This is a genomic window from Streptomyces sp. NPDC087422 (assembly GCF_044744145.1).
Taxonomy (GTDB): Bacteria; Actinomycetota; Actinomycetes; order Streptomycetales; family Streptomycetaceae; genus Actinacidiphila.
This window is the reverse complement of the sequence record NZ_JBIUXT010000019.1, coordinates 1-48,212: the sequence shown is the minus strand read 5'-3', so window position 1 is coordinate 48,212 and position 48,212 is coordinate 1. Positions and strand designations below refer to the sequence as shown.

Sequence of the window (48,212 nt, the reverse complement as noted above, 5' to 3'; positions counted from 1 at the left end):
CGGGCGGCGCCCGGGGGGGGGCCCGGGCGGCCCCCCCCCCGCGCGCGGGGGCGCGGGGGGGGGGGGCCCCCCCGGGGGGGGGGGGGCCCCCCCCCCCGGCCGGCCCCCCCGGTCCTGCCGTGAGCGGTATGACACATATCCGACCCGTGAAAGCGCATTGCCCCGAACGCCCGGCTTCGGATTCACATGTTGTAGGCGTTGCCTCATGAGGCGACGACAGGAGAGCCCAATATCGATTCAATGAATCGATCCGATGTTTACTTCTTGACGTACGGAGCGTCACGAGAGTTGACTCGCCTGCACCCGGGTCGCGGTGTTGCGGCCCAGTCAGGGAGGGGCAACCGCGCATGAAGGCAATGACGCGACGGCTCATCGTCGGAACCGCCGCCGTTTCGCTCGCGCTCACCACCGTGGCCGCCTGCGGCAAAACCCATGACAAGTCGTCAGGCGGCGGCAAGGACAAGACGATCGGCCTGCTGCTCCCGGACACCACGACCACCCGGTACGCCAAATTCGACCGTCCCCTGATCGAGGCCAAGATCAAGGAACTGTGCTCGGACTGCAAGGTCAGCTACGACAACGCCTCGGCCGACCCGGCGAAGCAGGCGCAGCAGGTCAGCAGCATGATCGCCAAGGGCGTCAAGGTGCTCATCCTGGACGCGCAGGACTCGGTCGGCATCCAGTCCTCGGTGCAGGCCGCGGTCGACAAGGGCATCAAGGTCGTCGCGTACGACCGCCTCGCGCAGGGTCCGGTGTCCGCCTACGTCTCCTACGACAACGAGAAGGTCGGCGAGTTGCAGGGGCAGGCGCTGCTGGACGCCATGGGTCCCAAGGCCGTTCCCACCTCGAAGATCGTGATGATCGACGGCGACCCGGCCGACCCGAACGCCGCCGCCTTCAAGGAAGGCGCGCACAAGATCCTCGACGGCAAGGTGAACATCGCCTACGAGCAGTCGGGTCTGTGGAAGGACACCGTCGCCAACCAGAAGGTCACCGCGGCGATCACCCAGCTCGGCAAAGCCACCATCGCCGGTGTCTACTCCGCCAACGACGCCATGGCGGGCGGCATCGCCACCGCCCTCAAGGGCGCGGGCATCAACCCGCCGCTGACCGGTCAGGACGCCGAACTCACCGCGATCCAGCGGATTCTGGCGGGCACTCAGACCAGCACCGTCTACAAGGCGTACAAGCCGGAGGCGGACGCCACCGCGCAGATCGCGATCGACCTGCTGAACGGCAAGGACGTCAAGTCCGTGGCCGACGGCGCCGCCAAGAGCGGTTCCGGCCAGGACGTCCCGGCGAAGCTGCTGGACGCCATATCGGTGACCAAGGAGAACATCAAGGACACGGTCATCAAGGACGGTCTCTACACCACCGCCCAGATCTGCACCGCCGAATTCGCCCAGGCGTGCAAGGACGCCGGCATTCAGTAGGAGACGCTTCGAGCGGGACGCGCATCCGACGGATGACGCGTCCGGCGAGAAACCTCCGGCAGCGGTTTCGACCGGCCGGGTCAGAGGCGCGTACCGCGTACGCCGTATCCCTCGGCCCGGCCGGTGGTCACACCGCCGAACCCTTCGGGGGCAGCGCGCCGCCGCGCGGACCGTCGGACTCCCAGCTCACGAAGCGCCCCGACTCGCGGACCAGACCGGTCATGAACCACAGCACCACCGCCGAGTCGTCCGTCCATCCGAGAACCGGGATGACGTCCGGGATCGCGTCCAGCGGCGAGACCACGTAGATCGCTGCCAGGACCGTGAAGGCCAGCAGCTTGGCGCGCGACAGGCCCGGATAACGGCGGTGCAGAACCGCGCTGACCAGACGCGGTGTCGCCACCAGCCGCCGGAACAGGCCCGGTTCGCCCGGGCGGCGCGTCTCGCGGTACAGGCCCCACGCGGAGCGGCCGGTGCGCAGCGGCACGGGCGCCCTGCTCGGCTTGCGGTCGCTTCTGGCCATGGCGGCGGCTCCTTCGGCGTACGGACGGACATGGATACGGGGCGAGGCCGAGTGGAGACCTGACGGCCTCCGGTCGGGCGGAGACCTCCCGGCCTCCGATCGGTCGGGAACCTCCCGGCCTCACAGTCACCGCCTACCCCCGATCCGGCCGTGCGTGACGCCGCCACGCCCGACGGGCGGCGTCCGAGAGCGAATCGGGTGATCGGGTTGTCGGATGTCCTTAAGGCTTCGGGCGCCGCCGCCCTCACAAACTCCTCACGTTGAGCGCCGACCGCCTGGGCAGGCGAGTACCCATGGGCCCGGTACGTGGGCCCGACACTCCGCACCCGACGAAAGGCGGTGTCTCCGTGAGCTGGCAACACCAGGCCGCATGCCGCACCGAGGACCCCGAACTCTTCTTCCCCGTGGGCAACGCCGGACCGGCCAAACTCCAGGTGCAGAAGGCCCAACGGGTCTGCGCGGACTGCCCGGTCAGGGAGACCTGCCTGAGCTACGCCCTCGACATGGGCGAAAGCCTCGGCGTGTGGGGCGGCACCAGCGAGGAGGAACGCCGCACCCTGAAACGTCGGAGGTCTCGGCAGCAGGCCGCGGTGGCCCGCGCGTCGGCGGGCACCGCGGAGCCGCATGTCACGCACCGCGCCCCTTGACCGGCGTCAGCAGATCCCGCTCCAGGACGACGGACAGCGACAGGGTCCGGTATCCGGCGGATTCGAAGAGCACGGTGACCGTGTCGTCCGCGACGCCCATCACCTCACCCTGACCCCATTTGTCGTGCAGGACCCGGACGCCGGGCGCGTACCGGCCGTGCGAAGCGGCCGCGGCCCCGGCGTCCGGCCGCCCGCGGTCGCGGCGCCAGATACGTGCCCGGCTCCCGCCCCGCGCGGCTGCCGCGGCTGACTCCCGACCGCCGGAACCGGACTCCGCGTCCTGTCGGGAGTCGCCCCGCGAGCCCGTACCGCGCAGGACACCCGCGTGACGGTCCCTTCCGGAGGCCGGGGCGCCGGGTCCGGCCGCCGAACCGCACGTGTCGCAGTTGCCGCAGCCTCCGGGGAGCGCCTCGCCGAAGTAACCCAGCAGGAACGCCCGCCGACAGCCGTCGGTCTCCGCGAAGCCGCGCATCATGTCCACGCGGGACTGCTCCAACTGCCGGTGGCTGTCAGCGGTTTCCAGCGCCCGCTCCACCGCGGCCTTCCGCGCCGCGGCCGTCGCGCACTCCGGCGTCAGCGACACCTTCCCGTCCGCCGCCGTACGGACCGCGCCCGCCTGCCCCAGCAGATTGAGGACACCCGTCAACCGGCTCGCCGTCAGGCCGGTGTCGCCGCGCAACGCCGTCACGGAGACCGCGGCGGGCTCCTCGGCAGCCTTCTTCCCGGCCGCCTTGCCCGTCGTCCGCCCGGCCGACCGCTCGGCGAGCTGGTCCGCGACCAGGGTGAGGGCGTCGGCGTCCGGGCGGCCGGAGGAGAAGAACCGCCGCAGCCCCAAGTCCTGCGGCCGGTAGGCGATGTACGCCCGCGCCGGTTCCCCGTCGCGGCCCGCGCGGCCGATCTCCTGGTAGTACGCGTCGAGCGATCCCGGCACCGAGGCGTGCACCACGAACCGCACATCGGGCTTGTCTATGCCCATGCCGAACGCCGAGGTGGCCACGACGACCGCCAACTCCCCGTGCTGGAAACGGTCCTGGACGGACGACCGCTCCGCGGCGCGCAACCCCGCGTGGTACGCGGCGGCGGACACCCCCGCCTCCCGCAACTCCTCCGCGTATGATTCGGATTCGCGCCGGGTCGCCGTATAGACGATGCCGGAGCCGGTCTCGGCGCCGACGCGGTCGAGGACCGCGCGCCGCTTGGCCTTCTCCTCCTGGAAGTAGCCGACCGCCAGATGGATGTTGGGCCGGTCGAACCCGGCGATGACCTCCTGGGCGCCGCGCATGCCCAGCAGTTGGAGGATCTCCGCGCGGACCGGAGCCGCCGCGCTCGCGGTGAGTGCCAGGACCGGCGGGCGGCCGATCCGTTCGCGTACGGCGCCCAACCGCAGGTAATCAGGGCGGAAGTCGTGGCCCCAGGAGGAGACGCAGTGCGCCTCGTCCACCACGAACAGCGCGGGACGGGCCTGCTTCAGCCGCAGGATGACGTCCTCCCTGGCCAGTTGCTCGGGCGCGAGGAAGATGAAGTCCAGGTCGCCGCTCTCCACCCGGTCCCAGGTCTGCGCGTTCTCCGCGTCGCGGTGCGTGGAATTGACCGATGCCGCGCCCGGTCCTTCGCGCTTGAGCAGCCCCTCGACCTGGTCGCGCTGGAGGGCGATCAGCGGGGACACCACGACCGTCGGCCCCTTCAGCAGGACGCCCGGCACCTGGTAGACCGCCGACTTCCCGGCACCGGTCGGCATCACGACCATGACGTCCTGGTGCCGCATCACCGCCTTCATCGCCTCCAGTTGCGGCGGGCGCAGGCTCGGCCAGCCGAACACGTCACGTGCGCAACGCCGTAGCCGACGGGCGGTCGATCCGAACATGCTGCTCCCTGCGGTCGTGGTGGTTGAGGCGGTCGGTCGATGAAGGTCGGTCGATGAAGGTCGGGCGTCGGAGGGGGAGGGCGCCGGGGCGGTGTCGTGGGTGCGGGTGACCGTCGGCGGCGCGATCGGGCAGACGGAAGGCGCCCTTCCCGGGGTCGGGTTCCATGCGGAACTCCTCGAGGAAAGGCGCCTGCGTTCATATCATCCGGATGCCGGGTGTGGCCGGGACCAGGACTCATGGATCACCGACGGCGCGGGCTCGACCTGTCGAGAGCGGCGATACCGACAGCGGCCAGACCGATCTGGATGAGCCACTCGATCCAGTCGACTCCGCTGGTGTCGTCGACGTTGAGACCGTGGGCGATGGCGGCTCCGATGATGGCCGCCACGATGCCGATCAGGATGGTCCAGATGACGCCGATGTGCTGACGGCCGGGGACCACGAGCCGACCGAGCACGCCAATGATAATGCCGATGATGATGGCACTGATGATGCCGGAGATCTCCATGACGTCCCTTCTTGTCGTACGTGGCCACCCACGTGCGTTCTCGGGGGTCGTCTGCCCTTGAAGGACACGAACACGCACTCGGCCCCGGGCGAGGGGGAGTTGGGCCCAAAGGGGTGCTTCGCGCGGCCGTGTCCGAGGGGTTCGGGCCCGCGGCCTCCCGGCGTGAAGCGTTCTGGCATGCGGTGTTCCGGCGTGCGGTGTTCCGGCATGGAGCGTTCCGGCATGGAGCGTCCCGGCATGGAGCGTCCCGGCCGCCGGCCCTTGCGGGCGGCGACCGGGACGGGGTGCTCAGGAAGCGGTCCGACTACTTGCAGTCGTCCTTGGCCTCGGGGTGCCAGACGTGACCCTCGTGGCCCCAGTGGCCCATGCCGTCGTGGTTCGCGCCGTCCCAGCCGGCGCTCTCGTGGTGACCGCCGCCGTTGTAACAGGTGTTGCCGAAGGCGGGGTTCAGCGCGCCGATCAGGTTGATCGAGTTGCCGCAGGCGTTGATCGGCACGTCGATCGGGACCTGGATCAGGTTGCCCGACAGGACGCCGGGCGAGCCGATGGCCGCGCCGGTGGCGTCGGCGTCAGCGGCGGCGACGCCGCCACCGGCAAGCACGATCCCGCCGACGAGCGCGGCCAGGACGGCGCCGTTGCGCATGAGCTTCATGGGTACTCCTTTGGTGCTGGTGGTCTGCACTGAGCCCACCGGCATGCGGAGTGTGATCATCCGCCTTACCGGTGTCCGCACCCAGAGTTCGCCACCCGTCGTCGACCCGGTGGCTGCCGCGCCCGCAAGTCACTCGTCCGGACGGCAGCGAACACCGCTCCCCGAGTGAGCCCGCGGCCCGACTGCGCCGGACGGCTCTGCCGAACGCCTCTACCGAACGCCTCTGCCGAACCCCTCGGCCCGGGGCCTCGGCGGTATCGAACGGTCGGAACGCGGGCGGACGGCGACGGTTCAGGAGTCGTCGGGGTGAGGCGGTGTCAGCTGGGCAGACGAGCCGACAGGCCAACCACCGGAGGACATCATGCCGCTGACGTTCCGTAAGTCGTTCCACATATTTCCCGGCGTCCGTATCAACGTGAACCGGAAGTCGCTGTCCCTCACGCTCGGACGCAGAGGCGGCGCGCACCGCACCTGGTCGACCACGGGACGGCGGACGACCTCCGCGGACCTGCCGGGCCCCTTCGGCTACCGGCACACCGACCGGCGCAAGTGATCGGCGCGGGCGACCCGCCCCGCCGGTCTCGGAGACCCGTCTCAGAGACCGGAATCCCGCACGAGGGCTCGCGGCGCCTGGCAACGCCAGGCGCCGACGAGCAGCTCCCGCAGCTCGTCCTCGGCGACGGCCTTGAGCCGTACGAGCACGGCGGGGAATCCGTTGTAATGCGGCTCGGTGAAGAACTTCGCCGGGTCTGAGGCGAGGAGCGCCTCCTTCTCCTCCTGGCCCGCGACCCGGACGGCCACCACGTCGGTCCGCGGGACGCGGGCCTGCTTCGGGTCGGTCCGCTCCAGCCACACCCAGGCGAATTTCTTGTGCCTGCCGCCGTTCGGCACCGATACGGACATCCCGTCGTCCGCCGCCACCGCCTCCGGCAGGGTCAACGCGATCCGGCGCACATCGTGATGATCAGCCATCTCCGCATCCTCCATGGAATGCGGGTGCCCGCGCCCGTGGTGGCCATGCCCCGCCGGGAAATCCGCCGGGCGGCGTACCGGCGGCCGGTATGTGAGCGGCATGTGATCCGCGGGCGGGGGCACACGGAGCCTCAGAGGTCGAGGACCTGTCCGGTAGTACCGCCACCGGCCGCGTCCCGTCGTTCGGCGAAAAGAGACTCGATGCCCGACTCCTGCTGCCACGCGGTGACGGCGTCGATGCCGCTGCCCGGCGGCCACCGGCTGCGGATTCCGGCGTGGATGGCCTACGACCCGCAGGACTGCCTCGCCGTGCGGATGACCTTCGGCCTCGGCGGCCCCGAGACCGCCACCTGGATCTTCGCCTGGGACCTGCTGGCCAGGGGCCTGACCGGAGCCGTCGGCCTCGGCGACGTCCGGGTCACGCCCTCGGCCGGAACCGGCTCCCGGCTGCTGATCCGCCTCGGCCGTCCCGGCCAGGACGCCCGCGTCGAACTGGACGCCGCCCCCGTGCGCCGCTTCGTCTCCTTCGCCCGGGAGCGCGCCCCGCTCGACACCCGGACCGTCCGGTCCGCCCTGGACGCCGAGCTCTCCCGCATCGTCGAACGCGCCTAGGGTCTGTCCGGCGGTCAGGTCTGGCGCAGCGGCTCGTAGGCGTCGGCGGTCAGGCCGAACGTCCAGGCCACGCCCTCCTTCGCCGTGCTGGTGCCGGGCGGCACCCGCAGCCAGTACGTACGGCTCGTGCCGTCCGGCTCCGGCGTGGAGTTGACGACCTCGACCATCGTCACGTCCTCGTCCCCGGTCAGCGCGATCCGCCAGAGGATGCCGGTCTCGTCCCGGTGCACGGGGACCGCGCCCGACTCGGTCAGATAGCGGTCGTAGCCGTAGTGCTCCAGCATGACGCGGCGCAGCTCCGCGTTCTCCTCGCCGCGTATCCGCTCCGGCGTGAGGGTGCCCAGCTCACGCAGGAACTCGGCGGGGACCGGCATGCCGCGCCAGGCGTGCAGCGCGAAGCCGTCGGGGAAGGCGAGCGCGGGACCGTCGGCCCGGTCGAGGCGGCCCGCCTCGTCGCGGTGCAGCTCGGCGGGGCGCTCGCAGACGATCGCGACCCGCTCGTACGGCCACCACCAGCCCGCCGAGCGGGCGACCGCCGCCAGCCCGTCCAGCGGGGAGCCCTCTTGCGTGTCGAACGCGCACAGCCAGGCCGCCTCGTGCTGACCGAGGACCGCGTCGAGCAGCAGCAGCCGGATCTCCGGCTCCTCCTTCCGCCCCCGCGCCAACTCCTCGACCACACCGGCCCTGATCCGGCCCGCCAGCGCCTGCGTCCCCTCCCACAGCCGCGCCCCGGTCGCGTTCCACCGCTCGCTCCAGCCCGCGGGGCCGAGCGCCGCGTGCAGCCGGGCCCGCTCCGCGGCCCACGGCCGCCCGCGCACCTCGTCCCGCACGCTGTGACCCTTGCCGCGCGTCCCCTGAAGCGCGGCCTCCGCGCGCAGCATCGCCACGGCCGCGCGCGGCGATCCGGCCCAACGGACGCGCTCCGGCTCCGCGAGCCCCGCGCGCCGGTACGCCAGCCGCACCCCCGCCTCGGCCGCCGCGCGGTCCGCGGATCCGGTGGCCACGGCGGCCTGCCTCCACTGCTCGACGGTCGACATGCCGTCCCCTCCCATGAGTTCTGCTCCCTGCCCTCGACGTGCTGTCCTGCCGTGCCCGCGCGCCCGGACCCCGGGCGCCACCGCGGGACGCTCAGTCGGCGACCACGCGGACCGAGCCCGGTACGTACTCCCGCTGCCGCACCACGCGGTACCAGCCCTTGGGCAGCGATATCGCCGCGTGCTCCTCGTGCACGACCCGTCCGCCGTCCGGCAGATGCAGCAGCATCGGCGCGAACGGGGCCGGCGGGCTGAAGAGCCGTCCCGGTCCCATGACGGCGTGCGCGTGACCCGTCACCTCGCCCAGCGCGAGGACGAGCCGGCCGCGCGCGTCCCGCGGCTCCTGCGGCGCGTCGTCCATGTGCGGCGGCAGCGCCGACTCCTCGGTCGGCGCGATGAGCACATCACCCTGCCGGTACATCGCTCTCCCTCCGCGCGGCGCTCCGTGCACCGCGTCGACACCGACCGTAGGCCCGGGGTCTGACAACGGCTCAGAGTCGGCCCGGCCGCAGCCGTTGTCAGTGCGGCTTGGTAGAACTTGCTCACACATCGGCCGGTGATCGCCGCGGCCGAATTCGTACGGCCGTCGAATGTCGAACGTCAGGAGCAGGCGGACATGACCATCGGGAACCACATGCGGGAGCTGCACGGCCTGCCCGCCTTCGACTTCCCCGGACCCGACGACAAGGGCACCGACCTGCCGGAAGCGGACGCCGCCGCCTGGCGGATCGGCGTCGACTCCTACGACAGCGAGGAGAAGTGGGAGGATGCCTTCGCCCGATTCACCCAGGCCGTCGACATCACGCGGGTGCGCGCACTGATCGTCGGTTCCTGGAGCGAAGCCTACGAGAGCGGACCGGAACCGCTGATCGTGGCCATCTTGTCCGTGAAGGACCGACTGCCCGCGCTGCGGGCCCTGTTCCTCGGCGACATCGTGGGCGAGGAGTGCGAGATCTCCTGGATCAACCAGGGCGATGTCACCCCGCTGCTCGACGGCTTCCCCGAACTGGAGTCGTTCGGGGTACGCGGCGGACAGGACCTGGCCTTCCCCGCCGTGACGCACGCCCGGCTGCGCTCGCTCACCGTCGAGACCGGCGGCATGCCCGCGCAGGCCGTCCGCGGCATCGCCGCCAGCGACCTGCCCGCGCTGGAACACCTCGACCTGTGGCTCGGCACCTCCGAGTACGGCGGGGACAGCGAGATCACCGACCTGGCACCGTTCCTCACCGGCGCGCTGCTGCCCAAGCTCCGTTCGCTGGCCCTGCGCAACAGCGAGATGCAGGACGAGATCGCCGCGGCCCTCGCCTCCGCGCCCGTCGTGGCCCGGCTGGAGACCCTCGACCTGTCGATGGGCGTGCTGACCGACGAGGGCGCCACGGCGCTGCTCGCGGGCCAGCCCCTCACCCACCTCAAGACACTCGACCTGCACCACAACTACCTCACCTCGCCGGTCGCCCGGCGCCTGCGGGAAGCCCTCGAACCGTCGGGCGTCCACGTCGAACTGGACCGCGACGACGCCGACGAGGAGGTCGATGACGACGACGAGACCGTGTGGCGTTTCGTCGCCGTCGGCGAGTAGCCGGTCGTTCCGTCAGCCGTCCAGCCGGTCGCCGACCGGCCGATGACCACCGTCGGGCGGCGGACCGGTGACCGGTGACCGTCCATCAGCGCCGGGCACGTGGGCGACCAGGGGAGAGGGGGAAGGTGGCGTGAGAGACGAACCGCGCTTCGCGGTCGTCGGCAACCCGGAGAACCGGCGGGTCGGTCTCTTCGCGCGCGCCGCGACCGAGGCCGGGCTGCCCGCGCCCCGCGTCGTGCCCTGGCGCGACGTCCTGCGCGAGGGCGGCGCGACCTTCGCGGCGGACGAGGTCGTACGACTCGACTCACCCGGTGAGGACGCCGAAGTGGACCGCGCGCTGCGGGACATGGACGACCCCACGCGGGTGGAGGGCAGCGCCCGCTGGTACGCCCGATTCACCGCCGCCGTCCGCACCCTGGACGGCGGCAGGCGGCTGGACGACCCGGACGAACTGGCGGTGCTGTTCGACAAGCGGCGCTGCCACCGGAGGCTGGCCGAGGCCGGGGTGCCCGTGCCCGCCTCGCCCACCTCGGGTGCCGCCGCCCCCGCGGTGCGCGGCTGGGCCGACGTACGGGCGCTGATGCGCGAGCACGCCATGCCGCGCGCCTTCGTCAAACTCGCGCACGGATCGTCGGCCTCCGGGGTGCTCGCCGTGGAGACGGCGGGCGGCGGGCGTGTCCAGGCCACCACGTCCGTCGAGTCGGCGGACGGACGTCTGCACAATTCGCTGCGGGTGCGCCGTATCACCCGCGAGACCGAGATCGCCGCGCTGGTCGACGCGCTCGCACCGGACGGCCTGCACATCGAGCGCTGGCTGCCCAAGGCGTCGCTGCACGGGCGCGTCGCCGACCTGCGGATCGTGGTCGTCGACGGCCGCGCCACGCACGCCGTGGTGCGCACCAGCCGCTCGCCGCTCACCAACCTCCACCTGGGCGGCGCGCGCGGCGACCTCGGCGCCGCGATCGAGGCCGCGGGCGTCCGGTGGGAGCAGGCGCTGGAGATCTGCGAGCGGGCCGCCGCCTGCTTCCCCGGCACGCTGTGCGTCGGCGTCGACCTGCTCCCCGCGATCGGCTGGCGGCGCTTCGCGGTCGGCGAGGTCAACGCCTTCGGCGACCTGCTGCCGAGGCTCACCGGACTGCCGGGCAGCGGAGCGGAGGGCCTGGACACCTACGCCGCCCAGATCGCCGCCGTACGCGCCCGCGCCGCGTCGCCGACCGGAGTCCGGCCACCGTACGCACCGGCCGCGCACGAACGGAGCGCGTACGAACCGGCCGCCGATGCATCCGCCGCGCCCGTACCGGCGCCGCACGAACAAGCCCCGCCCGAACCGGCACCGCACGGCGCGGCGCGGCACGTACCAGCAGGCCACGAACCGTCGCACCACCAAGCGCCGAGGACCCGACATGCGACCCTCTGACGCGTCCGCGCCCGCCCTCCTGGACGGCGGAGGCCCGGACATGAACGAGGTCGTGGGCCGCGACGACCTCCTCCTGATCACCCTCGACACGCTCCGCCACGACGTCGCGGCCGAGTTGGCCGCGGCCGGCCGCATCCCGCATCTGGCCCGCCATCTGCCGGGCGGGCGCTGGGAGGAGCGGCACGCGCCCGGCAGCTTCACCTACGCCTCGCACCAGGCGATCTTCGCCGGATTCCTGCCGACCCCGGCGGCGCCCGGACCGCACCCCCGGCTGTTCGCCGCGCGCTTCGCCGGGAGCGAGACCACCGAGGCGGGCACGTACGTCTTCGACACGCCCGACCTGGTGTCCGGGCTCGCGGCGGCCGGATACCGCACCGTCTGCATCGGCGGCGTCGGCTTCTTCAACAAGCGCGGCGCGCTGGGCGACGTCCTGCCGGGACTGTTCCAGGAGAGTTACTGGGAGCCGGAGTTCGGCGTCGCCTCGCCCACCTCCTTCGAGGCGCAGGTCGCGCGCGCGGAGCAGGTCGTCGCCGAACTGCCCGCCGACCAGCGGCTGTTCCTCTTCCTCAACGCGTCCGCGCTGCACCAGCCCAACTGGTTCCACACACCGGGCGCCACCCGCGAGGCCGGTGACACCCGCGCCACGCACGCGGCGGCGCTGGAGTACATCGACCGGCACATCGGACGTCTCTTCCACGCCATGGCGGCCCGCCGCCGCTGCTTCGCCATCGTCTGCTCCGACCACGGCACCACCTACGGAGACGACGGCTACACAGGTCACCGCCTCGGCCACGAGGCGGTCTGGACGGTGCCCTACGCCCACTTCTTCCTGGAGCCGTCCTCATGAACGCGCCGATCTCCACGACCACACCGACCAGCACGACCACACCGGTCTCCACGGCTACGCCCGCCGGCGCGCCGTCCCCCGACCAGCCCGCGCCCCCCGCCGACAGTCCCTACCAGAGCTACGTCTACGCGTATCCGCACAAGACCGCCTACCGCCCGCTGCCCGACCGGCCCGCGCTGAGCGGACTGTGGCAGGCGGAGCCCAAGGACGCGCTCTCGCTCTATCTGCACATCCCGTTCTGCGAGGTCCGCTGCGGATTCTGCAACCTCTTCACCCGCATCGGCGCGCCCGGCGAGCTGACCACCCGCTATCTCGACGCGCTCGACCGGCAGGCCACCGCCGTCCGGGACGCGCTCGGCGACAGCGAGCCGCTACGGTTCGCCACCGCGGCCTTCGGCGGCGGCACCCCCACCTTCCTGACGGCCGCCGAACTGGAACGGCTCTGCGACATCGCCGAGCGCCGGATGGGCGCCGACCTGCGCGCGATCCCGCTCTCCGTCGAGGCGTCGCCCGCGACCGCCACCGCCGACCGGCTCGCCGTCCTCGCCGACCGCGGCGCCACCCGGCTCAGCCTCGGTGTCCAGAGCTTCGTGGACGACGAGGCGAAAGCCGCCGTACGGCCCCAGCGCCGCGCCGACGTCGAAGCCGCGCTCGCCCGCGTGCGCGACGCCGGTATCCCGGTCCTCAACATCGACCTCATCTACGGCATCGACGGCCAGACCCCGGCCAGTTGGCGCACCTCGCTGGAGGCCGCGCTGCGCTGGCGGCCGGAGGAGCTGTACCTCTACCCGCTGTACGTACGGCCGAAGACCGGCCTGGAGAGCCGCACCGCCGTCAGCGACCCGGCCTGGGACGAGCAGCGGCTGCGGCTGTACCGACAGGGCCGCGACCACCTCCTGACGCACGGCTACGAGCAGGTCTCCATGCGGATGTTCCGCCGGGCCGACGCCACGCCCCAAGGGCCCGACGACCACGCCTGCCAGACCGACGGCATGATCGGCCTCGGCTGCGGCGCCCGCTCCTACACCTCCACGCTGCACTACTCCTTCGACTACGCCGTCGACATGCGCGAGATCCGCGCGATCATCGACGAGTACACCACCACCGACGACTTCACCCGCGCCGCCCACGGCCGCCGGGTCGACGCCGACGAGGCCCGCCGCCGACATCTGCTCCAGTCGCTGCTGCAAGCCGACGGCATGCCCCTGGCCGACTACCGCGACCGCTTCGGCACCGACGCCCACGCCGACTTCGCCGCCGAGATCGACCGCTTCGCGGCCCGAGGCTGGCTCGACGACGAGGCCCCCGCGACCGGCCGCATACGGCTGTCCCCCGAAGGACTCGCCCACTCCGACGCCCTCGGCCCCGAACTGTTCTCACCCCGGGTCCGGGCGGCGATGGCCGCGTACGAGCTGAAGTGAGGACGCCGCCATGGATCTGACGCTGCTCTACCGCGGCCCGCTCGCCTCCTGCGACTACGACTGCCCGTACTGCCCCTTCGCCAAGCGCCGCGACAGCCCCGCGCAACTGCGCGCCGACCGCGCCGCGCTCGCCCGCTTCGCGCACTGGGCGCGAGAACAGCGGGGCGACCGGCTGTCCGTGCTGTTCACCCCGTGGGGCGAGGGCCTGGTCCGCTCCTGGTACCGGAACACCCTGGCCGAGCTGTCGCACGAGCCGCACATCGACCGGGTCGCCATCCAGACGAATCTGAGCTGCCGCACCGACTGGCTCGCGGACGCCGACCCCGGCACCCTCGCCCTGTGGTGCACCTACCACCCCGGCCAGACCCCGTACGACCGCTTCCTGCGCAAGACCCGCGAAGTGGCCGACCGCGGCGTCCGGTTCAGCGTCGGCGTCGTCGGGCTGCCGGAACACCACGCGGACGCCGCCCGGCTGCGCGCCGCGCTGCCCGGCCACGTCTACCTGTGGGTGAACGCCGCAGAGGGCCACACCTACACCGACGCGGAAGCCGACGCCTGGACGGCCCTCGACCCGCTCTTCCCCTACAGCCGCCACCCGCACCGCTCGGCCGGCCTGCCCTGCCGCACCGGCGAGTCCGTCCTGTCGGTGGACGGCGACGGCACAGTCCGCCGCTGCCACTTCGTCCGCGCCGAACTGGGCAATCTCTACGACGGCTCCTACCGGACCGCCCTGGCCCCCCGCCCCTGCCCGCTGGCCGTCTGCGACTGCCACATCGGCTATGTCCACCTGGAGTCGCTGCCGCTCTACGACGTCTTCGCGGGCGGAGTCCTGGAGCGCGTCCCCGCGGACCGCACGGCCACCGCGCCGGAAGCGGGCGCCGCGGGCGGCAGGGCCCTGCTGCCGCTGATCTGACCCGCCGTCACCCTCGGAGGCCGCGGGGGACGGCGGCGGACCCACGGGGAGAACGGGCAGGTGGGCCGCGCGCCGGATAGTCTTGGGCGGTGGGCAGCGAACCGAGACCGCAGGCCGGAACGGCCGCTGAGCTGATGAAGGCCATGACCCGGCTCCGGGCCCGGCTGCGGGCCGAGTCGGCGACGGACGACATGCGGTGGACCTGGTCGCAGATCACCACGCTGGGGCGCATCGTGGACGAGGGCCCCACCACGGCGAGCGATCTGGCCGCGGCCGAACACGTACGGCGGCAGTCGATGGCCGAGACGCTCGCGGCGCTGCGCGACGGCGGGCTGATCACCTCGGGCAAGGACCCCGCAGACGGCCGCAAGACGCTCCTGCACGCGACGGCCGAGGGCCGGGCGCTGGTCGAGACCATCCCCGCCGTCCGGGAAGCCTGGCTGGAGGCGGCGGTACGCGATCTGCTCCGGGCCGACGAGCGCAGGACGCTGCTGAAGGCGGCCGAGATCATGAACCGCCTGGCGGACAGCGACCGTTGACCCGCCGCCGGGGTCCGGCTCCTACAGCACGGCCCCCATGCGCCACGGCACGATCTCCTCGGCCCCGAAGCCGAGCGCCTCGGACTTGCTCGGCGTGCCGGAGGCCATGTCCACCAGCGTCTCGAAGAGCCGGGTGCCGTACCGCACATGCTCGTCGCGGGACATCGCCGGGCCGGCGTCGAAGTCCATGTCGCCGCTCATGTGCTGGTAGAGCCGACTGGTGGTGCTGATCTTCAGACAGGGCACGGGCCGTGAGCCGAACAGCGAGCCGCGACCGGTGGTGAAGGCCAGCAGATTCGCCCCGCCCGCGACCATGCCGGTGGCCGACACGGGGTCGTATCCGGGCGTGTCCATGAACGTCAGACCGGGCGCCGTGACCGGCTCCGCGTAGCCGACGACTCCGTTGAGCGGGCTGCTCCCGCTCTTGAGCACCGCACCGAGCGACTTCTCCCAGATGGTGGTGATGCCCCCGGCCCTGTTGCCCTTGGAGGGATTGTTGTCCAGCGCGGCGCCGTGCCGGGTGACGTACCGCTGCCACCACGCGATCAACTCGTCGAGGCGTTCGGCGATCGCGGGCGTGGCGGCGCGGTCGCGCAGCAGGTGCTCGGCACCGTAGATCTCCGGGGTCTCGCCCAGGACGACCCGCCCGCCCGCGGCGGCCAGCAGATCGGCGGCGACGCCCAGCGTCGGATTGGCCGTCAGCCCCGAATAGGCGTCGCTGCCGCCGCACTGGAGTCCGAGGGTGAGTTCGTGCAGGCCGACCGGCTCGCGGGCCAGCGTCGCCAGGCCCCCGACCATCTCGGCGACGCGGTCGAGCGCGGCGTTCACGGTCGCCGCGGTGCCGCCGAGCGCCTGGATGGTGAGCGTGCGCACGGCCGGATCGTCGCCGAAGACGTTCTCCGGCTGGTTCACCTCGCAGCCGAGACTGACCGTCAGCACACCGGCGATGTTCACATGGCGCGCGTAGCCGCGCAGGGTGCGCCGCAGCAGGTCGTCGCCCTCGGTGCCCTCGGCCATGCCGCAGCCGAGGTCGTGGGTCAGGGCGATGACGCCGTCCAGGCCCGGCGCCCCGGCGTGGCGGTCGTTGGCGGCCTGGGCGATCATCCGGGCCACGGTCGCCGAGCAGTTCACCGTCGGGAGCACGGCCAGGTAATTGCGGGTGGCGGCACGGCCGTCGGCGCGCCGGTAACCGAGGAAGTGGTCGCGGGTGGCCTCGGCCGGGGGCCGCCAGGCCGGGGGAGCGGGCCGCGGCGCCCCGGCGCGGGCGGTGGCGTCGCCGAGGCCGAGATTGTGGACGTGTACGTGTTCGCCGGGCCGGATGTCGCGGGCGGCGACACCGATGACCTCCCCGTACTTGCGGACCTCGGCGCCCGCGGCGATGGGGGAGACGGCCACCTTGTGGCCCGCGGCGATGTCGTCGGCGGCGGGGACCACACCCCGCGCGACCCGTACGGGCGTGCCCGCCGCCACGTCCGTCCGCACCAGCCCGATGTTGTCAATGCCGGGCCGTGCGACCAGCGGGACGGCCGGTTCACCGGCCGTCCGCGCGGGCGCCGCCGCGCCGGTGTCCGTTCCGCGCACGTTCGTCATGCGCACACCGGCCGGACGGAGTTCGGGAGGAGACCCGCGCCGGAATCCGGCGGGAGATCCCCGAACACCGAGGGAAAGCTCACCCACTCATCCGTTGTGTGCGCTGATTCAGGGTCCCGTTCCGTGAATCCACCGCGGCGGATTTCCGGCAACTCTTCAATTGCGCACAGGGGACTGGAAAGTGGGATGTCCATACCTCAGGACGATACGTGCGCACCGCGGCGACAGTGAAGCGTGGATGTCGGAACAGCCCTATTCGGAAAGCGGATCAGCCCAGTTCACAGCCGGGAGGCGGGGCACTGCCCGGACAACACCGCCGACCCGTATCGCATATGGGTCCGATCCGATTTCCGGATACCGACTTCACGTCGGGAGCGGGGGCTCAAGCCTGCTTGCCGAGCGCGGACAGATCGTCGGTGGTGATGACGTCCGCCTGGCTCGGGAACACCTTCTCGGTCAGCACGCGGTGGACCTCCGGATCGGGGTCGCCGGTCGCGTCCTTGAGGACGTAGAGCCGGTAGTCCTCGTCGGCGGCGTGCCGCACGGTCGAGAGCACCACGCCCGAGGTGGAGAGCCCGGCGAGGACGAGGGTGTCGATCTCCTGGCCGAGCAGCGTCGGGTGGAGTCCGGTGGCGGCGGAGAACGCGCCGACCCTGACCTTGCGCACCACGATGTCGCCCTCCCGTACGTCGAGCGCGTCGTGCAGGTCCGCCTCCGGGCTGCCGTCGGCGAGGAACCCCTGCCGGGCGACGGGGGCGAAGGACTTGTTGCGGTCGGGCACGGCGGCGAAGTCCTCCGGCGCGAAGGCGACGCGGACGTGGACGACGCGGATGTCCAGCGAACGTGCCCAGGCCAGGGCCTGTTGGGCGCGGGCGAGCACGGCCTCGCCGTCGGGAACGGCGGCCAGGACCGCGGGCTGGAAGTCCATCAGCAACAGGGCGGTACGGGAGGCGACGACGGGCTGGGCGGGGGTGGTCATGTCGGTACTTTCTGAGAGACGCGGATCACCTGAGCGGTGCGGTTCAGCGGTGTGGTCGTGTCGGACGGGGGGATCGACCGCCGCCGCGGAGCCCTGTCGGACACCGGCCAGGTGGCGGTCGAAGACGGTCATGAGGAGGACGACGGCGCCGATGGCGACCAGCGACCACGAGATACGGTGCAGGCCGGTGTCGTCGACGCGGCTGTGGAAGGCGATCCCGGTGATGGCCGCCGAGGCGATCGAGCCGATGTACCCGAAGGTGCGCAGCAGCCCCGAGGCCGTGCCGACGCTCTCGGGCGGGGACTCGCGGTAGAGGACCGTCTGGTTGGCCACGGTGCTCGCCCCCGAGGTGAGGCCGAACAGCGCGGTGACGGCGACGACGGCGGCGACCGGTGTGTGCGCCGTGAGCGGCAGGGCGGCCGCCGCGCCGAGCAGCAGCAGGACCGCGGAGCCGATCAGCACGCCCCGCACCGATGTGCGGCGCGAGGCGATCCGGGCCGTGACGGCCGACAGGGCGCCCATCGGGACGAGGACCAGGCCCGCCTGGTACGCGGACAGCCCGTGCGCGGCCTCCAGCCACTGGGTCAGACCGTAGAGGATCACATAGGTGCCCATCAGCGTCAGCCCGTTGCGCAGATACGTGCGGGTCAGCGCGGGCTTCGAGGCGAGCAGCCGCACATCGAGGAACGGACGGGCGGCCCGCAGTTCCCAGGCGACGAGTGCTCCCGCCAGGACGACCGCGGCCGCCAGCGCGGTCCAGTCCGGCGTGGGCAGCCCGGTCAGGAAGACCAGGAGCGAGGTGAGGGCGCCCGCGAAGCCCGCCATGCCGACGACGTCGATGTGTACGGCCAGCTCGCGCGGTGAGCGGCCCCCGGCGCGGGCGGGGTCCTTGTCGATCCACAGCAGCGCCATCGCGAAGGCGGCACCGGCGGCCGGGACGTTGACCAGGAACGCGGTCTGCCACCCCAGCCCGCCGACGAGCAGCCCGCCCACGGCCGGCCCGATCGCCACGGTGGCCGCACCGGCGACCGCCAGACCGCCGAGGACGTTGCCCGGCGGATCCTGGAGACCGACCGCGGTCGCCCGGCGGCGGATCAGCAGCATCGCGGAGGGGTAGGCGGCGGACGTGCCCGCGCCGATCAGGACCCGGGAGAGCACCAGGACGGGCAGATTCCAGGCGATCGCGCCGATCACGCCCGCGGCGAGCACGATGAGCGTGCCGGTCAGGAACACCCGGCGCGGGCCGAACACCTCCGCCAGCCGTCCGGCCGCGGGCTGCGCTATCGCACTGGTCAGATAGAGGCTCGAAATCAGGATCGCGGTCCGCCCGACCGGTATGTCCAGCGAGGCGGCGATGGGGACCAGAGCCGTCGCGATCACCGAGCTGTTGACCGGATTGAGCGCGGCCCCCGTGTACAGCGGGGTCACGAAGCGCGCGCCGAAGGGCTTTCGCCGCCCGTCGCCGTGCGCCCCGCTGACGGGTACCGGTACGGCACCGCGTGCGATGACCTTCACCGCGTGACTCCTCTCGCTTCCCGCGCCCGCCGGTCCCCTGCCGCCCGCGTTCGGGCGCGGTCCAGGGCGGGTCGCAGCGGCCCTGAATAGGCAGGCTGCCTGTCGAATAGATTAGCAGGTTGCCTGCCTATCTGTGAGGGGTCCCCGTGCAGGGTCCTGCTCGGGGTCCCGTGCGAGGTCCCCGTGCGGGCTCAGGACCTGGCGAGGGCCCTGGTGGCATTCCGAACGGCCGCTGGGCGCGGCGGCCCGCGCCTTCATCAGGGCGGTGCTGCACGCACCCCGGCCGGAGGGACTCCTTCCCACCGCTGTGAATTGGGCCGTGCGCGACCACGGGAAACGGCCCATTCGCAGCCCGGATCCCCGCCATCCGCTATCCGCCGTTGACAGTGGCCACGGCCGCGGGCGAGGTTGTCCGGCAGGGGCCGCCGCGACCGCCCGGAACAGCACGCGGCCGAGGAACACGCGGGAAAACGTGGAAGTCACGCGGAAACGGAGTCGTCATGGGCAGTGTGCGGACCTACACCGATCTGGATGTCGCGGTGCGCAGCGACACCTCCGAGGTGGGGGAGGGCCCTGTCTTTGACCCCAGGACCGGCCGGCTGGTGTGGGTCGACATCTACGGCGGCACGGTCTACGAGGACGACCTGGCCACCGGGCGGCAGACCGTGACCGAGGTCGGTGTCATGGTGGGCGCGGTCGCGCCGCGGGCCCACGAGGACGGGTTCGCCGCCGCCGTGGCCGGCGGATTCGGCTTCCTCGTCGACGGCGTGACCACCGTCGTCGACCCGGTCCTGCCGGAGCCGAACCTGCGGATGAACGACGGCAAGGTGGACGTCCGCGGACGGTTCTGGGCGGGCAGCAACGACATGCGGTTCGCCCCCGGCCAGGGACGGCTCCACCGCTGGGACGCAGACGCCCCGAGCGTCGTCGTCGCGGACGGGCTGGTCCTGCCGAACGGACTGGGCTGGAACGCCGACAACACCGTGATGTACCTGGCCGACAGCTACGCCCGACTGCTCTACCGCAGCGCGTTCGACGCCGACTCCGGGGAACTGGGCGGCCTTGAGGTCCTGACGAAGACCGAGGGCTCCGGGGTCCCCGACGGCCTGGCGGTCGACGTCGACGGCTGCTTCTGGACAGCCATGCACGGCGGCGCCGAGGTACGGCGCTACGACCCGGCGGGCCGCGTGATCGGACGCGTACCGGTGCCCGTCCCGCAGCCCACGAGCTGTGCCTTCGGCGCCGACGGCAGGCTGTACGTCACCTCGGCCCGCGAGGGCCTGTCCGCCGAGGATCTGGAGCGCTCCCCGCTGTCCGGCTCCGTCTTCGTCGTCGCCACGGACACGCGCGGCGTCCCCGTGGCGGCCTTCCGCGGCTGAGACGGGAAGGCCGCTCCGGGCGCGTACGGCGGCGGCGTCCGGGCGACCGGCTCAGGCCGTCGGCGGAAGGGGCCGTACGCTCGCCGGGAGCGGCGTGCGGCCCTGCGCGTTGAGGAAGGCGCAGACGGCCGCGTTGCTCGAACGCCGGCGGGGCCAGAACAGCGCGACGTCCCGGTGGGCGGTGGGCGACTCGATACGGCGGACGGTGAGACCGTCCGTCGTCGTTGTCTCCACGGCCAGTTGGTTGATGATCCCGATGCCGAACGCCGACCGGACAAGGGCGATGAGCGTGGCGGGATGATCGGTGAGATAGGCGATGTCCGCCTTCGACTCGTACTCCCCGAGCATGTGCCGCAGGTCGTAGCCGCCGCCCTCCTCCTCAGAACCGGCCGGATTGCCGATGAGGGGCCGGGAGAGGATGTCGTCCACGCGGACGGTCGCCTTGGTCGCCAGCGGATCGTTGTCCCGCATGACCGCGACGATGTCCTCCCGCCAGATCGTGCGGTGGCACAGCGTGGGCTCGCGCATCTTCGGCAGCGTCGGCCGGAAGGCGATGTCGACCGTGCCCGTCGCGACGGCCTCCTCCAACGTGGCCGCGGTCCCTTCCCAGAGCTCGACGGTGAGACCGGGATGGTCCGCCTTGAGGACCTGGAGGAGCGTCGGGAGATAGGTGGAGCTGACCGACGGGTAGCTGGCCACGGTGAGGTGGGCGACGATCTGGTCCTGCGTACTGCGGGCGGCGTCGACACCGCGCTGGAGTTCCTGGAGCGCCGCCCGCGCGTGACCGTAGAAGAGGTCACCCGCCTGCGTGGTGCAGACCGGGCGGGCCTTGCGGTCGAAGAGCGTGACCCCCAGGGCGTGTTCCAGCGCCGCTATGTGCGCGCTGACCCGCGACTGCGAAAGGTGCAGAGTATGCGTGGCGGTGCCGAATCCGCCCCGGTCGGCGACCGCGAGGAAGCTGCGCAGCCACGCTGTCTGCAGAGACATCGCGTCGCGGGGAACCGTCGTCCCCTGCTCGGACGGGACGTCGTTGTCACCTGTGGACAGGGTCACTGACGGTTCCTTTCGTGTGCGGCCAAATTACCCGATCGCCCCCCGGGCCACTACGGGCGTGCGGGACATCAATGCCTGATCAGCGCGGTCCGGCCGGGTACCGGGGCCGCCTCTCGCGGACGGCGTCGTCCGCGAGAGGCGGCCCCGGCGGACCCCGGACCGTCACTCCCCGGCGTACGGCCGGTCCCCTTCCGAGGACGGCTCACGCCGCGGTCAGGCCGCCGTCGACGATCAGCGCCGCGCCATTGATGAAGCGGCCGTCCGGGCCCGCGACGAAGGCGATCGTGGCGGCGATCTCCTCGGGCGAGCCGAGCCGTCCGTCCAGTTGGCGGGCGGTCATCGCCTGCCGGGCCGCGAGCGGATCGGGGGCGTTCGCGACGATCTTGTCGATCCACTCGGTCGCGACGGTGCCGGGGCAGACCGCGACGCACCGGATGCCGTCCTTGGCGTGGTCCACCGCGATGGCCCGGGTCAGCCCGACCAGCCCCGCCTTGGAGGCGCAGTACGCGGCCCGCCGGGCGAGGCCGACCTGGCCCGCGACCGAGGCGACGTTGACGACCACGCCACCGCCGTTGTCGAGCATGAGCGGCAGCATCGCGCGGGTGGTGAGGAAGGGCCCGGTGAGATTGACCGACAGGACGCGGTCCCAGTCCTCGTCGCTGGTCTCCAGCACCGTCGCGGCGAGTCCGGTGCCCGCGACATTCACCAGCAGCGCGGGTGTTCCCAGCGTGACGGCGACTTCCCTGGTGACCGAGCCGACCGCGTCGGGATCGCGCAGGTCGACGGGGAAGGCGCGGGCCGTACCCCCCGCCTTCTCGATCTCCGCGCAGGTCCGCGCCAGGCCGTCGGCGTCGATGTCCAGCACCGCGAGGTCGTATCCGGTGTCCGCCAACCGGAGCGCCGTGGCCCGGCCGATGCCGGACGCCGCCCCGGTGACCACCGCGACCCGCTGCTCCCGGGCGCTCACGAGTACGCCAATCCGGGAAGCGCGCCGTCCATCGCGTACCCTCCGTCGACATCGAGACCGGCTCCGGTGGTGTAGCACGCCTCGTCGGACGCCAGGTAGCAGATGGCCGCCGCGATCCACTCGGGCGGCGCGATGCCCAGCGGCACGCGGGACTCCAGCGCCCGCTCGACGGCGGGTGTGTAGATCGGGTCGCTCATGCCGGTACGCACCGGCCCCGGCCGTACGCAGTTGACCGTGATGCCGTGCGGGGCGAGTTCGGACGCCATGGTCCGCGTCATCGCCTCAAGACCGCCCTTGGTCGCGGTGTACGGCGCGGCGCCCGGCTCGGAGACGACGGCGTGCACCGACGAGACGTTGACGACGCGTCCGGGAGTCTTCGTGTCGACCATCATCCGCGCCACCGCCTGGGCGAGGAAGAACGGCGCCGTCAGGTTCACCGCGAGGACGCGGTCCCAGTCGGCGCGGCTCACGTCGAGGAAGGGCGCGATGCGCAGGATGCCCGCCACATTGGCGAGCACGTCGACGCGCCCGAAGCGCGACCGCAGGGTATCGGTCAGGACGTCGGCGGCGTCCGCCGCCGCGACATCGAGGGTGAGCGTGCTCAGCCGGTCGCGGTCGGGCTCGGGCCACGGTGCGTCATGGCGGAGGTCGACCGCGAGCACCTGGGCGCCTTCGGCCAGCAGCCGCACGGCGGTGGCCCGGCCGATACCGGAGTTGGCGCCGGTGACCACCGCGACTTTGTGGGTGAATCTCATTGATCGCCTGCTTCTTCGTCCATGGGTCGAGTTGTTGAGTGAGGTACGGCGGCTGTGACGGCGGCGGTCAGGCGGTGGCCGATCGTGGGCGTACCCAGCGCACCAGACCGTCCCCGCAGGCGGCGACGAAGATGAGCGCGCCGGTCACCATCTGCTGGTCGTAGGAGGCCAGTCCGAGCAGGCTCATGCCGTTGGAGAGGAAGCCGAGGAACAGCACCCCTGTCGCGGTGCGCAGCAGGCTGCCCCGACCGCCGAACAGACTGGTGCCGCCGAGGACCACGCCGCCGACGACGTTGAGCAGCAGGGGGCTGCCCATGCTCGCTCCCGCCCCGGCCAGTTCCGAGGTCAGCACGACACCGGCCAGCGCCGAGAACAGACCGGCCACCGCGTACACGCTGGTCTTCATGAGGGGGACGTTGACCCCGTTGATCCGGGCGACCTCCTCGCTGGCTCCCAGCAGCAGGACCCGGCGGCCCCACGCCGTGCGCGTCAGGGCGACCTGCGCGACCACGTACAGCCCGACCGTCATCCACACGGCGTACGGCACGCCGCCGGGCCCGTCGATGCTGAAGTCGACGAAACCGGTCGGGACGGGGGCGATCGTCCTGCCGTGGCTGAGGAGCGTCGTGGCGCCGCTGACGACGTACAGCGCCGCGAGCGTCACCGCGAACGGCACGACGGGCAGCCTGGCGACCAGCAGTCCGACCAGCACACCGATGGCCGCCCCGGTCAGCAGCGCGAACGTGATGCCCGCCGCGACACTGTCGGTCGTGGTGATGACCCACGCCCCCGCGACGCCGCTGGCGCCGATGACGCTCCCGGTGGACAGGTCGATGCCGCCGGTGAGGATCACGAAGGTCGCGCCGATGGCGGCGATCGCGACGACGGCCGACTGGCTGAACACATTGGTGATGTTCGACGACGTCAGCAGGCCGTCAGTGGTCAGGCTCAGGACGGCGATCAGCACGGCGAGGGCCGGCAGCATCGACAGATCGCCGAACCAGGCGGGACGACGGGCCGGATCACGCAGCCACGACAGGCGGCCCGGACGCGATCCGGTGTCGGCGGTCTCAGGCACCGCAACCCCACACCTGGGAGCTGACGGCCGCGAAGTTGGCCTGGTCGAGGGTCACGCCCGCGCTCTGGACCGTCTTGGGGTTGACGGTCTGCTTGGCCAGCGCCGTGGCGATCGACGCGACGGCCTCCTTGCCGAACTGGTCGACGCGGGTGGCTATGTCGGCGTCGAGGGTCTTGTCCTTGATGGCCTTGCAGCCGTTCTCGTCACCGTCGATCGTCACCAGGAACACATGCTTGGGGTCGCCGATCGGAGCGAGCCGCTTGGCGGTGGTGAGCGCCGACTGCACCGACGGCAGAAGGAAGTCCGACGGAACGAAGATCGCGTTGATGCCGGAGTCCTTCTGCAGCGCGTTGGAGGTGCCGTCCAGCGCCTGAGACGGGTCCCAGTTGGTGGGGACCCGGCTGACCACCGTGACGTCGGGGTTGCCGTCCAGCGTGTGGTCGAAGCCGTCCCTGCGGCCGATCGCGTTCTGGTCGGTGAGCGCGCCCACCAGCTCCAGCACCTTCAACGGCTTGGACTTGGCCGCCGCGGCGAACTCGTCCGCCGCCAGCTTGCCGTCCGCCTTGGGGTCGCCGGTGATCTGGAACGTGATGTCCTGTTCGTCGGCGACCGCCCGGTCGATGGTCACGAAGGGAACGCGGCGGGCCTTGGCCAGGCTGATCGAGGAGGCGATCTGCTTCCCGTCCTGCGCGATGACGATGAGCGCGTCGACCTTGCGGGTCTGGATCAGATCCTGGATCTGCGACGCCTGCTTCTGCGCGTCCTGGTCCGCGACGGAGAAGACGACCTTGTAACCGGCCGCTGCCGCCGCCTTCTCGATGGAGACCTTCTCCGAGGTGCGGATCGCGTTGAGCAGATCGAAACTGACCCCGATCGTGCCGTGCTTGCCCCCGGACGTCGATCCCGCCCCGGATTTCGAGGACGAGCCACAGGCCGTCAGCGCCAGGCAGGCCACGGCCGCGACGGCCGCGCATCTTGTGATCAGGTTCGGCTTCATCTGAGCTCCTTCAGTTTCGTTGCGCCGGCCTCCGCGGGCACGGTCCGGGGGCCGTCCGACGGAGAGGTACGGGTCGGACCGAACAGCCGGACCGGATTGCGCCACCGGACGGCGGCGGCGAGAACAGCGACGAGCAGAACGGCGCCCCGGACGATGTCGAAGACATAGGGAGAGGCCCCGGAGAACACCAGTCCGGTCTGCGCGGTCGTGAGGACGAGGGCGCCCAGGACGGTGCCGGTGATGCTGCCGCGGCCACCGAACAGACTCGTCCCGCCGAGGACGACGGCCGTGATGACCGTCAGTTCGTAGCCCTGGCCGATGGACGGCTGAACGGCGCCGAGGCGGCCGGTCTGGGTGAGGGACGCGAGCGCGGCCAGCAGCCCGGCCAGCGCGTACGCCCCGACGGTCACCCACTTCACGGGCAGGCCCGCGTTGACGGCGGCGTCGCGGTGGGAACCCACCGCCTGGAGATACCGGCCGAACAGCGTGCGGCTGAACACCCAGCCCCCGCCGAGCGCCGCGGCCGCCGCCAGCCAGACCGGCGCGGGAACCCCCAGCACCGCCGATGTGCCGATGTCCCGCAGATTCGCCGGGAGGTTGATGTTCTGCTGGCCGGTGATATGACCCCCGGCGCCGCGGAACACCTGGAGAGTGGCGAGGGTGACGATGAGGGCGGGCACCCGGCTCGTCGCGACCGCGGCGCCGTTGAGCAGCCCCATGCACACCCCCGCCGCGGCGACGGCGAGGAACACCACGCCCGCGGGCCTGCCGATCAGGGCGTCGCTGGACTCGACGGCGGCGGCCAGGAACAGCATCGAGCCGACGGACAGGTCGATTCCCGACGTGATGACCACGTAGGTCGCGCCCACCGCGGCGATGGTCAGGGGACTCGCCTGTACGGCGATGTTGCGGAAGTTCGCCGTACCGGCGAAGCCGTCGTAGGACACCGACAGAACGATCAGCAGCACCGCCAGCACGGGCAGCAGCGGCTGTCGCCGCACCAGCGCGCGGGGGCCGTCGTACAGCCACGAAGGGGTTCTCATCGGACGCCGCCCGTGGCGAGCCTGATCACCGTTTCCTGAGTGGCCTGGGACCTGTCGAGAATGTCAACCAATCTGCCGTCGTGCATGACCCCGACGCGGTGGCTGAGGCCGAGCACTTCCTCCATTTCCGAACTGATGAGCAGGATGGACGATCCGCTGTCGGCCAGATCGATGAGAAGACGGTAGATTTCCGCCTTGGCGCCGACGTCGATTCCCCGGGTCGGCTCGTCCAGAATGATCAGACGTGGTTTCCTGGCAAGCCACTTGCCGATGACGACTTTCTGCTGGTTTCCTCCACTGAGTGAATTCCCGCCGGATTCCAGGCCGCCGCGGGCGACGAGCCCGACCTTGGCGGCGAGTTCTTGGGCCAGACGCCGTTCGGCCCGGTGGTCGAGCCAGCCGCCCTTTCGCGCGGCGGAGACCGAGCCGAGGTCGACATGGGAGAGACTTTCCCGAATGGGCCGCTCCAGAAAGAGCCCTTCGTGCGCGCGGTCCTCGGTGACGAACGCGATTCCGGCCGCGATGGCCGCGCGGACGTCGCCGCGGCGCAGCGGCTGCCCCGCGATCTCGATCCGCCCGGTCCTGCCGCCGAGCCCGAAGACGGCCCTGGCGACCTCGGTGCGACCGGAGCCCATCAGCCCCGCGAGCCCGAAGATCTCGCCCTTGGCGATGTCGAACGAGACCCCGCTGACGCGTGCGTCGTCGTCGAGGTCCCGCACCGAGAGCATGGTCTCGGACCGCGGACGCGGCAGCGCCGGGTATCCCCGGGCGAGTTCGCGTCCCACCATGAGGGCTTCGAGCGCGCTGCGGTCCAGTTCGCTCGTCGGGCGGTCGCCGACGACCTGTCCGTCCCGCATCACCACGATGCGCTGGCTGAGCCGCGCGATCTCCTCCAGGTAGTGCGAGATGTAGAGAACCGCCACTCCGTCGGCGCGCAACTGCTCGATGATCCGCATGATCAGTTCGCGTTCCGCGAGGTTGAGCGAAGCGGTCGGCTCGTCGAAGACGATGGCCCGCGGTTCGGTGGCCAGCGCCTTGGCGATCTCCACCAACTGCCGCTGCCCGGCGGACAGGTCCCGTACGAGCGCCTCCGGGCCGAAGCGCGCGCCGACACGGTGCAGGACGGGCGCCGCGAGCCGCTTGAGGCGTCCTGGCCTGACGGTCAGCGAGCGGCCGTCGCGCAGCCGGCCGATGAGGATGTTCTCGGCGACCGTGAGATCCGGGAAGAGACTGGTCTCCTGGTGCACCGTGGCAACACCTGAGCGCTTTCTCGCAGCGCCCGTTCCGGCACCGCCCGTCCCGCCCGCCGCACCCGCCTTGTCGGCGTCGGCGCCGGGCCCGCCGAAGTCGACCCGCCCGGTGTCGGGACGCAGGATTCCGCCGATGATGTTCTTCACCGTGGATTTCCCCGCGCCGTTTTCACCCGCCAATGCGACGACTTCGCCGCCCGATACGGTGAAGGACACATTCTGGACCGCCGCGACACCGCCGAACGACTTCGACACATTGCGCACCACGATCGCCGGCGCCCCGCCCGTCATCCTCGGCTCGCAATTCCGGCAGACATGTTTCCTCCGTGAAGTGATGGGGACGTCCCGGTACACCTGATCTGACGCCCCGGTACACCTGATCTCCGGACGCCGTATATCGGCCTGTCAGGATGCGGATGACGCTAAGGCCAAGAGTCGTGCGTGTGAAGTTCGTGTTTCGGGAGGCGTCAATCCGTTAAGCGAATGGCCCGGAGCGGCGGCTTCCGCCGTCCCCCGGGCGGTGCCGCCGCCCGCCGACTCGGCGAGCGCCGCCGGCCACGGGGTGGAGTCTCCGCGACCGGCGGCGCATGTGCCCGGCAGGCGTCCTCGTCACAGGAGCTGCCATTTCTGGTTGGTGCCGTTCCCGCAGGACCAGAGCTGGACGTTCTGGGCGCTGTAGAGGTCGGCGTCCAGGCAGAGGTGCGAATCGACGCCGCGGACCGTGCCGTCGGAGAAGAACAGCCACTGCTGGTTGGCGGTGCCCAGACAGTCATGGCTGATGACATGAGTGCCGTTGGTCTTGCCGAAGCCCTGGGCGTCCAGGCACTTCGTCCCGTTGTAGACGCTGATCGCGCCGTTGGACTGGCGTGTCCACTGCTGGTTGTCGCCGGCGCCGCAGCCCGCCACCTGGAGCTGGACGTCATTGACGTGGGACGCGCCGGGGATGTCGAGGCACGCGGTGTACCCGACATCGCGCAGCCGGGTCGTGCTCGCACCGGACGCGCCCCAGGCGTATTCGAGGCGGTTGACGGCCGTCTGGTTCGGGACCCACAGCGGCAGATTCTGGGTGCCGCCGCCGTACGCGCTGTAGAGCCTGAGGATGTTCAGCGAGTCGTGGTCGGAACTGGTGGTCCTGCCGCCGATGCCGTGGCACCAGATCGTGCCCAGGTTGTACTGGCGGGCGACATCGGTGACGGCCCGCAGGAAGGCGACTTCCTTGGGCGTGGTGCTGCTGGGCGTGGCGTCGTAGTTGATGCCGTTGTCGGCGTCGGCGCCGAACTCCTCGATGACGGTGCGCGAGGAGCAGTTGCCCATGTAGGTCTTGATGTCGTTGACCCAGTCGCTGTACGACCGCGCGCCGTAGGGGAAGGCGTAGCGGTGCATCGCGAGGTAGACCCCGTTGAAACGGGAGTCGTTGCACAGCGGCCTGAGGTCGCTTCCCCAGCCGCCGCCGTCGGCCTGGGCGCCCTCGATGAACATCCGGCTCCTGGGCAGCCCGGCCGCGCTCGCCCGGGCGATCCAGTTGGCGGCGAAGTCGAGCCACTGGGGAGTGGTCATGCCGACGGGCTCGTTCATCGGGTCGAAGGAGATGAGCGGATTGCTGAGATACCGGGCGATCTCCGTGTCCCACATCTGATTCCAGGTGGGCAGGTAAGCGCTGGTTATCGTGTTGCTGCCGTCCTCCGACCAGTAACAGAGAATGACCTTGAAGCCCTTGGCCGTCGCCGCGTCGATCACGGCGTTGTAGGTGTTCCAGTTGACCGTGGCGGGATTCATCGGCAGCCGCACGGTGTTGGCGCCCAGAGTGCTCTGGAACGCGGCGAACATACCGTCGGCCTTGGTCCTGGCGGAGTTGTAGTCGTCGTTGGCCGACAGGCCCTGGAGCACGAGCCTGTCGAAGGTGAAGTTGTCCCCGAGGCGCGACCAGTGCACGCCGTGGAACTGGCTGGGGTTGAGGGGGGTTTCGGCGGCGGTGGCCGATGTCGCGGCGGTCACCGTCATCAGCGGGACCACGGTGAGCATGGCCAGGGCGGTCAGTACCCAGGTCAGCAGACGGCGGCTCATACGGGGTGGAGCGGGTGCGATCACCATGGGGTGGGGGGGTGACATGACGTCCTTTCCGGCGTGGCGCGAATTGCTGAACACGGCCCGACGTGGGCGGCAACGCGCCGTCGACAAGTTGGGGATGAACGTATCGACGCCTCCCATCTGCGTCGATCGCGTCTTTCGGAAGGCGGTCATCCGCGGGACGAATAGCGGGAGTTCTCGACGGTCGGGCCGCCGATAATCCGCACCCGTTATGCGAATGGCGGCCATTCGGAATGCGGAATGCCCGCTATTCGGTGCGACCGCGCCGCGTCACCGGGGCCGTACGGGACCCGGCGGAGGGGACGCGGCGGCCCCGCGCGCGGATCTGTCCGGCGGCCCGCCGACGACACCCCCCCTGGACACCCGTGCCGGGGCGCGGCGAGGATGGCCGTCGAAGATCCAGCAGCAGGAGGAAGCCCGATGACCGCTCACCCGCTGCCCGTCAGCAGCCCGGCCGCGCAAGGCGTCGACGCCCGCGGAGTCCACGCGTTCCTCGACGCGATCGAGGCGGCGCCCGGTGTCGAACCGCACGGCCTGATGATCCTGCGGCACGGCCGCGTGGTCGCCTCCGGCTGGTGGGCTCCCTTCACCGCCGACCGGCCGCACCGGCTCTACTCGATCAGCAAGAGCTTCACCGGATCGGCCGTGGGCTTCGCCATCGACGAGGGACTGCTGGACCTGGACGCCCGGGTCATCTCCTACTTCCCCGAATTCGACGCCGACATCACCGATCCCGGAAGCCGCGCCATGAAGGTGCGGCACATCGCCTCCATGGCCAGCGGTCACCTGTCCGAGACCGTGGTCCAGGCGCACGCGATCGACGCGGAAGAGCCCGTCCGCGGCTTCCTGCTGATCCCGCCGGACCGCGAGCCGGGCTCGGTGTTCGCGTACAACCAGCCCACCACGTACACCCTCGGCGCCATCATCCAGCGCGCCACCGGACAGACGCTGACCGAGTACCTGCGGCCCCGGCTGCTCGATCCGCTCGGCATCGGCGAGACGCTGTGGGAGCGCGACAGGGCGGGCCGCGAGCTGGGCTACAGCGGGCTGCACGCCGCCACCGACGCGGTCGCCCGGCTCGGCCAGCTCTACCTCGACAAGGGCGTGTGGGAGGGCGAGCAGCTCCTTCCGGCGTCCTGGGTCGCGCAGGCGACCCGCGCGCACGTCGACAACGGCGACGGCTCGTCCGAGGCGCGGAACTCCGACTGGGCACAGGGATACGGCTTCCAGTTCTGGATGTCGCGCCACGGCTACCGCGGTGACGGGGCGGTCGGGCAGTTCTGCGTCGTGCTGCCCGAGCAGGACGTGGTGATCGCGATCACCGCGAACACCGATCTCATGCAGTCCGTGATGGACATGATCTGGGAGCACCTGCTGCCCGCCTTCGGGCCGGAGCCGGTGAGCGCCGCGGGGCAGGACGCGGAAGAGAGCGCCGAGGACGCGGCGCTGCGCGAGCGGCTGTCCCGGCTCGTCCTCCCGACGGTCGATGGGGAGGCGGCGCCCGCCGACACCGAGGCGTGGTCCGGAGTGCGGTTCGCGCCGCGCGACGGCGAGGCCGAGGCCCAACCGAGCCTGACGGCGGTGGAGTTGACAGCCGACGGCGACGGCTGGATCCTCACGCTCGACCAGGCGAAGGACGAGGACGAGCCGCCGTTCGCGCTGCGCTTCGCCGGGACCGGCTGGGCGGTCGCCGAACGGCCCGCCGTCCCCGTACCGACCGCGGTCAGCGCGGCCTGGACCGACGCCGACACCTTCGTCGCCGAGCTGGGATTCCTGGAGACCCCGCATCACTTGACGCTCACGTGCTCGCTCGCCGCCCGCGACTTCACGGCGGCCTGGCACGGGAAGCCGCTGCGTCCGACACCGCTCAGCTCGTTCGGCGCGCCCCGCTGACCGCGCCGCGTCCGGCCCGGCGGCGAGGCCGCGTCCTCACTCGCTGACGGCGGAGACCTTCGACGGAGGCGGTGCGGCGGGGACGGCGGGCGCGTCCGGGACGCCGCCGTCCCGCCGGTCCCACAGCGCCAGCAGCGGCGTGGCCATCACCGTGGTCACCAGCGCGACCAGGACGAGCACGGTGAACATCGACCGCGTCACCACGCCCTCCGCCAGCCCGACGTTGATGGCGATGAGCTGCATCAGCCCGCGCGCGTTCATCAGCGTGCCGACCCGCAGCGCCACGGGACCGCTCTGTCCAGCGAGCCTGGCGGCCAGCCAGCACGCGCCGAACTTCCCGACCACGGCGGCCAGCGTGCAGCCCGCGGCGAACAGCAGCAGCGTCGGGTCGGTCAGCAGACCGGTGTCGGTGTTCAGCCCGGAGTACGTGAAGAACAGCGGCAGCAGCAGGACGCGGCTGACCGGCGCCGCGGCCTCCAGCGTACGGTCGATCCTCGGCGCCCTCGGATACGCGACGCCCAGGCTGAAAGCGCCGAAGACCGCGTAGAGGCCGATCCGGTCGGTGTACCAGGCCGCCAGGCACAGCAACAGCAAGGTCACCAGCAGCAGTTGATCCGAGGGCAGCCGCTCCGCGATCCGGATCGCGGGACCGCGCAGCCGCACCAGTGCGAACAGCACCACCGCGAGACCGGCCGCGCCCGCCACCGCGAGCACGACGGGCCCGGAGGTGCCGCGAGACAGGCTGAGGACGCCCGCCAGCAGAATCCACGCGACGACATCGTCCAGCGCGCCGGCCGCGAGCGAGATGGTGCCGAACGCCGTGTCGGTCAGGCCGCGTTCGGTGATGATCCTGGCCAGCATGGGGAACGCGGTGATCGACAGTGTGACGCCGACGAAGGGCGCGGCCACGTACATCGGCACACCGGCGGGAGCGGTGTGCACCGAATCGCGCACGGCCCACACCAGCGCGGTGCCCAGTGCCAGCGGTACGAGAATCCCGGCCGTCGAGATCAGCGCGGCGGGTCTGGCCACCGGTTTGATCCGGTTGACGCGGAATTCGTACCCCGCCTGGAACATGAAGAGCACCAGACCGAGTTGCCCGGCCACGTACAGCACGGGCCGCAGGTCTGCGGGGAAGACGGCGTGCTCCCACGAGGGGGCGACGAGGCCGAGTACGGAGGGACCGAGGAGCACGCCCGCGATCATCTCGGCCACGACGGGCGGCTGGGCGAGCGGGCGCAGCGCCCAGGCGGCGATCCGGCAGGTGAGGAGGATGACGACGACGGCGAGCAGGAAGGCGGGGCCGAGCGCGGTCGCGGACATGGCGGGCTGCCCTTCGGCGGGTGCGGATTCATGGGGGGAGGCAGTGCCTGTGACTGCCGGGGTCAGTGGGGGTGAGGACAGCGGTCCGCGGGCCCGCCGGACGCGTCGTCGTCCGGGCCGTGACCGCCCGGACGCGCGTCGGTCAGCGGACGGCCCTGTGTGTCGTGCGCGGCGAACCACCGCTCTGTCGGCCGCTGCCGCCGCGCGTCCAGCACCATCCAGGTGCCGAAGGCCAGTTGGAGCAGACTGCGGCCGACGTCCTCCCAGCGGTCGCGGACCCGCAGGAACGCTCGGACGGCGGCGATCCGGTACCGCGGCAGCGGCCGGTCGCGGCGCACCAGCAGGCAGGGCGCGCGGTGCGGGATGGAGCGGGTGTGCGACACCGCGGTGTGCAGGGTGAAGCGGGCCAGCACCTCGCGGGTCGCGGCCCGCATGATCAGCGGGGCGAGCCGCCAGGCGGGGCAGGGCCGGTTCGCGGCCACCCCGAAGGGGATGTGGTGCGCGTGCTTGGCGGACGTCCGATTCCACCGCTCCGGGTCGAACGTGTCCGGATCGGCGTACCCCGTCGCGTGGTAGGCGGGATAGTCGAAGCACAGCACCGTGCCCGCCGGATAGCGTGCGCCGCCGCCGAGGTCGATCTCCTCGGCCGTGACGCGGTGCGCGATGCCGAACAGCGGGTACATCCGCAGCGTCTCGTTCATCACGTGGGACAGGTACCGGTCGTCCTCGGGGTGGTCCGCCAGCCGCTGCTGGACGTCGGATTCCGCGGCGAGCATCAGCAGCAGATGCGCCATCGCCTCCGACATCTGCACGACCGCGGTGTTGAAGAAGGTGCCCTGGAGGTAGTGCGCGCGGTCCTTCGGCGACGCCAACTCCGGCGGCAGCGCGTGCGGTACGTCCCCCGCGGCCAGCCTGCGCAGCAGGTAGCGGGTCAGCCGCTCGCGCCGCCGCATGTGCCGAAGGCGGGTGTTCTTCAGGGAGTTGATGACGTCCTCGGCATTGGCCACGATGAGCCGGCGCGCGTGCGGCGGGCACGGCTCGCGGAAGACCAGGCCGTAGAAGAACTCCGCCCAGACCGGCATCATCAGATCTCGCAGCCGCACCAACGCGGCGTCGCCCGGCACGAGTTCGTCCAGCACCCGCGCCGTCCGCCGGGCCGCGGCCGCGGCGAGTTCGGCGCTGGTCCCGGCGAGGATCGCGGCGGTGGTCCGGGCGACGGCGTCGTAGCGGGGCCCCGGCTCCAGATGCTCCTGGTGGACCTCGGGACCGGGGGAGAGCCAGTACCAGAACAGATCGGACAGTGCCGCGCCCTTGCTGCGACCGCTGGCGGCCGGATGCTCGTACAACTCGGTGAAGCGGTCAGCGGCCACCTCCGGGTTGGGGACGACCACGCCCTCCGGGCCGTTGATCCGGGCGAAGACCCACACCCGCAGGGCGACGACGGTCCGCGGCAGCCAATAGGGGACGGACAGCGCGAGCGCCGCCGCCCCGGCGCGCCTCAGCACGCCCTCGCCCCCCGCGCCACGACCTGATCGCGTGCCGGGCCGCGGCAGTCGGCGCTGCCGCAGAGCGTCAGCACATGCGCCAACTCGGCCCGCAACTCCTCCAGTACGGCGGTCACACCCGCCTCGCCGTCCGCCGCGAGGCCCCACAGCACGGGCCTGCCGATGCCGACCGCCGCCGCGCCGAGCGCCAGCGCGACCACCACGTCGGAGCCGCCGCGCACTCCGCCGTCCAGCAGCACGGGGACGCGCCCGCCGACCGCGTCGGCCACCGCGGGCAGCGCCTCGACGGTGGCCGGTGCCGCGTCGAGCTGACGGCCGCCATGGTTGGAGACGATCAGCGCCTGTACGCCCTCGTCGACCGCGCGCCGGGCGTCGGCGGGGTGCAGAACGCCCTTCAGTACGACCGGCAGGCCGGTGACGTCCCGCAGGCGGCGCAGGTCGTCCCAGGACAGGGCCGGTGACATCGCGATGTCGCGGGTGCGGCCGGGCGGCGCGCCGGGCAGATCCCGCATGTTCTCGGCGGCCAGTCCCGGCGGCAGGTCGTGGAAGCCGTTGCGCTCGTCCCGGCCGCGGCGGCCGAAGACCGGCGAGTCCGCCGTGACCACCAGCGCCGTACAGCCCGCCTTCTCCGCGCGCCGGACGAGCGCGGCGGTGACCTCGGCCTCCGGCTGGAGATAGAGCTGGAACCACACCACGGCGTCGGACTGCACCGAGCGGGCGGCGGCGGTGACCTCGTCTACGGGGGTGGTGGCCGCCTGCGAGGTGATCAGTACGGTGTCGGCCGCCGCGGCAGCGCGCGCCGTGGCGCGTTCGCCGTCCGGATGGGCCAGCCGGTGGAAGGCGGTGGGGGAGACCACCACCGGCATCGACGCCCGGCCGCCGGGCAGCGACACGCCGGTGTCCGGGTGGCCCGTGCCGGTCAGCACCCGGGGCAGCAAGGCCAGCCGGGCGAAGGCGCGTTCGTTCTCGGCCAGGGCGGTCTCGGTGCCCGCGCCGCCCTCGTAGAAGTCCCAGTGGACCGGGTCGAGTCGGGCGCGGGCCCTGTCCCGCAGCGCCGACAGCACCCCGTTCACGACGGGTCGGCGGCGGGGACGGGGGCGTCACCCGTGACGGGATGGTCCGTCAGAAAGCGGACGAGCGGGGCGCGGTGGACCTCCTCGCTGTCCCACTCGTTCTCCAGATTCTCCGTGATGTGGTGCTCCGCGACCGGCTTGCCGTTCTCGAACAGCCGCACCACCGGGTGGAGATAGCGGCCGTCGAGCCCGGCGGTCGCCTGCTGCGACACCCGGCCCACGGAGATGTCGAACGGATTCACCTTGTCGTGGTCGGCGCCGTATTCGAGGGTGACCGTCAGATAGCGGCCGACGTCTCCGAAGACGCCGTCGCCGACCGCCTGGTGGAGATGGTCGACCGGCACCTCCTCGTGATAGCCGACCGATTCGCCCGACGGTCCTCGGGAGGCGATGACCGCGTCGCCGAGGAAACCGAAGAGCTGCCACAGGGCGGAGCTGCGGTTCACCCGCTCGATCACCGCTTCGGCGATCGTCCCGGGGAGTCCGGCGGGGTCGGTGCGGTCGGTGCGGTCGCCGGGACCGGCGGGATCGGCGGCCAGTTCCCGGCGCGGCCACGGCCGGTCGTGGTAACGCTGTTCCAGGATGCGGTGCAGCGCGCGGACACCGTAGCGGAAGCCGTGAATGAAACCGCTGGTGGACTTCTTGAAATCCCGCACCTGAGTGATCGTGCCGGCGAAATACAGATCGGGTACGTTCGGGGATTCCCAGGCGTCCGTCTGCGCCGGGAATCTGTCCTTGATAGTCAGTTCCGGGCGGCATTCCTCGGCGAAGACCGAGGCGTCGAAGCGGAAACCGGTGGCAAGGATAACCCGGTCGTAGGTGATCTCCTTGACCACCTCGTTCACCCGCGCGAATTTCACCGGGACCCGGTAGCGGCCGCCCTCGCCGTCCCTGGTGATGCGCAGGATCTCCCCGTCGAGCAGGGCATTTTGCGACTTGAGCTGATACGTGTCCAGGAAATTGTTGTTCACCGCCCGCAGATGCCCCACGAAATGGGTCTGCCAGGCGAGCCGCAGCGAGCCGGGTCCCGCCACATGGATGACCGAGGCCGTCTCGATGAGGTTGTCGGCGGTCTCGAAGGCCGAATTGCCCCGCCCGATGATCAGTACCCGCTGCCCGGTGAACCCGGCCGGGTCGACCGGCATCAGGTCGTACCGCTCGGCCAGTTCCACGCCCTCGATGGGCGGGATGTAGGGGCGGGACACGCCGGTCGCCATGATCAGCCGCCGGGCTCTGCGGACGGTGCCGTCCTGGTCCACGGTCTCGAAGTCCCCGCGCGGACCGCCGTCCTGCGCCGGTCGCCGGGAGATGCGAGTGATCCGCGTGCCGTAGCGGATCCGCAGGCGGTGGGTGTCGGCGAAGTCGGCGAGATAGCCGACCATGTCGTCGGCGTCGGGGAAGTACCGGGGCGTGACCGCGGTGAACAGCGGCGAGCCCTCGTCGGACAGCAGCGAGTTCCAGTCGGTGCGCAGATTCAGCTCGGGATCGTCCCAGCCGGTGTGCACCTTGTTGATGGATATGAGTTTCCTGTGTCTGGGAAACCTCGTGAAGAAGGTGCCGGGAGCCGCGCCCGCCTCGACGACCAGATAGTCGCGTCCCGCGCGTTCCAGGAAATATGCCGCCTGGATTCCCGCGGGTCCCGCACCGACGACGAGGTAATCGATCCGCTCTTCTCCGGACACTGGGCCTCCCGGCTCCTGAGATGGACGGAGTCACCGTAGTTGAGAGTTAAAGGAGACATCTATAGGCAGGGATGTGATCCATATCACACCACAGCCCTTGGTGTTCAGGCGGATAATTTCAGCTTCGGCGCAAGTGCCCGACGTGTGCCGTGCGAGCCGTGCGCACATATGCCCGCCGAGGTTTCCCTCCCGGCATTGCAGTTGTCCGCGGCCGAAACGCGACCCCGTGACCGCCCCACCGGATCGGAGAGCGCCGTGAACAATCCGGCCGAATCGGTATTTCCCCAGCCACTCGTGGACGCTTTCCTGCGCGATCCGGGCACCCCGGCCTTCGAATTCCGGTCACATCCCGTCAGCCGCGGCGAGGTGCTCGACCTCGTACGCCGCTGTGTCGCGGGACTGCGGGCGGCCGGACTCGGACCCGGCGGGGGAGTGGCCGTCACCACCGCCGTCACCCCGCGGGGCTTCGCCGCCCAGATCGCCGCCCACCTGCTGGGATGCCGCGTCACAGGGTTGCGCCCCGGACTGACGCCGAGCCAGCTCGCCCATGTGCTGTCCACCGGAATCGACGCGGTCGTCGCCGACGACTCGACCGCGACCCCCGCGCTCCTGGCGGCGGCGGGCACCCGCCCCGTACTCGACGTGGACCGCGACCTGTCGGCCGCGCCGGCGGACACATCGCCCGACGCCCTGACCGCGCACGGCCGCCCCGACGACATCGGCCTCATCACCCTGACCAGCGGCAGCACCGGCCACCCCAAGGGCTGCGCCCAGACCTACCGCGCGCTCAGCGAACACTGGTCGTGGCAGCCCGCGCGGTGGAGCGCGACCACCGCCCGACTCGCCGCCGGATACCGCCGCTACCTCGTCTTCGGCACCCTCACCAGCGCCGTCATGCTCGAACACCTCTCCCTATGCCTGCTCGACGGCGGCACCGCCGTGATCCCCGAACCCCCGCTCACCTTCCCGGAGATCTGGCAGCGCCACCGCATCACCGCGTGCCTGTGCACCGTCCCCCGGCTCTACCAGATCCTCGACACCCTGCGCACCGAGGACATCGACACCAGCAGCCTGCGTGTCCTGCTCGTCGCGGGCTCACCGCTGCCGCCGCACCGGCTCGCCGAGGCCGCCGACCGGCTCGGCCCCGCCGTCCACCAGGGGTACGGGCAGACCGAGACGGGCATGCTCGCGCTCCTCACCCCCGAGGATGTGGCCGAGCGGCCGGAGCAAGTGATGGACTCGGTCGGCCGGCCGATGCCCGGCGTCGACGTCAGCGTGCGCGATCCCCAGGGGCGCCCCGTGCGGCCGGGCACACCCGGCGAGATCTGGGTCCGCAGCGCGGGCGCCATGTCGCGCTACTGGCAGGACGAGGAACAGACCCGCGAGGTGGTGAGCGACGGCTGGATCCGTACCCGCGACCTCGGCACCCTCGCGGACGACGGCTATCTGCGCCTGGTCGGCCGCGCCCGCGACGTCATCTTCGTCAACGCGATCCTGCACTACGCGGGAGCGATCGAGTCCGCGCTCGCCGCCCACCCGGACGTCGACCAGGCCTATGTGGTCGGGGCTCCCGACGAGACGACCGGTGAGGCCGCCCACGCCTTCGTCGTACCCGTCGTGGGGCGCACGCCGACCGCCGAGGTCCTGCGCGGCGCCGTACGCGCCGAGTTGGGCGAGGCTGCCGTGCCCGCCACCGTCACCGTGCTGGACGCGATGCCGGTCGCACCCAGCGGCAAGCCCGACAAGCGGGCCCTGCTGGCACTCCTCCCCGGTGCGCACGGTGTCCCGGGTCCGCCCGGCGCCCCGGTGACGACGACCGGCTGAGCGGACTCGCGCCCGCCCAGCCGTCAGTCGACCCGGCCGTCAGTCAGCCCACCGGGCCGGGCGTTTGGCTCGCCGCTCAGTCGGTTCAGTCGGTGCGCGGACGGATCAGGACGGTCATCGACCGCGCGTGCACCGGCACCACCGCGTTCGCCGGGATGCTCGGTCCGTCCGGGCCGCCCGTGTCGGATTCGACGGCGGTGTCCACGACGATCTGCCAGCCGTCGCCGAAGGCACCGGCCGGGACGGTGAAGTCCACTTGCTCGTCATGGCTGTTGACCAGGACGAGGAAGGAGTCGTCGGTGACGCGCTCGCCGTGCGGGCCGGGCTCGGGGATGCTGTCGCCGTTGAGGAAGGCGCCCACCGCGTGCGCGTCCTCACGCAGCCAGTTGGCCTCCTCCATCTCGCGGCCGTCCGGGCGGAACCAGACCAGATCCGGCGTGCCCTTGCCGTCCCCGCCACGGAAGAAGCGCCGTCGGCGCAGCACCGGATGCCGGGAGCGCAGGGCGATGACGCGCTGGGTGAACGCCAGCAGATTGCGCCGGGGTTCGTCCAGGTCCCAGTCCACCCAGGCGATCTCGTTGTCCTGGCAGTAGACGTTGTTGTTGCCGAGCTGGGTGCGGCCCAACTCGTCGCCGTGGGCCAGCATCGGCACGCCCTGGGACACGAAGAGCGTGGCGAGGAAATTGCGCTGCTGCCGGGCCCGCAGGGCCAGGATCTCCTTGTCCTCCGTCCGGCCCTCGGCGCCGCAGTTCCACGAACGGTTGTTGCTGTCCCCGTCGTTGCCGTTCTCGCCGTTGGCCTCATTGTGCTTGTCGTTGTACGAGACCAGGTCGCGGAGGGTGAAACCGTCGTGGGCGGTGACGAAGTTGACGCTGGCGCGCGGGCGACGGCGGCTGCCCTCGTACAGGTCGGAGGAGCCGGTCAGCCGGGAGGCGAACTCCGGCAGGGTGGAAGGGGCGCCACGCCAGAAGTCCCGTACCGAGTCACGGTACTTGCCGTTCCACTCACTCCACAGAGCGGGGAAGTTGCCCACCTGGTACCCGCCGTCGCCGACGTCCCAGGGCTCGGCGATGAGCTTGACGCGGCTGATCACCGGGTCCTGCTGCACCAGGTCGAAGAAGGCGGACAGCCGGTCCACCTCGTGGAACTGCCGGGCCAGCGCGGACGCCAGGTCGAACCGGAAACCGTCGACATGCATCTCGGTCACCCAGTAGCGCAGCGAGTCCATGATGAGTTGCAGCACGTTGGGGTGGCGCATCAGCAGGCTGTTGCCGGTGCCCGTAGTGTCGAAGCAGTGCCGAGGATCGTCGTCCACCAGCCGGTAGTACGAGGCGTTGTCGATACCGCGGAAGGAGAGCGTCGGGCCGAGCTCGCTGCCCTCCGCGGTGTGGTTGTACACCACGTCGAGGATCACCTCGATGCCCGCCTGGTGCAGGGCCTTGACCATCTCCTTGAATTCGGTGACCTGTTGACCGCGCGTGCCACTGGAGGAGTACGCGTTGTGCGGCGCGAAGAAACCGATGGTGTTGTAGCCCCAGTAGTTCGACAGACCACGGTCGCGCAGATGGCCGTCCTGCACGAATTGGTGCACCGGCATCAATTCGACGGCGGTGACGCCCAGTTCGGTCAGGTGCTCCACGATCGCCGGATGCGCCATTCCCGCGTAGGTGCCGCGCAGCTTCTCCGGCAGCGCCGGGTGACGTACCGTCAGGCCCTTGACGTGCGCCTCGTACAGCACCGACTCGTGGTACGGCCGCTTCGGCAGATGGTCCTCGCCCCAGTCGAACGCCGGGTCGGCGACCACCGAGAGCATGGTGTGGCCGAGGCTGTCGGCGGTGTCGGGCTCGTCCGAGCCGTCGTCGCGGTAACCGAGCAGCGACCGGTGGCTGTCGGGCTGGCCGTCGATGGCCTTCGCGTACGGGTCCACCAGCAGCTTCGCCGGATTGCACCGGTGCCCGCTGTCCGGCCGGTACGGGCCGTGCACGCGATATCCGTACGCCTGGCCGGGACCGACGCCCGGCAGATACGCGTGCCAGACCGATCCGTCCACCGACGCCAGCGGGGTGCGTTGTTCACGCCCGCGCGCGTCGATGACGGCCAGATCGACTTTCTCCGCCACTTCCGAGAAGAGGGCGAAATTGGTGCCTGAGCCGTCATAGGTCGCGCCCAGGGGATACGGAAGTCCGGACCATTTCTGCATTCGCCGAAGCTAACCGCTCCGCGGCACGACGGCGCCGACGCACGCCGCGTCCGTACGGGTGACACCGCGCCCGCGCCCGCAACACCGCGCCCGCGCCCATAACGTCGAGCCCGCGCCTACAACGTCGTGCCCTTGACCGCCGGGTCCGGGCCCACCACGCCCGCGCTCACTTCTTCTGCGGCGTGATCACGGTGACGCCGCCGGCCGACCCGTCGCTGAGGGCGGCCAGCGCGCCCGGTGCCGCGTCCAGGCCGATGACCGAGCCGACCAGCAGATCGGGGCGGAGCGTCCCGGCCGCGACCAGCCGCATCATCTCCGGATACGCGTGCGCGGCCATGCCGTGGCTGCCCAGAATCTCCAGTTCGAGCGCGAGCACCCGGTCCATGGGGACGGCGACACCTCCCGACGGCAGCAGCCCGACCTGCACATGCCTGCCCCGCCGCCGCAGCCCCGCCACGGAGGCCGCACAGGTGGCGGGGGAGCCGAGCGCGTCGACCGAGACATGCGCCCCGCCGTCGGTCGCCGCGCGGACCGCCTCCGCCGTGTCGACATCGGACCGCGAGGCGTCGACACCCACCGAGGCGCCGAACTTCCGCGCCAAGCCGAGGGCTTGGGCCGAGGTGTCCACCGCCACCACGCGTGCCCCGCAGGCCACCGCGATCATCACCGCCGACAGGCCGACCCCGCCGCAGCCGATCACCGCCACCCACTCGCCCGGCCGCGTACGGCCTTGCGCGACCACCGCGCGGTACGCGGTGGCGAAGCGGCAGCCGAGCGACGCGGCGGTGGCGTACGGCATGGCGTCGGGCAGCCCCACCAGGTTGACGTCCGCGTGCGGGACGGCGACGTACTCCGCGAAGGAGCCCCAGTAGGTGAAGCCCGGCTGCTCCTGCCGCTCGCACACCTGCTGGTCGCCGCGGGCGCAGGCGGCGCAGCTCCCGCAGGCGCAGACGAACGGCACGGTCACCCGGTCGCCGACCCGCCACCGGCTGACCCCGGGACCCACCTCCTCGATCCGGCCCGCGAATTCATGACCCGGCACATGCGGCAGCGTGATCCCGTCGTCATGCCCGAGCCACCCGTGCCAGTCGCTGCGGCACAGCCCGGTCGCCTCCACCCGTACGACCACCCCGTCGGGCGGACATCCCGGATCGGCCACCTCCCGAACCTCCGGCACCCGCCCGAATTCCTCGAACACCACAGCCCGCACGTCCGCCACCACCTTGCCGTCACATCAGTCGTCCCGCCCTGCCGTTGCGCCCTACCCTCGCGCACGGCCGCACCCCGCCGCACCCCGCCGCACCCCGTGGGCGTCAGGCCGCGCCGGTGACGGTGACCTCGGTGAGGTGGAAGGAGGTGTTGGCGGTGTTGCTGAGGCCGTCGACACGGATGTAGCGCGCCGCGGCGGTCAGGGTGAACGTGTCCCCGGCGTCCGTGGCGACCCCGGCGGTGTTCTTGCCGCCGAGGGCGAACCAGCGGACGCCGTCGAGACTGCCGGTCAACGTATAGGTGTAGGCGCGCTTGCCGTCCACGTAATTGCGGACGTTGACCGCCGACAGGTCGTGGGCCGCGCCGAGGTCGACCTGCCACCAGGTGTCGCCGCCGGCCATCGCGCTCGCCCAGTACGTCTTGTTGGTGCGGTCGCCGTCGACCGCCGCGGAGGGCGGGCGGCCCGCCTCGTAGGACAGGGCGGTCGTCGGCCTGCCGAGGCTCAGTACGGTGTCGCCCGAGGTGTCCCGCGCGGTGAACGGTGCCAGCGTCAGCCCGTCGAACCGCGCGGCGCCCTGGCGGTGGGTGGACGCGTTGACCGCGGAGAAGAGCAGACCGGCGTCCTCGGCGGGCGCGGCGCCGGGCAGCGGCGCCGACCCCACCCGGGTCCAGTCGGTGCCGTCCTGGCTGCACCAGCCGGTGAAGGTGTCGCCGTCGCGGCTGATCCGCAGGTGGACAGGACCGGTGAATCCGCCGCTCGACGCGGAGTGCTCAAGGGTTCCGTTGCCGTCGGCGTCCCACATGAACACGCAGCCGTGCTCCGGCGTGACGGCCAGATCGGCGTAACCGGGGCTTCCCGGCCGCGCGAGGTCCGCGCGCACGACGAGTCCGGCGCGCGCCCAGGGGCCGCTGTCGTCCTGCTCCAGCACCTCCGTGCCGACGGCCTGCCCGGAGGTCAGCCACCGCGGGCGGTAGACGGCGCCGTACTGGTCGGTGGACGCGCCGATGTCCGCGCCGCCCCCTGCCATGCCGAAGACGTCGCCGTGCTGGGCGAAGGCGATCGACGCGGGGGAAGCGGAGGACGCCGTGCGATACGGCTCGGCCACCGGTCCTGACACCAGGACGTCGGTCGTGTCGGCCGCGGTCGCCGACACCGCGTCGTCGGCTCCGTCCGACGACCAGCGCACGGTCGCCGTCAGACGCGCCAGGCCGGCGGGTGCGGCGCCGCTCGGAATCGTCACGTCCCAGGCGGCGGTGGCCGTCCCGCCCGCGGGCACCGACGGCGTGGCACCGCCGACCGGGCGGACGGTGTAGCCGCCCGGCGCGGTCAGCGCGAAGCTCGCGGCGCCGGTGGGCCACAGGGCGTTGTCGTTGGTGAAGACCGCGGTCAGCCGCACGGTCGCGCCGGGCGGCCCGGCCTTCGGGTCCGCGGCCAGGTCCACATGCCCCGCCGGATACGCGGCGACCTTCCGCGCCTGCTGATAGGCGTCATCGGTGGGCGTGCTCCGATAGCGCGCCACCTTGTGGACCCATGTCGAGGCGACCGCGCGCCAGTCGACGGCCCGCGGCGCACCGCCGGTGCTGAGCGCGGTGCGGAGCGAGTCGAAGAACGTCCGCCAGCGCGCCCCGTAGTAGTCCCCGACCAGGCCGTTCCACTCGCGCCCCGCGTAGTCCTGGATCGGATGGGTCTCCGTCCAGTCGCTGACCAGCGTGCGCAGGTCGTACTCGAGGCGCCTGGCCTCCGCGGGAGTCGGCGCCTGTGCGGCGGCCTCCTTCTGCCAGACGCCGAACAGCGACGTGCCGTCGGCGCCCAGCAGCGCGTCCAGCAGATTCAGCTTGGTCATCCACTGCCCGCTGAGCGCGTCGAAGGCGGCGGTGTCGCGGGCGGTGTACGCCTGGCGGATCCGCGGCAGCAGCGTCCGGGTGTCGTTGGACAGCACCTGACGGCCGAGGTCCACGAGGTCGTACGTGTACGCGGTGCTGCCGCGCGACGGCTGTCCCACCTGGAGGAGTTCGCCGAACGCCCGCTGGACGTCCTTCGGGTCGTACGGGACCGAACCGGCCGTCGCGGACAGACCGGGCTGGATCGAGAAGATGCTGCTGGTGTGCCTGGTCCCGGTGTCGCCCGGCCACGCGTACGCCGTACGGCCCAGGATCTGCCAGGCCGCCACCGCGTGCGGGTCGGCGGCCCCGTAGCGCGCCGTGGCGTACGCGGCCATCCAGGTGTCCATGTCGACCGCCGACGACTCCCACGCCAGATCGGCGAAGAACTCCACGGCCACCGGATTGTTGTCGATCGCCTCCGGCATCAACGCGATACCGCTCAGGGCCGTGCCGGGCTTGGCGAGCCACGCATGGAACTTCGTGTTCCACAGCGCCATGCTCGCGCCCATGTTGGTGTTGCCGCCGAAGTTCCAGATCGTGCCGAAGGCGTACGGGGTCCCGAGGTAGTCCTGGTCGCGGTCGGTCGCGCCCGTGGTGTCGGAGTTGCCGTCGAGGACGAGCATGCGGGAGGTGTCGACGGCCCGGAGGGTCTCCTCGCGCGGGTTGCTCTCCCAGCCGAGGATGGCCCAGATCGCTCCGGGGTGGGCCCGGTCGAGGGCGTTCTGTACGGCCCGGGAGGCGTCGCCGACGTTGACGTCGCCCGCCTGGCCGCCCTCGTGCAGCAGGTCCATCTTGTACATCGAGCTGTCGCCGAACAGCTTGCTCTGCTCGCCGTAGAACGCGTCGGCGACCTGGCCGAACAGCGCCGTCGTCGGGTCCAGCCAGTCGGACCGGGGAAAGCCGTTCCAGGTTCCCTGCGCGATCACATGGGCTTCCGCGTTCTTCGCGGCGAAGCCCGGCGGGACGGTGCCGAAGTAGCCGGGCAGCACCGGAGTGAGGCCGAGCTGCCGCAGATAGCCGGTCATCCGGCGGCCGAGCGTCACCCGCTGGTCGAGGAGTTGCGCGCTGATCGGGCCGTTCTCGCAGCACATGTTCTGGAGCAGCCACCACGGCTGGTGGCCGGGCTGCGGGATCCAGGCGCGCATCTCGGCGTCGGAGTAGCCGAAGTGCTGGAAGGTCTTGTCGTAGACGGCCTCCTGCCCCTCGTAGACCAGCATCTCGTTGATGCCGTCGAGCGCCAGCACGTCGATCCGCCGCTGCCACTGCTGCCAGGTCGGATACGCGCCCGCGTACCCCTCGTCGGTGTCGTTGAGGGCGAAACGGTGGGCGACGTTCGCGGACCGGCCGATGGGGGAGGACGGCAGGGGCAGCCGGTCGGGCAGCCGCAGTTGCTCCCCGTTGAGCGAGATGTCGGCGTGGGCGACGACGCGCAGGTACTGGCCGAGTCCCGCGAGGAGCGTGCCCGGTGTGGTGCCGCTGATCCGCACCCGCCCGCCCGCCGCCTCGATCAGATAGCGGTCCTGGCCCGATCCGGCGGCGATGCCCCGCAGGTCGATCTGGTGCGCGTGATCGGGGCCGAGCAGGCGTGTGACGGCGGCTTCGGCGACCGAGGTGTCGACGGCGGGGGGCGCGGCGAGGGTCGCCGTCCGGGCCTTCCCCGTCGTCGCGTCATTCCCGGTGGGAAGCTCCCTCGGCCCGCTCGGCCCGCTCGGCCCGCTCGGCCCGCTCGACCTGTTCGACCCGCTCGTCCCGGCGGACGCGGCGGGTCCTGCCACGACGGCGCCCGTGACGAGGGCCAGGAGGGTCGCCAGGACGGTGAGGAACGCCCTGACGCGTAAGGATCGGCCGCTGACGGCACGCGGGGCGAAGAGACGTGTGGACACGGATCTCTTTCCTGTCGAGGACCGGAACCGTAGGCAAACCGCTCGCAGAGTGAACTCCCCACCCGACCGTCCGTCAACAGGTACCACTCCCGTCACAGGGAGCTGATCTGACGCGCCGTAGGCGACGGCCACCACGGTGACCGGGATGTCCCGGCCAGGACCGCATCCGGCGGCGAGCCGCGCGGGCGCCGTACCGCCGCGCGTGTGCCGGGCAGGGCCGTACGGTCGCTCAGCGCTCCTGCCGCGACGGCGTCGGCGCGGTACGGGGGGCGGTCATGTCGAGCAGGAGCGTCGCGTCGTGGTCGGGGGTGCCGGGGGCGGCGGTGTAGATGCCCATGCGCTGGCCCGCGGTGCCTTCGAGGGCCATGCCCTGGAACGCGAGGGTTGTCCTGCCGACCTGGGGGTGCTGGAGGGTTCTGGTGGCGGCCTTGCGACACAGCCGCGGATCTGGTCCGCCCAGTCGGGGAAGACCTCGCGGGCGGCCGGGTGTAGTAGTCGATGCTGACCCCGGAGAGCGTGGCCAGTTCCTCGCGGCGCAGGCCGGGCGTGCGGCGGACCCCGGGCCGGGGGTGAGGCCGGCGGACCGCGGGCTGGTCTGGGTACGACGGGCGCGCAGGAAAGAGGGGTTCGGCCTCGGGGCCGTCCAACGCCCAGCCGCGGCCGGTGCCCGACCGCCTGAAGCTCATGCACCCCAGGGTGATACGGCTGATCTTGAGTCCTGAGCTTCCCAGGTTGGTGTACTCCATGGGTCCATGGAATACGCGGAGCACGCGAAGAGGGAGGCCGTGACACGGCCTCCCTCCGTCCCTCACCGCGTCGGTCCCGCGGGGGAGCGGCTACGGAATGACGAGCGTTTTGAGCGCGGTGCGCTCGTCCATGGCCCGGTACCCCTCGGGTACGTCCTCCAGCGACACGGTCTGGTCGAAGACCCGGCCGGGGTCGACCGTGCCGTCCAGCACCCCGGGCAGCAGCTCCTCGATGTAGGCGCGCACGGGAGCCGGGCCACCGGTCAGGGTGACATTCGGGCCGAAGAGGCTGCCGAAACCGACCGGCGCGTTCGCGTACTGCGGGACACCCACCCGGCTGATCACTCCGCCGGGGCGGACGACCCCGACGGCCGTCTCGTACGCGGGCATGTGGCCGACCGCCTCCAGGACGGCGCGGGTGCCGTGTCCTCCGGTCAGTTCGCGGACCTTGGCGATCCCCTCCTCGCCGCGCTCGGCGACGACGTCGGTGGCGCCGAATTCACGGCCCAGGTCGGTGCGGACCTTGTGGCGGCCCATGAGGATGACGCGCTCGGCGCCGAGCCGCCTGGCGGACAGCACCGCGAGCAGGCCCACGGCCCCGTCACCGATGACGGTGACGCTGTCGCCGGGACGTACCCGCGCCTGCTTGGCGGCGTGATGGCCGGTGCCGTACACGTCGGCCAGCGTCAGCAGCGACGGCAGCAGCGCGGTGTCGACTCCGGTGGGCAGCTTCACCAGGGTGCCCTGGGCCTGCGGGACGCGGACCGCCTCGGCCTGGGCGCCGCCGACGCCGCCCGCCGCGAAGAAGCCGCCGTGCGGGCACGAGGTGTGCAGGCCCGCGCGGCAGAATTCGCAGGTGTTGTCGGCGAAGGCGAACGGGGAGACGACCAGGTCGCCCACGCTCAGTCCCGAGACCTCGGCGCCCAGGTCCTCGACGATGCCCAGGAACTCGTGCCCCATGGGGACCGGGCCGTCCGTGGCGGACAGGCTGTGGAAGGGGTGCAGGTCACTGCCGCACACACAGGAACGGACGACGCGTACGACCGCGTCGGTGGGCTGCTCGATCGTCGGGTCCGGCGCGTCCTGCACGCGCACGTCCCCGGCCTTGTACATGAACGTTGCCCGCATGGGGGTACGTCTCGCTCTCTGCCTGGAAGGGTGCATTCGCAGACCTGCTGATCAGGTCTCTTTCAGCGTGGCACCCACGCGCGGACGGGCCCAGGGAGAGATCTCTCCCCCCTAGAGGATGTCCCGTAAATGATCTGAGGCATGCAGGCTGAACTGCTCGTTTGCCTGTTATCCGGTGAGGGTGAGGTTGTGAAGGCGGGCGATGC

Annotated in this window: 39 protein-coding genes and 1 pseudogene; 14 read left to right on the top strand and 26 right to left on the bottom strand. The window is 71.6% G+C overall.

The genetic code is table 11. The features are described 5' to 3' along the window. Positions 1 to 347: 347 nt before the first annotated feature. Complete coding sequence (locus ACIO6U_RS35325; protein ID WP_401725451.1) at positions 348 to 1,433, top strand: sugar ABC transporter substrate-binding protein; 1,086 nt, start codon at positions 348 to 350, stop codon at positions 1,431 to 1,433. Positions 1,434 to 1,560: 127 nt separating this feature from the next. Here ACIO6U_RS35325 and ACIO6U_RS35320 read toward each other — a convergent pair whose 3' ends face one another. Further along, entirely contained in the window at positions 1,561 to 1,956 is a 396-nt protein-coding gene (locus ACIO6U_RS35320; protein ID WP_355348990.1) for a YkvA family protein, read from the bottom strand. 347 nt (positions 1,957 to 2,303) lie between these two features. Here ACIO6U_RS35320 and ACIO6U_RS35315 point away from each other — a divergent pair, with 347 nt between their 5' ends. Next, positions 2,304 to 2,603, top strand: a complete 300-nt coding sequence (locus ACIO6U_RS35315) for a WhiB family transcriptional regulator (RefSeq protein ID WP_355348993.1) — start codon at positions 2,304 to 2,306, stop codon at positions 2,601 to 2,603. On the opposite strand, the gene ACIO6U_RS35310 is transcribed toward ACIO6U_RS35315, so the two are convergent. The 3 genes from ACIO6U_RS35310 to ACIO6U_RS35300 all read right to left on the bottom strand — a co-directional run bounded on the left by ACIO6U_RS35310 (position 2,584) and on the right by ACIO6U_RS35300 (position 5,628). After that, entirely contained in the window at positions 2,584 to 4,467 is a 1,884-nt protein-coding gene (locus ACIO6U_RS35310) for a RecQ family ATP-dependent DNA helicase (protein WP_401725446.1), read from the bottom strand. The genes ACIO6U_RS35315 and ACIO6U_RS35310 overlap by 20 nt on opposite strands. Positions 4,468 to 4,709: 242 nt before the next feature. Further along, a complete protein-coding gene (locus tag ACIO6U_RS35305; protein ID WP_355348999.1) occupies positions 4,710 to 4,976 on the bottom strand; it encodes a GlsB/YeaQ/YmgE family stress response membrane protein in 267 nt (88 codons plus the stop codon). A gap of 304 nt (positions 4,977 to 5,280) precedes the next feature. After that, positions 5,281 to 5,628, bottom strand: coding sequence for a chaplin family protein (locus ACIO6U_RS35300; RefSeq protein ID WP_391049870.1), 348 nt, complete (start codon positions 5,626 to 5,628; stop codon positions 5,281 to 5,283). Between the two features lie 361 nt (positions 5,629 to 5,989). Here ACIO6U_RS35300 and ACIO6U_RS35295 point away from each other — a divergent pair, with 361 nt between their 5' ends. After that, entirely contained in the window at positions 5,990 to 6,181 is a 192-nt protein-coding gene (locus ACIO6U_RS35295; RefSeq protein WP_188283018.1) for a DUF4236 domain-containing protein, read from the top strand. Between the two features lie 41 nt (positions 6,182 to 6,222). On the opposite strand, the gene ACIO6U_RS35290 is transcribed toward ACIO6U_RS35295, so the two are convergent. Continuing rightward, positions 6,223 to 6,600 (bottom strand): MmcQ/YjbR family DNA-binding protein, encoded by a 378-nt coding sequence (locus tag ACIO6U_RS35290; RefSeq protein ID WP_188283019.1) that lies wholly within the window; start codon positions 6,598 to 6,600, stop codon positions 6,223 to 6,225. 201 nt (positions 6,601 to 6,801) lie between these two features. Here ACIO6U_RS35290 and ACIO6U_RS35285 point away from each other — a divergent pair, with 201 nt between their 5' ends. Beyond that, positions 6,802 to 7,212, top strand: coding sequence for an SsgA family sporulation/cell division regulator (locus ACIO6U_RS35285; protein WP_401725441.1), 411 nt, complete (start codon positions 6,802 to 6,804; stop codon positions 7,210 to 7,212). Positions 7,213 to 7,226: 14 nt separating this feature from the next. On the opposite strand, the gene ACIO6U_RS35280 is transcribed toward ACIO6U_RS35285, so the two are convergent. After that, positions 7,227 to 8,249 (bottom strand): DUF6745 domain-containing protein, encoded by a 1,023-nt coding sequence (locus tag ACIO6U_RS35280; RefSeq protein WP_401312764.1) that lies wholly within the window; start codon positions 8,247 to 8,249, stop codon positions 7,227 to 7,229. 91 nt (positions 8,250 to 8,340) lie between these two features. Then, on the bottom strand, positions 8,341 to 8,667 hold the full coding sequence (locus ACIO6U_RS35275; RefSeq protein WP_188280697.1) for a hypothetical protein: 327 nt from the start codon (positions 8,665 to 8,667) through the stop codon (positions 8,341 to 8,343). A gap of 195 nt (positions 8,668 to 8,862) precedes the next feature. Between ACIO6U_RS35275 and ACIO6U_RS35270 the strand changes: the two genes are divergently transcribed. From ACIO6U_RS35270 to ACIO6U_RS35245, 6 genes are all read left to right on the top strand, one after another. Continuing rightward, positions 8,863 to 9,825, top strand: coding sequence for an STM4015 family protein (locus ACIO6U_RS35270; RefSeq protein WP_401725438.1), 963 nt, complete (start codon positions 8,863 to 8,865; stop codon positions 9,823 to 9,825). Positions 9,826 to 9,955: 130 nt separating this feature from the next. Next, positions 9,956 to 11,242, top strand: coding sequence for an STM4014 family protein (locus ACIO6U_RS35265; protein ID WP_401725435.1), 1,287 nt, complete (start codon positions 9,956 to 9,958; stop codon positions 11,240 to 11,242). Positions 11,243 to 11,282: 40 nt separating this feature from the next. After that, positions 11,283 to 12,089: an STM4013/SEN3800 family hydrolase gene (locus ACIO6U_RS35260; RefSeq protein ID WP_391161835.1), complete on the top strand. Its 807-nt coding sequence runs from the start codon at positions 11,283 to 11,285 to the stop codon at positions 12,087 to 12,089. Then, entirely contained in the window at positions 12,086 to 13,510 is a 1,425-nt protein-coding gene (locus ACIO6U_RS35255; RefSeq protein WP_401725432.1) for an STM4012 family radical SAM protein, read from the top strand. The genes ACIO6U_RS35260 and ACIO6U_RS35255 overlap by 4 nt, the downstream gene beginning before the upstream one ends. Positions 13,511 to 13,520: 10 nt before the next feature. After that, positions 13,521 to 14,423 carry an STM4011 family radical SAM protein gene (locus ACIO6U_RS35250; protein WP_401725429.1) on the top strand — a complete coding sequence of 301 codons (903 nt, stop codon included), beginning with the start codon at positions 13,521 to 13,523 and terminating at the stop codon, positions 14,421 to 14,423. An 89-nt stretch (positions 14,424 to 14,512) separates the two neighbouring features. Then, entirely contained in the window at positions 14,513 to 14,962 is a 450-nt protein-coding gene (locus ACIO6U_RS35245; RefSeq protein ID WP_355349027.1) for a MarR family transcriptional regulator, read from the top strand. Between the two features lie 21 nt (positions 14,963 to 14,983). On the opposite strand, the gene ACIO6U_RS35240 is transcribed toward ACIO6U_RS35245, so the two are convergent. Then, a complete protein-coding gene (locus tag ACIO6U_RS35240; RefSeq protein WP_401725426.1) occupies positions 14,984 to 16,552 on the bottom strand; it encodes a UxaA family hydrolase in 1,569 nt (522 codons plus the stop codon). Positions 16,553 to 16,934: 382 nt separating this feature from the next. Then, the gene (locus tag ACIO6U_RS35235; RefSeq protein ID WP_401725423.1) at positions 16,935 to 19,046 is read right to left on the bottom strand and encodes an MFS transporter; all 2,112 of its coding nucleotides are present in this window, start codon (positions 19,044 to 19,046) and stop codon (positions 16,935 to 16,937) included. Between the two features lie 500 nt (positions 19,047 to 19,546). Here ACIO6U_RS35235 and ACIO6U_RS35230 point away from each other — a divergent pair, with 500 nt between their 5' ends. After that, positions 19,547 to 20,425 carry an SMP-30/gluconolactonase/LRE family protein gene (locus ACIO6U_RS35230; RefSeq protein ID WP_401725420.1) on the top strand — a complete coding sequence of 293 codons (879 nt, stop codon included), beginning with the start codon at positions 19,547 to 19,549 and terminating at the stop codon, positions 20,423 to 20,425. A 51-nt stretch (positions 20,426 to 20,476) separates the two neighbouring features. Here the strand turns inward: ACIO6U_RS35230 and ACIO6U_RS35225 are convergent, their stop codons facing one another. From ACIO6U_RS35225 to ACIO6U_RS35195, 7 genes are all read right to left on the bottom strand, one after another. Further along, a complete protein-coding gene (locus tag ACIO6U_RS35225; RefSeq protein ID WP_355349039.1) occupies positions 20,477 to 21,478 on the bottom strand; it encodes a LysR family transcriptional regulator in 1,002 nt (333 codons plus the stop codon). 202 nt (positions 21,479 to 21,680) lie between these two features. Continuing rightward, positions 21,681 to 22,445, bottom strand: coding sequence for an SDR family NAD(P)-dependent oxidoreductase (locus ACIO6U_RS35220; protein WP_401725417.1), 765 nt, complete (start codon positions 22,443 to 22,445; stop codon positions 21,681 to 21,683). Beyond that, on the bottom strand, positions 22,442 to 23,200 hold the full coding sequence (locus tag ACIO6U_RS35215) for an SDR family oxidoreductase (protein WP_355349045.1): 759 nt from the start codon (positions 23,198 to 23,200) through the stop codon (positions 22,442 to 22,444). The genes ACIO6U_RS35220 and ACIO6U_RS35215 overlap by 4 nt, the downstream gene beginning before the upstream one ends. 67 nt (positions 23,201 to 23,267) lie before the next feature. Then, positions 23,268 to 24,278, bottom strand: coding sequence for an ABC transporter permease (locus tag ACIO6U_RS35210; RefSeq protein ID WP_391049893.1), 1,011 nt, complete (start codon positions 24,276 to 24,278; stop codon positions 23,268 to 23,270). Then, the gene (locus ACIO6U_RS35205; RefSeq protein ID WP_401725413.1) at positions 24,271 to 25,275 is read right to left on the bottom strand and encodes a sugar ABC transporter substrate-binding protein; all 1,005 of its coding nucleotides are present in this window, start codon (positions 25,273 to 25,275) and stop codon (positions 24,271 to 24,273) included. Before ACIO6U_RS35205 ends, ACIO6U_RS35210 begins: the two co-directional genes overlap by 8 nt. Next, on the bottom strand, positions 25,272 to 26,318 hold the full coding sequence (locus ACIO6U_RS35200; protein ID WP_401725410.1) for an ABC transporter permease: 1,047 nt from the start codon (positions 26,316 to 26,318) through the stop codon (positions 25,272 to 25,274). The genes ACIO6U_RS35205 and ACIO6U_RS35200 overlap by 4 nt, the downstream gene beginning before the upstream one ends. Further along, a complete protein-coding gene (locus ACIO6U_RS35195) occupies positions 26,315 to 27,784 on the bottom strand; it encodes a sugar ABC transporter ATP-binding protein (protein ID WP_401725510.1) in 1,470 nt (489 codons plus the stop codon). Before ACIO6U_RS35195 ends, ACIO6U_RS35200 begins: the two co-directional genes overlap by 4 nt. Between ACIO6U_RS35195 and ACIO6U_RS35190 the strand changes: the two genes are divergently transcribed. Next, on the top strand, positions 27,702 to 27,926 hold the full coding sequence (locus ACIO6U_RS35190) for a hypothetical protein (protein ID WP_391162235.1): 225 nt from the start codon (positions 27,702 to 27,704) through the stop codon (positions 27,924 to 27,926). The two genes, ACIO6U_RS35195 and ACIO6U_RS35190, sit on opposite strands and share 83 nt — an antisense overlap. 251 nt (positions 27,927 to 28,177) lie before the next feature. On the opposite strand, the gene ACIO6U_RS35185 is transcribed toward ACIO6U_RS35190, so the two are convergent. Continuing rightward, on the bottom strand, positions 28,178 to 29,632 hold the full coding sequence (locus ACIO6U_RS35185) for a ricin-type beta-trefoil lectin domain protein (RefSeq protein WP_355349057.1): 1,455 nt from the start codon (positions 29,630 to 29,632) through the stop codon (positions 28,178 to 28,180). Between the two features lie 444 nt (positions 29,633 to 30,076). On the opposite strand from ACIO6U_RS35185, the gene ACIO6U_RS35180 reads away from it, so the two are divergent. After that, on the top strand, positions 30,077 to 31,549 hold the full coding sequence (locus ACIO6U_RS35180) for a serine hydrolase domain-containing protein (protein WP_401725407.1): 1,473 nt from the start codon (positions 30,077 to 30,079) through the stop codon (positions 31,547 to 31,549). A gap of 36 nt (positions 31,550 to 31,585) precedes the next feature. Here the strand turns inward: ACIO6U_RS35180 and ACIO6U_RS35175 are convergent, their stop codons facing one another. The 4 genes from ACIO6U_RS35175 to ACIO6U_RS35160 all read right to left on the bottom strand — a co-directional run bounded on the left by ACIO6U_RS35175 (position 31,586) and on the right by ACIO6U_RS35160 (position 37,132). After that, positions 31,586 to 32,872 (bottom strand): cation:proton antiporter, encoded by a 1,287-nt coding sequence (locus tag ACIO6U_RS35175; RefSeq protein ID WP_401725405.1) that lies wholly within the window; start codon positions 32,870 to 32,872, stop codon positions 31,586 to 31,588. Positions 32,873 to 32,934: 62 nt separating this feature from the next. After that, entirely contained in the window at positions 32,935 to 34,377 is a 1,443-nt protein-coding gene (locus ACIO6U_RS35170) for a cytochrome P450 (RefSeq protein ID WP_401725402.1), read from the bottom strand. Further along, a complete protein-coding gene (locus ACIO6U_RS35165; RefSeq protein WP_401725399.1) occupies positions 34,371 to 35,450 on the bottom strand; it encodes an alpha-hydroxy acid oxidase in 1,080 nt (359 codons plus the stop codon). Before ACIO6U_RS35165 ends, ACIO6U_RS35170 begins: the two co-directional genes overlap by 7 nt. Continuing rightward, positions 35,447 to 37,132 carry an NAD(P)-binding domain-containing protein gene (locus tag ACIO6U_RS35160; RefSeq protein WP_401725397.1) on the bottom strand — a complete coding sequence of 562 codons (1,686 nt, stop codon included), beginning with the start codon at positions 37,130 to 37,132 and terminating at the stop codon, positions 35,447 to 35,449. Before ACIO6U_RS35160 ends, ACIO6U_RS35165 begins: the two co-directional genes overlap by 4 nt. A 294-nt stretch (positions 37,133 to 37,426) precedes the next feature. Here ACIO6U_RS35160 and ACIO6U_RS35155 point away from each other — a divergent pair, with 294 nt between their 5' ends. Beyond that, positions 37,427 to 38,956: a class I adenylate-forming enzyme family protein gene (locus tag ACIO6U_RS35155; protein ID WP_401725394.1), complete on the top strand. Its 1,530-nt coding sequence runs from the start codon at positions 37,427 to 37,429 to the stop codon at positions 38,954 to 38,956. 85 nt (positions 38,957 to 39,041) lie between these two features. Here the strand turns inward: ACIO6U_RS35155 and glgX are convergent, their stop codons facing one another. The 5 genes and pseudogenes from glgX to ACIO6U_RS35130 form a co-directional block, all read right to left on the bottom strand. Beyond that, positions 39,042 to 41,156 carry a glycogen debranching protein GlgX gene (gene glgX, locus ACIO6U_RS35150; RefSeq protein ID WP_401725392.1) on the bottom strand — a complete coding sequence of 705 codons (2,115 nt, stop codon included), beginning with the start codon at positions 41,154 to 41,156 and terminating at the stop codon, positions 39,042 to 39,044. A gap of 166 nt (positions 41,157 to 41,322) precedes the next feature. Further along, positions 41,323 to 42,366 (bottom strand): zinc-dependent alcohol dehydrogenase family protein, encoded by a 1,044-nt coding sequence (locus tag ACIO6U_RS35145; RefSeq protein ID WP_401312472.1) that lies wholly within the window; start codon positions 42,364 to 42,366, stop codon positions 41,323 to 41,325. 103 nt (positions 42,367 to 42,469) lie between these two features. After that, positions 42,470 to 46,132: an alpha-N-acetylglucosaminidase TIM-barrel domain-containing protein gene (locus tag ACIO6U_RS35140; protein WP_401725388.1), complete on the bottom strand. Its 3,663-nt coding sequence runs from the start codon at positions 46,130 to 46,132 to the stop codon at positions 42,470 to 42,472. 229 nt (positions 46,133 to 46,361) lie between these two features. Beyond that, positions 46,362 to 46,748: pseudogene (locus ACIO6U_RS35135) on the bottom strand (hypothetical protein). A gap of 220 nt (positions 46,749 to 46,968) precedes the next feature. Then, positions 46,969 to 48,006, bottom strand: coding sequence for an alcohol dehydrogenase catalytic domain-containing protein (locus tag ACIO6U_RS35130; protein WP_401725385.1), 1,038 nt, complete (start codon positions 48,004 to 48,006; stop codon positions 46,969 to 46,971). Positions 48,007 to 48,212: the final 206 nt, after the last annotated feature.

What these genes read in the sequence shown, in the direction of transcription:
- ACIO6U_RS35325 (WP_401725451.1), top strand. Translation starts at nt 348, where the DNA reads ATGAAGGCAATGACGCGACGGCTCATCGTCGGAACCGCCGCCGTTTCG.
- ACIO6U_RS35320 (WP_355348990.1), bottom strand. Translation starts at nt 1,956, where the DNA reads ATGGCCAGAAGCGACCGCAAGCCGAGCAGGGCGCCCGTGCCGCTGCGC.
- ACIO6U_RS35310 (WP_401725446.1), bottom strand. Translation starts at nt 4,467, where the DNA reads ATGTTCGGATCGACCGCCCGTCGGCTACGGCGTTGCGCACGTGACGTG.
- ACIO6U_RS35305 (WP_355348999.1), bottom strand. Translation starts at nt 4,976, where the DNA reads ATGGAGATCTCCGGCATCATCAGTGCCATCATCATCGGCATTATCATT.
- ACIO6U_RS35300 (WP_391049870.1), bottom strand. Translation starts at nt 5,628, where the DNA reads ATGAAGCTCATGCGCAACGGCGCCGTCCTGGCCGCGCTCGTCGGCGGG.
- ACIO6U_RS35295 (WP_188283018.1), top strand. Translation starts at nt 5,990, where the DNA reads ATGCCGCTGACGTTCCGTAAGTCGTTCCACATATTTCCCGGCGTCCGT.
- ACIO6U_RS35290 (WP_188283019.1), bottom strand. Translation starts at nt 6,600, where the DNA reads ATGGCTGATCATCACGATGTGCGCCGGATCGCGTTGACCCTGCCGGAG.
- ACIO6U_RS35285 (WP_401725441.1), top strand. Translation starts at nt 6,802, where the DNA reads ATGCCCGACTCCTGCTGCCACGCGGTGACGGCGTCGATGCCGCTGCCC.
- ACIO6U_RS35280 (WP_401312764.1), bottom strand. Translation starts at nt 8,249, where the DNA reads ATGTCGACCGTCGAGCAGTGGAGGCAGGCCGCCGTGGCCACCGGATCC.
- ACIO6U_RS35275 (WP_188280697.1), bottom strand. Translation starts at nt 8,667, where the DNA reads ATGTACCGGCAGGGTGATGTGCTCATCGCGCCGACCGAGGAGTCGGCG.
- ACIO6U_RS35270 (WP_401725438.1), top strand. Translation starts at nt 8,863, where the DNA reads ATGACCATCGGGAACCACATGCGGGAGCTGCACGGCCTGCCCGCCTTC.
- ACIO6U_RS35260 (WP_391161835.1), top strand. Translation starts at nt 11,283, where the DNA reads ATGAACGAGGTCGTGGGCCGCGACGACCTCCTCCTGATCACCCTCGAC.
- ACIO6U_RS35255 (WP_401725432.1), top strand. Translation starts at nt 12,086, where the DNA reads ATGAACGCGCCGATCTCCACGACCACACCGACCAGCACGACCACACCG.
- ACIO6U_RS35250 (WP_401725429.1), top strand. Translation starts at nt 13,521, where the DNA reads ATGGATCTGACGCTGCTCTACCGCGGCCCGCTCGCCTCCTGCGACTAC.
- ACIO6U_RS35240 (WP_401725426.1), bottom strand. Translation starts at nt 16,552, where the DNA reads ATGACGAACGTGCGCGGAACGGACACCGGCGCGGCGGCGCCCGCGCGG.
- ACIO6U_RS35230 (WP_401725420.1), top strand. Translation starts at nt 19,547, where the DNA reads ATGGGCAGTGTGCGGACCTACACCGATCTGGATGTCGCGGTGCGCAGC.
- ACIO6U_RS35215 (WP_355349045.1), bottom strand. Translation starts at nt 23,200, where the DNA reads ATGAGATTCACCCACAAAGTCGCGGTGGTCACCGGCGCCAACTCCGGT.
- ACIO6U_RS35205 (WP_401725413.1), bottom strand. Translation starts at nt 25,275, where the DNA reads ATGAAGCCGAACCTGATCACAAGATGCGCGGCCGTCGCGGCCGTGGCC.
- ACIO6U_RS35200 (WP_401725410.1), bottom strand. Translation starts at nt 26,318, where the DNA reads ATGAGAACCCCTTCGTGGCTGTACGACGGCCCCCGCGCGCTGGTGCGG.
- ACIO6U_RS35190 (WP_391162235.1), top strand. Translation starts at nt 27,702, where the DNA reads ATGATGTTCTTCACCGTGGATTTCCCCGCGCCGTTTTCACCCGCCAAT.
- ACIO6U_RS35185 (WP_355349057.1), bottom strand. Translation starts at nt 29,632, where the DNA reads ATGAGCCGCCGTCTGCTGACCTGGGTACTGACCGCCCTGGCCATGCTC.
- ACIO6U_RS35180 (WP_401725407.1), top strand. Translation starts at nt 30,077, where the DNA reads ATGACCGCTCACCCGCTGCCCGTCAGCAGCCCGGCCGCGCAAGGCGTC.
- ACIO6U_RS35175 (WP_401725405.1), bottom strand. Translation starts at nt 32,872, where the DNA reads ATGTCCGCGACCGCGCTCGGCCCCGCCTTCCTGCTCGCCGTCGTCGTC.
- glgX (WP_401725392.1), bottom strand. Translation starts at nt 41,156, where the DNA reads ATGCAGAAATGGTCCGGACTTCCGTATCCCCTGGGCGCGACCTATGAC.
- ACIO6U_RS35130 (WP_401725385.1), bottom strand. Translation starts at nt 48,006, where the DNA reads ATGCGGGCAACGTTCATGTACAAGGCCGGGGACGTGCGCGTGCAGGAC.